Source organism: Maribacter sp. (genome assembly GCF_039974175.1).
In the GTDB taxonomy this organism is placed as follows: domain Bacteria; phylum Bacteroidota; class Bacteroidia; order Flavobacteriales; family Flavobacteriaceae; genus Maribacter_C.
This window is the reverse complement of record NZ_JBDWJN010000001.1, coordinates 1-57,671: the sequence shown is the minus strand read 5'-3', so window position 1 is coordinate 57,671 and position 57,671 is coordinate 1. Positions and strand designations below refer to the sequence as shown.

At 39.6% G+C, this 57,671-nt stretch carries 50 protein-coding genes, 2 tRNA genes and 1 rRNA gene (1 of these 53 running past the window's edge); 24 read left to right on the top strand and 29 right to left on the bottom strand.

Going from position 1 to position 57,671, the window contains the following annotated elements; translation table 11 throughout:
* Both ABJN95_RS00265 and ABJN95_RS00260 read left to right on the top strand, forming a co-directional pair.
* A protein-coding gene (locus ABJN95_RS00265; RefSeq protein ID WP_348367975.1) for an L-histidine N(alpha)-methyltransferase crosses the window boundary here: on the top strand, positions 1 to 796 show its 3' portion. 176 nt of this gene lie to the left of the window's left edge; the window shows 796 of its 972 coding nt (coding positions 177-972); the start codon falls outside the window, past its left edge; it ends in the stop codon at positions 794 to 796.
* Between the two features lie 44 nt (positions 797 to 840).
* Positions 841 to 1,122 carry a DUF427 domain-containing protein gene (locus tag ABJN95_RS00260; protein WP_348367974.1) on the top strand — a complete coding sequence of 94 codons (282 nt, stop codon included), beginning with the start codon at positions 841 to 843 and terminating at the stop codon, positions 1,120 to 1,122.
* Positions 1,123 to 1,254: 132 nt separating this feature from the next.
* Here ABJN95_RS00260 and ABJN95_RS00255 read toward each other — a convergent pair whose 3' ends face one another.
* Together ABJN95_RS00255 and ABJN95_RS00250 are read right to left on the bottom strand one after the other, a co-directional pair.
* Positions 1,255 to 1,554, bottom strand: coding sequence for an isoamylase early set domain-containing protein (locus tag ABJN95_RS00255; RefSeq protein ID WP_348367973.1), 300 nt, complete (start codon positions 1,552 to 1,554; stop codon positions 1,255 to 1,257).
* A 167-nt stretch (positions 1,555 to 1,721) separates the two neighbouring features.
* Positions 1,722 to 2,807, bottom strand: coding sequence for an aminotransferase class V-fold PLP-dependent enzyme (locus ABJN95_RS00250; RefSeq protein WP_348367972.1), 1,086 nt, complete (start codon positions 2,805 to 2,807; stop codon positions 1,722 to 1,724).
* Positions 2,808 to 2,861: 54 nt separating this feature from the next.
* Between ABJN95_RS00250 and ABJN95_RS00245 the strand changes: the two genes are divergently transcribed.
* Both ABJN95_RS00245 and ABJN95_RS00240 read left to right on the top strand, forming a co-directional pair.
* Positions 2,862 to 3,245 carry a 2TM domain-containing protein gene (locus ABJN95_RS00245; RefSeq protein ID WP_348367971.1) on the top strand — a complete coding sequence of 128 codons (384 nt, stop codon included), beginning with the start codon at positions 2,862 to 2,864 and terminating at the stop codon, positions 3,243 to 3,245.
* 88 nt (positions 3,246 to 3,333) lie between these two features.
* The gene (locus ABJN95_RS00240; RefSeq protein ID WP_348367970.1) at positions 3,334 to 3,834 is read left to right on the top strand and encodes a dihydrofolate reductase; all 501 of its coding nucleotides are present in this window, start codon (positions 3,334 to 3,336) and stop codon (positions 3,832 to 3,834) included.
* On the opposite strand, the gene murI is transcribed toward ABJN95_RS00240, so the two are convergent.
* Both murI and pafA read right to left on the bottom strand, forming a co-directional pair.
* A complete protein-coding gene (murI, locus tag ABJN95_RS00235) occupies positions 3,831 to 4,619 on the bottom strand; it encodes a glutamate racemase (RefSeq protein ID WP_348367969.1) in 789 nt (262 codons plus the stop codon). The genes ABJN95_RS00240 and murI overlap by 4 nt on opposite strands.
* Before the next feature lie 10 nt (positions 4,620 to 4,629).
* The gene (gene pafA / locus ABJN95_RS00230; protein ID WP_348367968.1) at positions 4,630 to 6,300 is read right to left on the bottom strand and encodes an alkaline phosphatase PafA; all 1,671 of its coding nucleotides are present in this window, start codon (positions 6,298 to 6,300) and stop codon (positions 4,630 to 4,632) included.
* A 112-nt stretch (positions 6,301 to 6,412) separates the two neighbouring features.
* Here pafA and ABJN95_RS00225 point away from each other — a divergent pair, with 112 nt between their 5' ends.
* Both ABJN95_RS00225 and ABJN95_RS00220 read left to right on the top strand, forming a co-directional pair.
* Entirely contained in the window at positions 6,413 to 7,150 is a 738-nt protein-coding gene (locus tag ABJN95_RS00225; RefSeq protein WP_348367967.1) for an ABC transporter permease, read from the top strand.
* Positions 7,150 to 7,917, top strand: a complete 768-nt coding sequence (locus tag ABJN95_RS00220; protein ID WP_348367966.1) for an ATP-binding cassette domain-containing protein — start codon at positions 7,150 to 7,152, stop codon at positions 7,915 to 7,917. Before ABJN95_RS00225 ends, ABJN95_RS00220 begins: the two co-directional genes overlap by 1 nt.
* Here the strand turns inward: ABJN95_RS00220 and ABJN95_RS00215 are convergent.
* From ABJN95_RS00215 to porV, 10 genes are all read right to left on the bottom strand, one after another.
* Positions 7,914 to 9,383, bottom strand: a complete 1,470-nt coding sequence (locus ABJN95_RS00215) for a DUF389 domain-containing protein (protein WP_348367965.1) — start codon at positions 9,381 to 9,383, stop codon at positions 7,914 to 7,916. The two genes, ABJN95_RS00220 and ABJN95_RS00215, sit on opposite strands and share 4 nt — an antisense overlap.
* Positions 9,384 to 9,385: 2 nt before the next feature.
* The gene (locus tag ABJN95_RS00210; RefSeq protein ID WP_348367964.1) at positions 9,386 to 10,465 is read right to left on the bottom strand and encodes a mannose-1-phosphate guanylyltransferase; all 1,080 of its coding nucleotides are present in this window, start codon (positions 10,463 to 10,465) and stop codon (positions 9,386 to 9,388) included.
* Between the two features lie 80 nt (positions 10,466 to 10,545).
* Complete coding sequence (locus ABJN95_RS00205) at positions 10,546 to 11,148, bottom strand: SprT-like domain-containing protein (protein ID WP_348367963.1); 603 nt, start codon at positions 11,146 to 11,148, stop codon at positions 10,546 to 10,548.
* Between the two features lie 22 nt (positions 11,149 to 11,170).
* On the bottom strand, positions 11,171 to 11,818 hold the full coding sequence (locus ABJN95_RS00200) for an HAD family hydrolase (RefSeq protein ID WP_348367962.1): 648 nt from the start codon (positions 11,816 to 11,818) through the stop codon (positions 11,171 to 11,173).
* A complete protein-coding gene (locus tag ABJN95_RS00195) occupies positions 11,819 to 12,496 on the bottom strand; it encodes an SDR family oxidoreductase (RefSeq protein WP_348367961.1) in 678 nt (225 codons plus the stop codon).
* Complete coding sequence (locus ABJN95_RS00190; protein WP_348367960.1) at positions 12,497 to 13,531, bottom strand: M20/M25/M40 family metallo-hydrolase; 1,035 nt, start codon at positions 13,529 to 13,531, stop codon at positions 12,497 to 12,499. It abuts the gene before it with no gap.
* A 133-nt stretch (positions 13,532 to 13,664) separates the two neighbouring features.
* On the bottom strand, positions 13,665 to 15,305 hold the full coding sequence (locus tag ABJN95_RS00185) for a pyruvate dehydrogenase complex dihydrolipoamide acetyltransferase (RefSeq protein WP_348367959.1): 1,641 nt from the start codon (positions 15,303 to 15,305) through the stop codon (positions 13,665 to 13,667).
* A 7-nt stretch (positions 15,306 to 15,312) separates the two neighbouring features.
* Positions 15,313 to 16,308, bottom strand: coding sequence for a pyruvate dehydrogenase (acetyl-transferring) E1 component subunit alpha (gene pdhA / locus ABJN95_RS00180; protein WP_348367958.1), 996 nt, complete (start codon positions 16,306 to 16,308; stop codon positions 15,313 to 15,315).
* Between the two features lie 150 nt (positions 16,309 to 16,458).
* Positions 16,459 to 16,944, bottom strand: coding sequence for a cytidine deaminase (gene cdd / locus ABJN95_RS00175; RefSeq protein ID WP_348367957.1), 486 nt, complete (start codon positions 16,942 to 16,944; stop codon positions 16,459 to 16,461).
* Positions 16,945 to 17,026: 82 nt separating this feature from the next.
* Positions 17,027 to 18,175 (bottom strand): type IX secretion system outer membrane channel protein PorV, encoded by a 1,149-nt coding sequence (porV, locus tag ABJN95_RS00170; RefSeq protein WP_348367956.1) that lies wholly within the window; start codon positions 18,173 to 18,175, stop codon positions 17,027 to 17,029.
* Between the two features lie 457 nt (positions 18,176 to 18,632).
* On the opposite strand from porV, the gene gldJ reads away from it, so the two are divergent.
* Entirely contained in the window at positions 18,633 to 20,303 is a 1,671-nt protein-coding gene (gldJ, locus tag ABJN95_RS00165) for a gliding motility lipoprotein GldJ (protein WP_348367955.1), read from the top strand.
* Positions 20,304 to 20,369: 66 nt separating this feature from the next.
* Positions 20,370 to 21,647, top strand: a complete 1,278-nt coding sequence (gene murF, locus ABJN95_RS00160) for a UDP-N-acetylmuramoyl-tripeptide--D-alanyl-D-alanine ligase (RefSeq protein WP_348367954.1) — start codon at positions 20,370 to 20,372, stop codon at positions 21,645 to 21,647.
* Between the two features lie 142 nt (positions 21,648 to 21,789).
* On the opposite strand, the gene ABJN95_RS00155 is transcribed toward murF, so the two are convergent.
* The 4 genes from ABJN95_RS00155 to ABJN95_RS00140 all read right to left on the bottom strand — a co-directional run bounded on the left by ABJN95_RS00155 (position 21,790) and on the right by ABJN95_RS00140 (position 24,229).
* Positions 21,790 to 22,617: a mechanosensitive ion channel domain-containing protein gene (locus tag ABJN95_RS00155; protein ID WP_348367953.1), complete on the bottom strand. Its 828-nt coding sequence runs from the start codon at positions 22,615 to 22,617 to the stop codon at positions 21,790 to 21,792.
* Between the two features lie 9 nt (positions 22,618 to 22,626).
* Entirely contained in the window at positions 22,627 to 22,830 is a 204-nt protein-coding gene (locus ABJN95_RS00150; RefSeq protein ID WP_348367952.1) for a hypothetical protein, read from the bottom strand.
* Positions 22,830 to 23,402, bottom strand: coding sequence for an RNA polymerase sigma factor (locus ABJN95_RS00145; RefSeq protein WP_348367951.1), 573 nt, complete (start codon positions 23,400 to 23,402; stop codon positions 22,830 to 22,832). The genes ABJN95_RS00150 and ABJN95_RS00145 overlap by 1 nt, the downstream gene beginning before the upstream one ends.
* A gap of 749 nt (positions 23,403 to 24,151) precedes the next feature.
* A tRNA-Val gene (locus ABJN95_RS00140) sits at positions 24,152 to 24,229 on the bottom strand.
* 185 nt (positions 24,230 to 24,414) lie between these two features.
* Between ABJN95_RS00140 and ABJN95_RS00135 the strand changes: the two genes are divergently transcribed.
* The 6 genes from ABJN95_RS00135 to ABJN95_RS00110 all read left to right on the top strand — a co-directional run bounded on the left by ABJN95_RS00135 (position 24,415) and on the right by ABJN95_RS00110 (position 33,068).
* Positions 24,415 to 24,576, top strand: a complete 162-nt coding sequence (locus tag ABJN95_RS00135; RefSeq protein WP_348367950.1) for a hypothetical protein — start codon at positions 24,415 to 24,417, stop codon at positions 24,574 to 24,576.
* Between the two features lie 21 nt (positions 24,577 to 24,597).
* The gene (locus ABJN95_RS00130) at positions 24,598 to 27,900 is read left to right on the top strand and encodes a DUF1553 domain-containing protein (RefSeq protein WP_348367949.1); all 3,303 of its coding nucleotides are present in this window, start codon (positions 24,598 to 24,600) and stop codon (positions 27,898 to 27,900) included.
* Between the two features lie 78 nt (positions 27,901 to 27,978).
* The gene (locus ABJN95_RS00125; RefSeq protein ID WP_348367948.1) at positions 27,979 to 29,439 is read left to right on the top strand and encodes a DUF1501 domain-containing protein; all 1,461 of its coding nucleotides are present in this window, start codon (positions 27,979 to 27,981) and stop codon (positions 29,437 to 29,439) included.
* A gap of 12 nt (positions 29,440 to 29,451) precedes the next feature.
* Positions 29,452 to 30,504 (top strand): 6-bladed beta-propeller, encoded by a 1,053-nt coding sequence (locus ABJN95_RS00120; RefSeq protein ID WP_348367947.1) that lies wholly within the window; start codon positions 29,452 to 29,454, stop codon positions 30,502 to 30,504.
* 14 nt (positions 30,505 to 30,518) lie between these two features.
* On the top strand, positions 30,519 to 31,892 hold the full coding sequence (locus ABJN95_RS00115; protein ID WP_348367946.1) for a c-type cytochrome domain-containing protein: 1,374 nt from the start codon (positions 30,519 to 30,521) through the stop codon (positions 31,890 to 31,892).
* A gap of 9 nt (positions 31,893 to 31,901) precedes the next feature.
* Positions 31,902 to 33,068, top strand: coding sequence for an alpha-hydroxy acid oxidase (locus ABJN95_RS00110; RefSeq protein WP_348367945.1), 1,167 nt, complete (start codon positions 31,902 to 31,904; stop codon positions 33,066 to 33,068).
* Between the two features lie 197 nt (positions 33,069 to 33,265).
* Here ABJN95_RS00110 and ABJN95_RS00105 read toward each other — a convergent pair whose 3' ends face one another.
* Complete coding sequence (locus ABJN95_RS00105; protein ID WP_348367944.1) at positions 33,266 to 33,667, bottom strand: hypothetical protein; 402 nt, start codon at positions 33,665 to 33,667, stop codon at positions 33,266 to 33,268.
* Between the two features lie 92 nt (positions 33,668 to 33,759).
* Here ABJN95_RS00105 and ABJN95_RS00100 point away from each other — a divergent pair, with 92 nt between their 5' ends.
* The 4 genes from ABJN95_RS00100 to ABJN95_RS00085 all read left to right on the top strand — a co-directional run bounded on the left by ABJN95_RS00100 (position 33,760) and on the right by ABJN95_RS00085 (position 38,795).
* On the top strand, positions 33,760 to 35,649 hold the full coding sequence (locus tag ABJN95_RS00100; protein WP_348367943.1) for a PAS domain S-box protein: 1,890 nt from the start codon (positions 33,760 to 33,762) through the stop codon (positions 35,647 to 35,649).
* A 3-nt stretch (positions 35,650 to 35,652) separates the two neighbouring features.
* The gene (locus ABJN95_RS00095; RefSeq protein WP_348367942.1) at positions 35,653 to 36,705 is read left to right on the top strand and encodes a response regulator; all 1,053 of its coding nucleotides are present in this window, start codon (positions 35,653 to 35,655) and stop codon (positions 36,703 to 36,705) included.
* A gap of 84 nt (positions 36,706 to 36,789) precedes the next feature.
* On the top strand, positions 36,790 to 37,626 hold the full coding sequence (locus ABJN95_RS00090; protein ID WP_348367941.1) for a universal stress protein: 837 nt from the start codon (positions 36,790 to 36,792) through the stop codon (positions 37,624 to 37,626).
* A gap of 323 nt (positions 37,627 to 37,949) precedes the next feature.
* Positions 37,950 to 38,795 (top strand): universal stress protein, encoded by an 846-nt coding sequence (locus ABJN95_RS00085; RefSeq protein ID WP_348367940.1) that lies wholly within the window; start codon positions 37,950 to 37,952, stop codon positions 38,793 to 38,795.
* A gap of 202 nt (positions 38,796 to 38,997) precedes the next feature.
* On the opposite strand, the gene trxA is transcribed toward ABJN95_RS00085, so the two are convergent.
* Positions 38,998 to 39,297, bottom strand: a complete 300-nt coding sequence (trxA, locus tag ABJN95_RS00080; protein WP_348367939.1) for a thioredoxin — start codon at positions 39,295 to 39,297, stop codon at positions 38,998 to 39,000.
* Positions 39,298 to 39,416: 119 nt separating this feature from the next.
* On the opposite strand from trxA, the gene ABJN95_RS00075 reads away from it, so the two are divergent.
* The 3 genes from ABJN95_RS00075 (at position 39,417) to ABJN95_RS00065 (ending at position 41,627) form a co-directional block, all read left to right on the top strand.
* Positions 39,417 to 40,268 carry a universal stress protein gene (locus ABJN95_RS00075; RefSeq protein ID WP_348367938.1) on the top strand — a complete coding sequence of 284 codons (852 nt, stop codon included), beginning with the start codon at positions 39,417 to 39,419 and terminating at the stop codon, positions 40,266 to 40,268.
* An 80-nt stretch (positions 40,269 to 40,348) separates the two neighbouring features.
* Positions 40,349 to 41,188, top strand: coding sequence for a universal stress protein (locus ABJN95_RS00070; protein WP_348367937.1), 840 nt, complete (start codon positions 40,349 to 40,351; stop codon positions 41,186 to 41,188).
* A 25-nt stretch (positions 41,189 to 41,213) separates the two neighbouring features.
* Positions 41,214 to 41,627, top strand: a complete 414-nt coding sequence (locus tag ABJN95_RS00065) for a hypothetical protein (RefSeq protein WP_348367936.1) — start codon at positions 41,214 to 41,216, stop codon at positions 41,625 to 41,627.
* Positions 41,628 to 41,789: 162 nt separating this feature from the next.
* Here ABJN95_RS00065 and ABJN95_RS00060 read toward each other — a convergent pair.
* The 7 genes from ABJN95_RS00060 to ABJN95_RS00030 form a co-directional block, all read right to left on the bottom strand.
* A tRNA-Val gene (locus ABJN95_RS00060) sits at positions 41,790 to 41,864 on the bottom strand.
* Positions 41,865 to 41,925: 61 nt separating this feature from the next.
* Complete coding sequence (locus tag ABJN95_RS00055; RefSeq protein WP_348368130.1) at positions 41,926 to 43,137, bottom strand: folylpolyglutamate synthase/dihydrofolate synthase family protein; 1,212 nt, start codon at positions 43,135 to 43,137, stop codon at positions 41,926 to 41,928.
* Positions 43,134 to 44,081 (bottom strand): energy transducer TonB, encoded by a 948-nt coding sequence (locus ABJN95_RS00050; protein WP_348367935.1) that lies wholly within the window; start codon positions 44,079 to 44,081, stop codon positions 43,134 to 43,136. Before ABJN95_RS00050 ends, ABJN95_RS00055 begins: the two co-directional genes overlap by 4 nt.
* Before the next feature lie 157 nt (positions 44,082 to 44,238).
* Positions 44,239 to 44,625: a biopolymer transporter ExbD gene (locus tag ABJN95_RS00045; RefSeq protein WP_348367934.1), complete on the bottom strand. Its 387-nt coding sequence runs from the start codon at positions 44,623 to 44,625 to the stop codon at positions 44,239 to 44,241.
* Between the two features lie 130 nt (positions 44,626 to 44,755).
* Positions 44,756 to 45,448: a MotA/TolQ/ExbB proton channel family protein gene (locus tag ABJN95_RS00040; protein WP_348367933.1), complete on the bottom strand. Its 693-nt coding sequence runs from the start codon at positions 45,446 to 45,448 to the stop codon at positions 44,756 to 44,758.
* Positions 45,449 to 45,508: 60 nt separating this feature from the next.
* Positions 45,509 to 46,903: a sodium:proton antiporter NhaD gene (gene nhaD / locus ABJN95_RS00035; protein WP_348367932.1), complete on the bottom strand. Its 1,395-nt coding sequence runs from the start codon at positions 46,901 to 46,903 to the stop codon at positions 45,509 to 45,511.
* A 12-nt stretch (positions 46,904 to 46,915) separates the two neighbouring features.
* Positions 46,916 to 48,148 carry a Glu/Leu/Phe/Val dehydrogenase dimerization domain-containing protein gene (locus ABJN95_RS00030; RefSeq protein ID WP_348367931.1) on the bottom strand — a complete coding sequence of 411 codons (1,233 nt, stop codon included), beginning with the start codon at positions 48,146 to 48,148 and terminating at the stop codon, positions 46,916 to 46,918.
* A 273-nt stretch (positions 48,149 to 48,421) separates the two neighbouring features.
* On the opposite strand from ABJN95_RS00030, the gene ABJN95_RS00025 reads away from it, so the two are divergent.
* From ABJN95_RS00025 to ABJN95_RS00015, 3 genes are all read left to right on the top strand, one after another.
* Positions 48,422 to 49,564: an acyl-CoA dehydrogenase gene (locus tag ABJN95_RS00025; protein ID WP_348367930.1), complete on the top strand. Its 1,143-nt coding sequence runs from the start codon at positions 48,422 to 48,424 to the stop codon at positions 49,562 to 49,564.
* Positions 49,565 to 49,890: 326 nt separating this feature from the next.
* A complete protein-coding gene (gene gltB, locus ABJN95_RS00020; protein WP_348367929.1) occupies positions 49,891 to 54,399 on the top strand; it encodes a glutamate synthase large subunit in 4,509 nt (1,502 codons plus the stop codon).
* Between the two features lie 8 nt (positions 54,400 to 54,407).
* Entirely contained in the window at positions 54,408 to 55,874 is a 1,467-nt protein-coding gene (locus tag ABJN95_RS00015) for a glutamate synthase subunit beta (RefSeq protein WP_348367928.1), read from the top strand.
* A 9-nt stretch (positions 55,875 to 55,883) separates the two neighbouring features.
* Here ABJN95_RS00015 and ABJN95_RS00010 read toward each other — a convergent pair whose 3' ends face one another.
* Together ABJN95_RS00010 and rrf are read right to left on the bottom strand one after the other, a co-directional pair.
* Positions 55,884 to 57,473 carry a sulfatase gene (locus ABJN95_RS00010; RefSeq protein WP_348367927.1) on the bottom strand — a complete coding sequence of 530 codons (1,590 nt, stop codon included), beginning with the start codon at positions 57,471 to 57,473 and terminating at the stop codon, positions 55,884 to 55,886.
* A 102-nt stretch (positions 57,474 to 57,575) separates the two neighbouring features.
* Positions 57,576 to 57,671 (bottom strand): 5S ribosomal RNA (rrf, locus tag ABJN95_RS00005); the annotation flags it as partial.

Genomic DNA, 57,671 nt, shown 5'->3' with positions numbered 1-57,671 from the left:
TATCCTTTCAACACATACTGACGAAATAACCCGACTTTTTTCAAAAGATGAAAAACACTTTAATCTTATTGAACTTGGCGCTGGCGATGGTAAGAAAACCAAAATTCTGTTGCAAAACCTGATTGATAACAAAATAGATTTCAACTACCTTCCTATCGATATCAGTCAGCATGTTTTAGACCAATTATCGCGTTCCCTGAAAATTGAAATACCTGAGGTTGTAGTCGAAACCCAACAGGGTACTTATTTTGAAGCCTTAAACGAAATCGCGTCACTAACAAATGACAAAAAGATTATCTTGTTTTTAGGGTCTAACATTGGAAATTTGTTGCATCTACAGGCTATTGAATTTTTATCTCAAGTACAAAAACTCATGGGCGATGACGATTTGTTTTTTGTAGGTTTTGACCAAAAGAAAGATCCACAGACTATATTGGATGCTTATAACGACCAAACAGGAATTACTGCTGCCTTCAACAAAAACATTCTCGCTAGAATCAATTCTGAATTGGGCGGAAACTTTGACTTAGATAAATTTTTACATTGGGAAGTTTATGACCCCGAAACGGGCACTGCCAAAAGTTACTTGGTATCCAAAGAACAACAGTCCGTTACCGTAGCAAAATTGGGTCTCAAAATCAACTTTGCTCCATGGGAAACTATTCATACTGAAATCTCCCAAAAGTATGATCATAGAACAATAGAATGGCTTGCCGAAAAATCAGACCTGCAAATAGTTACACAATTCACCGATTCGAAAAATCAATATAAAAACTACGTTTTTAGAACAGTATAATAAGTATTCACTTCCGAACAGGAATAAACTAAAATAATAGACTTATGAAAGCAATTTGGAATAACACAGTGATAGCGGAAAGTGATGATACCGTCATCGTAGAAAACAACCATTATTTTCCTGCAGATAGCATTAAAAAAGAATTTTTCAAGGGTTCAGAAACGCATTCAACTTGCCCATGGAAGGGTCAAGCACACTACTACACGCTGGTAGTCGACGGTCAAGAAAACGCCGATGCAGCTTGGTACTACCCTGAAGTAAGTGAATTGGCCAAAGGTATTAAAGGTAGGGTAGCCTTTTGGAAAGGGGTAAAAGTAGAGAAGTAAAAATAATCTTCTATGCGAGAAGCCCGCAGCGCGTTTAATTTAACTCCCCTTTCAAAAGCGACGAAGCAATGCCGAAAAACAAAAAAGCCGGAATGCAAACTGCATACCGGCTTTTTGTTTTTCAGTTACTGACTACAATTCTAAGACTGCATTCTCAGAACCTGCATAATCGTTCCATTGGTAACGATCTGCTTCAGTTTCATTTACGTAATTGCCATCAATAATATACTTAAACTCGTAAGCATTTTCTTTTGGCAAATCAAAAGTGCCTTTGAAAGTACCGTTTTTCAATTTTTTCAAAGAGCTAGCCTTGTTTGCTTTCCAGTTATTGAAATCACCAACTACTGCTACTTTTTTTGCTTCTTCTGCTGGTACCGTAAAAGTTACTTTACAAACCGGCTTTGTTTTTAAATACTGTTTTGCTATTGCCATAATATTAAATTTTAAACCTAAATTCCTTTAAATTAACTGCAAATCTAAAGCATTAAACTGCTCATTTACAATGACTAAAGTCACTTTTATCAATTTCGTAATATTTAGGTAACAATTAACACCTCCTCCATAAAAAAGGAAGGCTTAAATTCTTAAGTAAGTAAATGCTATCCTCTTGCTTTTAAGATTCCTACAATAGCATCAAGATCTCTTTCGGTGTTGTAAAAATGAAAACCCAACCGAATACCGTCGCCCCTTTGGGCACAAACCACGTCGTTTTCGGTTAAATGTTGGAATAAGGTGTCGTCACCTTTGATATTGAAAATAGTGCTGTGATGCTTTCTAAAGACTACAGCATCTTGTAAAAGTCCGAGTTCGGTAAATTCTCTTTTTGCTTTCTGGGATAATTTTTCGTTTTGAGTCTCAATTTTATCCTTTCCAATACCCTCAAGAAAATACAAAGAAAATCTTAGACTGCCAAAATTGAGACATGCTAGATGCCCCGGTTCAAATCGCTTGGCAAAGCGAATGTTTCCTTTGTTTTCTATAACGCCATTGGCAGCATTAAAGCCTATCGTTCGTATGTCGCATCGTTCCTTAACTGAATCCTTGAAAAGCATAAATCCACTACCATAGCCTGCTAACAACCATTTGTAGGCACTCGCCCCGATTAGATCAATGGCGGAGTTTTCAAAACTGAAATTCGTGCTGCCTAAAAACTGCGTGCCGTCTGCTACGATGAACAAGTTCGGGTGATCATGTTTTAAATTCTTTAAAAAATCGAGGTCTATTTTAATCCCATTTTGCCATTGTACAACACTTAGGGCAAGAATTGAAATATTTTCCCTTTCAACCGCTTCTCGAATGTTGGTTTCCAAATGCTGGTCGATTTTTGCATATGATATTGGAAAACCTCTACTAGCAAACGGCCAATTAACCGAAGGGTAGTCATTTTCCAATAAAAGTACTTTTTGACTTTTATCTAACCCATCTAAAAGCATATTCAAGGCAGTAGAAAAATTATTTACCAACGCTACGTTCGGTCGTTTAGCATCAAAAAACTTTCCTACAGCCGTTCTCGTGTCGGATAGGATCTCAAGGGTTCTATTTCTCATACCACTCCCCTTCAACAAAAAATCGAGATCATGTTCTTGGCGCCACTCTAATAAATCATCGTAAAAGGGCCCAAAAACAGGCGTATTTGCATAAATATATTGTCGAAGAATGGGGAATTGGTTTCGAATATTTTCCATAAAGAGGATAAAAGTGTTTTGTGGTATCTTTAGTACGTAAAGTTAGCCAATAGAATGCTCTCCAAAAATAAAAATCAGGCTGTTATAGATCTTGAGCAGCACGAACTACTCGAAACGGCGCAAAGGCGCGTCAAACAAAAGAAGAGGCTTTTTGCCCATTTAGTTATTTTTTTAATAGGAAGCGTATTTCTTGTGCTGATTAACAAAGTACTTAAGTTCGGTGCTACCTATGATTGGTTTATTTGGGCCATCACATTTTGGGCTTTTTTGTTCATACTTCATGCTTTCAACATATTGATAACCCAAAGATTTATGGGCAAGGCCTGGGAACGTTCACAACGTGAAAAATTAGTTGCAAAGCAAAGAGCAAGAATTGCGGAAATGCAAAAAGAAATCGATACCGATTTTCCATTATCCCGAATCAATAAAAAGGAGTAAGTTTACTTTAAATCCAGACCATGGCTTTACCAGCAAATCAAATTGGTCTGTTTTTTGTACTAATACAAACCAAAACACTTGAAATACTGTGAATACCATTATTCTGATCGCTGCGGCTTCAAAAAACAATGCGTTGGGCAAAGACAACGATTTGTTGTGGCACTTACCCGATGATTTTAAACGTTTTAAAAAACTGACCACGGGCCATAAAATCATTATGGGTCGTAAAACTTTTGAAAGCTTTCCAAAACCACTACCTGAGCGTACTCATATTGTCATTACAAGAGACAAGAACTATACTGTTGAATTTGACGAATGTATCGTGGTTCATTCTATTGAAGCTGCTTTGAAGCTGGTTGAAAATGACGCAGTCTCCTATATCATTGGCGGAGGCGAAATCTACAGGCAAGGTGAAAAATTTGCAAACAAAATTGAACTCACTCGAGTGCATAAGGCGTTTGAAGCAGATACTTTTTTTCCTGAAATTGATTTAAACGATTGGGAACTTATTGATGAAGAATATCACCCAAGGGATGAGAAACACAAATATGATTTTACCTATTTGACCTATGTTCGCAGACGCCCTTAAAAGTCGAGAAATGCCGTTTCGATATTTGACTGTTCTCTATTTAAAAAACTTCTTAAAATAGCAATATCAGCATTGGTATAAAACTGATGCCTACCTATTTCTTTAGCGGTGTTTCGCAGCCCGTTTTTTTCTAGTATGGCTTTGGTTTGGCGTGCAACCGCCTCGCCTGAATCAACGATTCTGATCTTTTCTGGAAGTATTTCCTTTAAGACCGGAATCAGGTATGGATAATGGGTACATCCTAAAACCAAATAGTCAATGCCCTCTGCTAACATGGGTTCAAGATACTTTATAAGCAGTTCTTTGGTTTTAGCTGACTTCACCATTCCTTGTTCGATTAAAGGAACCAAACCCGTTCCTTCTTGTTCCAAAATCTGAATTCCATTGGCATGGTTTTCTGAAGTACTGTGAAAAAGGCTACTTGATAAGGTACCTTTGGTAGCTAAAACACCTATTTTTTTTGATTGCGATTGCAATGCAGCCGGTTTAATGGCAGGTTCTATTCCGATGAAGGGCACTTTATAATACTTCCGAAGATGGGCAATTGCATTTGTGGTAGCCGTATTACAAGCTACCACAATCAACTTACATCCTTTTGATAGTAAGAGTTCTGTATTCTTGATACTTAATTGTAGAATTCGCTCTTCGGGTTTTTCTCCGTAAGGCGCATACCTACTATCGGCCAAGTAAACGGTGTTCTCATGGGGCATAAGGGTTTTAATTTCCTTCCAGATGGAAGTTCCTCCAACACCCGAGTCAAAAATACCAATAGGACTATCGTTCATGCAATCTTACTTATTCAAGTACCTTAACGATGGGTTCGCCAGTAGTACCATTTGGAAATGCAATGCCAAGAAGGGCAGCAATCGTAGGCGCAATATCGGGAATTTCTGTTCGCATCACGGTGCTTCCCTTTTGAATGCCTTTTCCATAAAACAATAAAGGTACATGCGTATCGTAAATTTGTGGTGAACCATGCGTAGAACCTGTTCTTGGATAACTGATAACTCCTGGTTTAAGCACGACTAAAACATCACCTGAACGTTTCTGATTGTATCCATTCTGCAGAATATAAGGTATGCCCTTGGTGTAATTGTTTTGCATCATCTGATGCCCTGTGTAAACTCGATCAATTCCCTCGTAATTCAACAACTCATCAGCAATTATTTCTTGTGCCTTGGCTATTTCAATATCTAAGTTTTTAACCACTTTATGATCTAAGAAAAACTGGTAGTTCGAGAAGCTTTTAACCACATTAGCCGTACCAAATTTGTACTGCAAAAAAGCATTAAACTTGGGCGCAATTGAATCATAAGCAAAGTAATCAGCCGGAATTTTCTGATCACTTAGATATGCTGGTACATCAATGGCACCATGATCAGCGGTAAGAAATACAGTATACTCGTCTTTTCCCACTTTTTTATCTAAGGTAGTAAGCAATTTTTCGAGATCAGCATCTAGTTGAATATATGTATCCTGCACTTCCTTAGAATTCACCCCATACTTATGCCCTATATAATCTGTACTTGAATAACTAATAGCTAAAAAATCGGTCACTGCATCACTTCCTAAATCCTCACCAACTATCGCAGCAAGTGCAAACTCTGTAGTCAAACTATTACCATATGGGGTATATTTTATGATCTCGAAATCTTTTTTCTTGTTTAAAAGATTGGGTGTACTATGCGGAAAGGTTGGTGAAGTTTCTGTCTCAAACAGCCCCTCATACCTATTGTTATCACTGCCGCTTTCCATATAGGTATTGATAGGCTTAGTTGTATTCCAGGGTTTTTTGTACTTTTCAACAGCATCAGAGGTATTGAAATCATTTACCCACTTCGGAAGCTCTTTCATATAATAGGTACTTGTGATCCAATTGCCTTCATCCGCTCCTTGAAACCAATAGGCGGCGTTTGCTGTATGCCCACCAGGCAGCACTGCTCCCCTGTCTTTTAACGCAATTGCAATCGTCTTTCCGCGCATTTGTGTATGTAACCGCAACTCATCGGTAATCGTCGTTACGTTCATTCTATGTGGAGACATTTTTCCGGCATCGGTAGCGGTTCCTACAGATTCGTAACTATCGTCTGAAGCACAGTAAACACTGAGCCCGGTTTCCTTGTCATACCAATCATTGCCGATCACACCATGAGTTGCAGGCGCAGCACCCGTATAAACAGAAGTATGCCCTGGGCCAGTGCTTGTAGGCGCATAGTTGAAGTGATTGTTCTTACAATTATACCCTTCATTCACCAAACGCTTAAAACCGCCTTCATCATAATGATTCCAGAATCGGGTCAGATAATCGTATCGCATCTGATCAACAACAATACCTACTACTAATTTAGGAGAAGTCTTCAGATTGGTGCCAGATTCATCTTTTGACTTTTTTTGTGCAGCGCTATCAAATACTCCAAAAACCATTAAAATCAGTACGACGACCAGTCGTAAATTTCTCTTACGCATAATGCTGTTTATTGAAAGCGTAAAAGTAAATAAAATACCCTTTTAAAATCTAAATCACAGTTAAGAGAATGTTTTATTCTTATTTTTACATCAAGATGTCTAAATTCATTTGATGAAGTATTTAGCTGATATTGGTGGCTATGCGATAATGGTAATCGATTTGTTCAAAAAGCCAACCAAATGGAGAATTATGAAGAATTTGATTCTGAAAGAGATCGATGAGCTCATCTTCGGTTCTCTGGGTATAATCGTCTTTATTTCCTTTTTTATTGGTGCAGTAGTTTCCATACAAACTGCAATGAATCTTACCAACGAATTAATACCAAAGAACTTGATTGGCTTCGCTACACGTCAATCCATTATTTTGGAGTTCGCACCTACCTTTTGTTCTGTAATTATGGCTGGAAAAGTTGGCTCTTTTATCACCTCCAGCATTGGCACGATGCGTGTTACCGAACAAATAGATGCACTTGATGTTATGGGTGTTAACGCTTTGAACTATCTGGTATTTCCAAAAATCGTGGCCATGATGCTATATCCGTTCATCATAGCGGTCTCTATGTATGTGGGTATTTTTGGAGGCTGGTTTGCAGGGGTGTTTGGCGGCTTTATTACCAGTGCAGATTTTGTTGAAGGCGTAACTATGGATTTTATTCCATTTCATGTTACCTATTCCTTTATTAAAACCTTTGTATTTGCCTTTCTTTTGGCCACCATTCCTTCCTTTCACGGCTTCTATATGAAAGGTGGGGCCTTAGAGGTGGGAAAAGCAAGCACAACCTCGTTTGTATGGACGAGCGTGGTTATCATTATTTCGAACTATGTTCTAACACAACTATTACTAGCTTAATGATTGAAGTAGATAACTTGCACAAATCTTTTGATGATGCCCATGTTTTAAAGGGTATCACCACCACTTTTGATACCGGAAAGACGAACCTTATCATAGGACAAAGTGGCTCGGGAAAGACGGTGTTTCTCAAATGTTTATTGGGCCTATTCAAACCTACGGAGGGAAGTATTTGTTACGACGGACAAAAGTACTCGGAACTTTCAGTACAAGAACAGATGGCCCTTAAGCAAGATATGGGCATGGTCTTTCAGGGAAGTGCACTCTTCGATGGTATGACTGTGGCCGGCAATGTAATGTTCCCTCTTGAAATGTTTACCAAATTAGCCAAATCTGAAATGGAAGATCGGGCAGACATTGTTTTAAAAAGGGTTAACCTTGTTGACGCGCATCACAAATATCCTTCTGAAATTTCGGGAGGTATGCAGAAAAGGGTTGCTATCGCAAGAGCTATTGTCATGAACCCTCAGTACTTGTTCTGTGACGAACCCAATTCAGGATTAGATCCTAGAACAGCCATTGTCATTGATAACCTTATCAAAGAAATCACCGAGGAATACAATATTACCACGGTCATCAATACCCATGACATGAACTCTGTGATGGAAATCGGCGAAAAAATTATTTTCCTTAAAGACGGACTCAAAGAATGGGAAGGCACTAAACATGAAATCTTTAAAACCGAGAATGAAGCGGTTACCAACTTTGTGTATTCTTCTGAACTCTTTAAGAAAGTGCGGCAAATGTATATTGAGGAACGGAATTAATCTTGAACTATCTCTTTCAACTGAATCGTACTATCTTTCAGTCGTAGTTTTAGCCAACTATGTAGTTTTTTGGTGTCGTTAACAATTTGCGCACGTCTCGCATTTCGCTTCCATTTTGCCTGAAAAATGGTCAACGTATCTACCTTACTGAAATCAGTGCGAATAGCATTGTCATACTCTAATTCAATTAAGTTCTCATAATTGGCTTTTGCTTCAGCACTAATTTCTTGAAACGGAATTTGCTTCGATACCGACTTTTTTATCTTGTTTAACTCAGATTCGAGCAAGCGAATTTTTTCGTCTTTCCCCAACAGTTCGCTTTTCTGTGATTGGTATAATTCATCAACATATTTTAGTTGATTCACCTGATCATTTTGAGAACCTTGTATAATCTTTAGGTCACACTTTTCTAAATTCGCAAATTCTTGCATTCCGGCTTCCCAAGTTGCCACAACACCATCAGGCACGCGCTCATTCCCCATGAATACCAATTCGATCGACGGAGCACTACCGTTGGCATATTCCACGTCGGTTAAATTGTCTAAGAAACGACCGTCTTTGGTGAACTTATACGATTCTACATGTTGTTGAATGAATGTTTTAGCATCGCTCTTAAATCGAAATTCTTTGTAAACGCCCCAAAAGATATATCCTGCCGGTATCATAACTGCTAATGCTGTGAGTGAAACTAGGCGTGCAATTAGTCTTCGTCTTTGAGAATTTGCATAGCGTACCATCGGAAAGCGGAGTATTTTCAACACCAGAAAAGTTGCAAGTCCGATAAAGATTGTATTTATTCCAAATAGCAACATTGCCCCACCAGCGTAGTTCCAGTTGCCAATGGCCAGCCCGAAACCTACGGTACACAAAGGAGGCATTAAGGCCGTTGCAATGGCAACCCCGAAGATGACAGTTGCAATGGTGCCTTTTTTTGCCCTAGCAATTACCAATGCCAGCCCTCCGAAAAATGCAATCAAAACATCACGAATATCTGGTTTGGTTCTCGCTAAAAGTTCAGAAGACTCCTCTTGCAAGGGAAAAATATAAAAAAATAGGAATGCTGTCAGAACACTTAAAACAACCATTACCGCCAAATTCTTGAGCGATCTTCGCAGGGTATCAATATCATTAATTGCCAATGACATGCCCATGCCTAAAATCGGTCCCATTAGCGGAGAAATAAGCATCGCACCGATCACAACCGCGGTAGAGTTTGCGTTTAGCCCAACAGAAGCTATAAAAATAGAACAGATTAAAATCCAAGAAGTGTGCCCTTTGAACGGAATATCAGCGATTATGGCCTCTTTGGTTGCTTCTTGATCGGTATTCTTACGAATATCCAATAGTTCTGAAAGGAACTTTTTAGTACTCCCCAATAGGCCTTGAAAGTCTTTTTTTATCTCTTCCTTACTTTCAATCGGCTCATCTAAGTGATTTTGGTCTTCTTGGTCTAGGTTTTCGCTCATACTTAAGCATATTGATCCCCGAACTTTTCTTTTACGCTATTCAGGACTTGTTTGATATCTTGTTCTTTCGTTTTCGGATAAATTAGAAGTACTTCTTCTTTATCTACAATAATATAGTCATTTAATCCATCAACGACCACAACCTTGCCTTTTGGAGCACGTATCATGTTTCCGGAAGCATCTTGAGCCAAAACTTGCGCCCCCACTACAGCATTGTCGTCAATGCCTCCATTCATTTTGTCATATAGCGACCCCCAAGTGCCTAAGTCGTTCCAATCAAACGTGGCGGGAAGCACGAAAATGGACTTCGAGTTTTCTAGAATGGCATAATCAATAGAAATATTCTCGGCCTTCGGATAATGTTCTTTTATAAAGGCAGCTTCATCATTTGTATTGTAACATGACATTCCCGAATCGAACAAATCGTACTGTTCTTTTTGAAAATTTTTAAAAGCATTGACAATGGTTTTTACACTCCACATAAAAATGCCTGCATTCCACAGAAAATTGCCTTGTGCGAGAAATTCTTTCGCCGTTTCATAGTCTGGTTTTTCGCGGAACTGATGTACCTTTTTGAGTCTTGGGCCACCGTCTTTTTCAAACTCTATGTATCCAAAACCAGTATTGGGGAAAGAGGGTTTTATTCCCAAAGTACAAAGCACTTCTTCATTTGAGCATTTCTCAAAACATGTGGTCACATCAGTAGCAAAGGCTTCTTCATCTTCAATCCAATGATCACTGGGAGCAACGATCATCACCCCGTCGGGATTCATCTTCTGAATCTTCATTGCAGCGTATAGTATACAAGGCGCTGTATTGCGCATTGCTGGTTCTAAAACCACCTGTTCTTGTTTGACCAAAGGCAGTTGTTCTAAAACCAATTCGTTGTAGCGCTCGTTGGTCAAAATTAATATATTCTCGGTCGGTACAAATTTGTTCAAACGTTTAAAGGTCTTTTGAATCAGGGTATCACCTGTACCTAACATGTCGTGAAACTGCTTGGGGTAACTCGATGTGCTTATCGGCCAAAAACGTGATCCTACTCCACCGGCCATTAAAACTGCGTAATAATTTTTATTCATACGTTCGTTGTTACGAGTACGAAGATATCTGTTGCTCCGTATCTCAAATTTTCACCTTGTCTTTATTTTCTAATCTGTTTTTAGCATTTTATCAATTCAACCTCCGCATTGGGTTGAAACAAATACATTTTACCCGTGGCCACTTCAAAACACTCATAGCGTTTCACGCGTCGCTTTCCTTTTTTATACAATTTGCCATTGTACAAGCGAAAAATACTTCCCAAAGGTAATTCAAAAACGTAGGATTTATCGCTATGTTGTGTATCGAAACTTTTCAGGGCAACCGACAACTGGGCATCGGTACTGCTACTCGCCTTGGGATTTCTAAAGTGTTTTGCCAAAAGTGGTAAAAGTTTGGAAGGAAATACTTCTGGCCGTATGAACGGTAACATTAAACGCTGAAAGGTATGCTTCCATTCCAATCCGTGTGGTTTGATACGTCTACCGTATTTTTCAAAGGCAACGAGATGCGCAATCTCATGGACCAGGGTAATGAGAAACCGATATTTGTTCAAATTGGCATTTACAGTTATCTGATGCTTCCCATCTGGCATTCTACGATAGTCTCCATGTCGCGTAACCCTTTCGTTTACAATTTTTAAATGTACACCACTGTTTTGAATCAATTCTAAACAAGCAGAAACGGCACGATCTGGCAAATATTTTTTTAGGATGTCATCCATTCATCACAAAAATAGGCCAAGTTTAGCGATTTGCAGAAATCATGGGTAAAAGATCATCCATTGTGTAGAAGATTTTAGTGGCTTGATTTTGAAAGTTTTCCTTTAAATCATCGGCAGAGAAACCGAAAACATCAAACCCTCCTGCTTTTCCTGCTTTTACCCCTATTGACGTATCTTCGATAACAAGGCATTCTTCAGAATCAAAACCCATGGTAGCGGCAGCATGTAAGAAAATAGCTGGGTCGGGTTTCCACTTATTGATGTCGTAACAGCTAAAGATATTTTCTTTAAAATAGGATAATAGCCCTGTAGTCTTCAAGTTTAATCTTATTTTTTCTTGAGGACCACTAGAGGCAACACAAAAAGGAATATCCAATGCTTTTAGAACCGATTCGACTCCGCTTACAGCCTTTAAATCACTCTTAAATACGGCAAAGGAGCGTTTACGATATTGGTTCTCAAAATCATCTGGCAGCGCATTTCCAACAATCGATTCTATTTGTTGAATACAGTCTTTTAAAAACCCACCTTTGAAATTTTGAATAGCAAAATTTAAATCAATGTTTGCTCCGTGCTCATTAGCCATATCTACCATGACTTGGTTGCTTAGCACTTCACTATCAACTAAGACACCATCACAATCAAAGATGATACATTTGTAAGGCTTCATTTAAGGGGTAGAACTTGATACCTGTAACAACTTTCCATTGTACATTTTATTACCAGTAAGGGCAAAACCCTTAATATACGCTGCCATTTCTAAAGCAGTGATCGGAGCCTGATAACCAGGGAAAGCTTCCTCTAGCATTTCGGTCTGTACCGCCCCTAAGGCCAGCACATTGAAAGAAGGTCCCGTTTCCTTATACTCTTCGGCCCAAAGTTCGGTCAAGGTAATTACGGCTGCTTTGCTAGAGCTGTATGCTGAAAGACCAGGAAATTTCACACTCCCTTGTACGCCTCCCATTGAGCTTATAGTTACTACATGCCCCCCTTTTTGCATTTTAGGCAAAACGGCTTGGGTGATACGGGCTACACCGAATACATTTACTTTGTACACCGCTTCAAATTCAGAAACGCTGGTTTCCAAAAAGGGCTTATTCAAGAGTTTCCCTGCATTATTGATAAGCACATCAACGGTTTCCCATCCCGCTAGAAACTCATTTAGTTTTTCCAAATCAGATTCCGTTGAAAGATCAAATGGAAAAGAGGAGATATTCGTGTGATGTAGATCTGAAATGGGTTTGCTGTTCCGAGACAAGGCCAAAACTTGATGACCGTCATCTGCAAAAAGCTTTGCAAGTTCAAAACCTATACCGCGGCTGGAGCCCGTAATGATGATATTTGCCATCTAATTGTATTTGATTTCTTGCTCTGGGGAATTTAAAATGCCCTCCATTACCGGTATCAATACATTCACCACATTAGCCATATGCCCAAAATCCATTGCGGCAGCTTCATCGCCAACTTGGTGGTAGTGGTCAAAGTTTGTAAAATCAAAGGTGCTGTAGGTATGCGAGGGTACATTATATATTTCGTGAAATGGGGCGTTATCAGAGCGATTGAATAAATTGAATTCTTTTGCTTTTGGTAGAAATCCTGCAATATTCTGTGCCGTATAGCTATTGCTAACATCGGCTAGATTCGACAAATTGTATCCCGTCAAATACATCAAATAGTCTTTATCCTGCAGTGGAACACCTACCATTTCAAAATTGAGCATGGCATAAAGATTGAGTCCAGAGGCTTTCAGTTTTTGTGCCAAGTGCTTAGACCCTAAAAGCCCCTGCTCTTCTGCGCTAAACAAAGCAAAAATAATACTGCGCTTATTTACTTTAGCATTTCCGAAGTAACGTGCTAGTTCTAACACGGTGGTAGTACCAGATGCGTTGTCGTTTGCACCATTGGCAATAGCATCACCATCTTTTGCTTCGATACGCCCAATATGGTCATAGTGTGCACCTAGAATAACGAATTCCTTTTTTAATTCAGGATCGTTTCCTTCTAACATTCCGACCATATTATATGCCGGTTTTTTAAAGTTTGAGAGGGTATCCCTGAAATTTTCAAAATACGGTTTGATAGCGTTTGCATTGAATATCTCTTCGATAAAATCCGCCGCTTTGGCAATCCCATCGCTGCCCGAATCTCTGCCTTCTAACTCATCTGAAGCTAAGAAATTCATAATCTTACCAATGCCCTCACTATTTGAGAATTGAGGTACAGGGGCAATTGCTTTTGTCTCCGCCGTTTTTGCTGATTCAACAACAGTTCCCTTAACGCCTTCTGGTGCTGGCTGTACGTCCGCAGCCGCGGTCTCTTTCATCTTTGTAGATCCACAACCTACCATGATAAGTACAATCAACAAATAACCAAGTCTTTTCATTTTGTGTTTTGTTTAGATTTTAAAGATAAAAAAAGCATCCGCTATTTGACGGATGCTTTTTAGATTTATCAACAATTAGGTTTATCTAGAACCTGCAAGAAATCACTTTAAGGAGACAACTGTTGTTGCACAATTAGGCCAACATGGTAACAGGATTCTCTAAGTATGCTCTTAGTGTCAACAAGAACTGCGCTCCTGTTGCCCCATCTACCGTTCTATGATCGCAGGCCAAAGTAACCTTCATGGTATTTCCAACCACGATCTCTCCGTTACGTACCACCGGTTTTTCTACAATTGCCCCTACCGATAAAATCGCTGAATTGGGCTGATTGATTATTGAGGTAAAGTCAACGATACCGAACATACCTAAGTTCGAAACGGTAAACGTACTTCCCTCCATTTCAGCAGGAGTCAATTTCTTATTTCTAGCTCTACCGGCCATGTCTTTCACCGAAGCCCCTATTTGTGTCAAGGTCATTTGATCTGCAAACTTTAATACCGGAACCAATAATCCGTCATCAACTGCTACAGCCACGCCCACATGCACATGATGGTTATATCGTGTTGTATCGCCATTCCAAGTCGTATTTACCTGTGGATGTTTTTTCAACGCCATCGCACAAGCCTTCACTACCATATCATTGAAAGAAACCTTTGTCTCTGGCAGATCATTGATTTGTTTTCTTGAAGCGATAGCATTGCTCATATCAACCTCGATATTCAAATAATAGTGTGGAGCAGTGAATTTCGATTCTGACAATCGCTTCGCGATAACTTTACGCATTTGCGAATTCTTAACTTCTTCACTTCCCTCTTCGCCAACCGGAAGGTTTACAATTGGTGCAACGGCAGCGTTGCTCGCGGCTACGTCTTTAGTGGCGGCAATCGGACTTGCTGCTTGAGCAGCCGGTTGATAATTTTCTATATCTTTTTTTACGATTCTACCGTGATCTCCCGAACCTTTTACATCGGCTAGATTCACTCCTTTTTCTTTGGCAATTTTCTTCGCTAAAGGAGATGCAAAAATACGTTGTCCGTCATTCGCAGCTGCAGTTTCTGCAACAGCTTCGGTTTTAGTTTCTGCGGGTTTATCCTCTTTCTTTTCTTCAGAGGTAGTACTTGCGGCCTTACCGGAAGCACCGCTTTTTAAAATGGCATCAACATCGGTTCCGGCCGGTCCGATTACGGCTAAAACCTCATCAACAGGTGAAGACTCTCCTTCCTGAATTCCGATGTACAATAAGGTACCCGAATAGAAAGATTCAAACTCCATCGTTGCTTTGTCGGTCTCAATTTCCGCAAGAATATCACCCTCTTCTACCGTATCACCAACTTGCTTCAACCATGCGGCAACGGTGCCTTCTTCCATGGTATCACTTAAACGTGGCATCGTAATTACCTCGACTCCCTCGGGAATTTCAGCAGCTGCTGAACTCGTAGTTGGGGTTGCCTCTGATGCAGTCGCTGTTGGAGCAGCATCTTCTTTCGCTTCCGAAGGTGCGGCACTTCCATTTAATAATCCAGAAATATCTTCTCCTTCTTCTCCAATGATTGCCAATAGCACATCTACTGGAGCCGTATCACCCTCAGCAACACCAATATGCAACAAGGTTCCTTCATTGAAAGACTCGAATTCCATCGTGGCTTTGTCGGTCTCGATTTCTGCCAAAATATCTCCTTCTTCAACTTTATCTCCCACTTGCTTCAACCACGCAGCAACGGTGCCTTCTTCCATGGTATCACTCAAACGGGGCATATTTACTACTACTGCCATCTATCTTTTATTTATGTTCTACAAATGGAAAATCTTCTTGCTCATATACCATATCGTACAATTGCTGCACGGGCGGGTAATCTGATTCTTCGGCGAATTTCTCGCATTCGGCAACGCGTGCTTTTACGCCTTTATCAATAGCCTTGATTTCATCGTCAGTGGCGTACTTATTTTCTTTGATGATATCTAAAACCTGAGTAATAGGATCGATTTTCTTGTATTCTTCAACCTCCGCTTTTGTTCTGTAGTGCTGCGCATCTGACATGGAGTGACCTCTATAGCGATAGGTTTTCATCTCTAGAAATGTGGGGCCTCCACCACTTCTAGCACGTTCAATCGCTTTGCTCATTTCTTCAGCAACAGTAACCGGATTCATACCGTCAACCGGTCCGCAAGGCATTTCATAACCTAAACCTAGTTTCCAAATATCAGTTGAATAGGAAGTTCTTTCCACAGATGTTCCCATGGCATATCCATTGTTCTCACAAATAAAAACCACAGGTAATTGCCAGAGCATTGCTAAGTTAAGCGCTTCATGAAAGGCACCCTGTCTTACGGCACCATCACCCATATAACATAGGGTAACATTGTCTCTACCCGCATATTTATCACCGAAAGCCATTCCAGCGCCAAGCGGAATTTGCCCCCCAACGATACCATGCCCCCCGTGAAAGCGATGTTCTTTTGAAAAGATATGCATTGAGCCGCCCATTCCTTTAGAGGTTCCTGTAACTTTGCCATAGAGCTCCGCCATTACCGCTTTAGGGTCTACACCCATTCCGATAGGTTGCACGTGATTTCGGTATGCAGTAATCATTCGGTCTTTCGTCAAATCCATCGCATGTAAAGCTCCTGCTAACACTGCTTCCTGACCGTTATACAAGTGTAAGAATCCTCGAACTTTTTGTTGAATATAAACAGCGGCAAGTTTGTCTTCAAACTTTCGCCAAAACAACATGTCTTCATACCACTTTAAATAGACCTCTTTGGTGATTTTTTCCATTAACTATCGTATTTGTATAATTTCCCTGAAAACGAAAAACAAAAATACATATTAAATCATTAGTGAAAAAAAATTGAAGAAAAAGGTTCATTGAATTGTATACCTGTAACAAAGACTTACAAAATTGTAATTTTCACTACGATTTGGAAGTTATTTTAAAAAGGAATTGGTAAAGGCAAGCGGAAGTATATCGCCAATAGAATTACATTTCATCACGGTACCTATTTCGCCCATCATGAGTAACTGAATAGGTTGCTTTTGTTTTACCTCATATTCAGATATCGACTGTCGGCAATTGCCGCAGGGTGCTGCTGGGGTATTGACTTGATAGTTTAAAGAAGTAGCAGAAATAGCAATTGCTTCAATTACAACGCCCGGGTACTTGGCCCCAGCTTGAAAGACAGCAACACGCTCAGCACAGAGTCCGGATGGATAGCAGGCATTTTCTTGATTGTTACCAATGACCACTTCGCCATTTTCCAGACGCAATGCTGCGCCGACCTGAAAATTTGAATAAGGAGCATACGCATTTTTACGGGCCGCTATAGCTTTTAACATCAACTTGTGATCTGCATCATGAAGTTCGTCTAACGCGTCATAGACCTCTAGCTCAAAAGCTACATTATGTATTTTCATGGGCTGAATTTAAACAACTACTTTCTAAAAATAACAAAACCCGCTTTAAAGCGGGTTTTGTTTTCTAATTATAATTTCTTTATTAATCATTGAAATACTCTTCACCTAAACTAAAGGTTAAGGAGAAGCGCAGGGTATTCTCAAGAGGATTACGCACTTGAGAAGTTGAAAACAAATATGACAAATCAATTTGTGCAGACTTGAATGCAAAACCAGCGCCGAGTGTAAAGTATTTTCTAGAACCTTTTTCCTCGCTTTCATTAAAATAACCCGTACGTATCATAAAAGAATCTTGGTAGGTATATTCAGCACCAAGTGCCCAAGTAAACTCTTTCAATTCTTCTCCAAATCCATCGGGTGCATCTCCAAAAGATTTAAAGATACCTTCGAAAAATCCGATGGCCTGGTACTCATCATTATCAGCTCTGTCTAAAACGCCATCACCATTAAAATCTTGAGGTGTTGGCACCAAAAGTTTGTTAAACTGTGTTGTTAGTCCAATAACATTATCTTGGTCTAAAATAAAGTCAAAACCGAGTCCTAACGCCATAGTGGTAGGTAAGAAGTTTTGTTGTCCACCTTCATCATACTGAATTTTCCCACCTAAGTTTGAAAAGTTAAAACCTCCTCTCCAACGGCCGTCAAAACTGTTATAGGCTTTCTCCCTTGAACGGTAGTAACCGGAAACATCAACAGCGAATGAACTTGCGGCTTGAGAATCAACATTCTCCACTTGCGGCAACCTCAAGTTAGAATTTATAAATCTACCACCTACAGACATGGAGAAAGTGGGACTTAATTTTAAGGCGTAAGAACCTTCTATAGTAAATTCATTGGGTCTAACAACAGTTCCTGGATCGGTTGCAAATTGCCGCAACTCAATATCTCCCAAACCAAAATATCTTATGCCAATACCAAAGGCACTTTGATCGTCGATCTTGCTATGAAACGTGGCGTTCAATAGCGAAATGTCGGTAATAATACTCTCTAAATACGGAGTGTAACTTACTCCGATTCCCATTTTTCGTTCGGCAAAAGCCAGCTTTGCTGGGTTCCATTGTTGTGAGAAAGCATCGGTTGATGTTGCAACGCCCATATCAGCCATACCTGCTGATCTCGCGTCGGCAGCTATAGTTAAGAAAGGAACGGCAACCGTGATAACCCTATCACCATCTTGGGCAGATAATTTACATACAAAGGCAAGTAAAACTAGTATTGATAATTTCTTCATTTCTCTCAAGAATAGGTTTAATTGGCAAAAATCATTTAATATCCCCGACAACTAAAATATATCGGATGTATGACACGTAAACGGGTATTTTGAGGATATCTTATATAAGTACGCCATTATTTTTTAAGAATTTAGCTCATCGACGTCCAAAAACAGAAACTTCTAACGAATACCCAAATAAACAGCCTGGCAGTAATCATTAACCAAACCTTTATGGTATAATAAAAGAGAAGGTTAACCATACTATACCTAAAATTATGCCGTTATGACTTTAAATAGCATTACTTAATAGGTTGTAAAGCCTTTCGAGCGATTTAAAAAATATTTTTGGAAGCAATGAAATATTATACCTAAATCATCGTTTTATATGCCGAAAGTGATACTTAATTTAATCAAAATCCAAATCACAAACTACTTGTAAAAAGCAGTTTACTTATTTGAATCTCAAGTCCTAATTATGAAAAAACAGTTTATCAAAGTTGTACTTTCTTGTGTCGTTATAGCAGGAGGTTTTACAGTCACCAGCTGTAAAAAATCATCTTCTTCTTCAAAGAACGTCTCGAGAGCTACAGGTTGGAAAATAAATGCCAAAGAAGGCGGCTTTCAGTACAATACTGATTTTAAAGAGCAGGAAACCTCTCCAGGTTTAGTATTTGTTGAGGGAGGTACTTTTACCAAAGGTAAGGTACAAGATGACGTCATGCACGATTGGAACAACACGCCAACTTCGCAACACGTTCAGTCTTTCTACATGGATGAAACCGAGGTAACCAATGTGATGTACCTTGAATATTTGGACTATTTAAAGAGTGTTTATCCTCCTGAGAATCCAAAATATGCAAACATCTACAAAGGGGCGTTACCTGATACTTTGGTTTGGAGAAACCGTTTAGGATTCAACGAAACAATGACCAATAACTACTTGCGTCACCCGGCATATGCAGAATATCCTGTGGTCGGAGTAAACTGGATTCAAGCTACCCAATTTGCTGAGTGGAGAACTGATCGTGTGAATGAAGCTTTATTGGAAAAAGAGGGGTATTTATCTTCAGATGCAAAATACAAGGCCGCAACTGGTGAGGTTGAAGGTACTTTTAGTACTGAGGCTTATTTGAATAGACCAGAATCTGTTTATAATGGTCAAATCGATTCTTTACAAGGAAAACAGAAAAAGGATAGTGTTAACACTTTTGCTAAGCGAAGCAGTGGTGTCATTACTCCAGAATATAGATTACCTACTGAAACTGAATGGGAATATGCCGCTCAGGCCAATCAAGGTTCTCGTGAATACAACAACTATAGAGGTAGAAAAAAATATCCTTGGGAAGGCGACTACACCAGAAACGGACAGCGCGTTGGTAGAGGTGATCAGTTAGCGAACTTCAAACAAGGAAAAGGTGATTACGGCGGAATTGCAGGATGGTCTGACGATGGTGCTGATATTACTGCCGAAGTAATGTCATATAAGCCAAATGACCTTGGATTGTACGATATGGCAGGTAATGTTGCTGAATGGGTATCCGATGTATATCGCCCTATTGTAGATGATGAAGTAAGTGATTTCAACTACTACCGAGGTAACATTTATATGAAAACAGCAATTGGAGAAGACGGCAAGGTAAACATCTTAAGAGATTCAGTGGTTTATGATACGCTACCCAATGGTAAGGTAGTTGCAGTTAATCTCCCTGGTGAAATTAAAATGGTACCCGTTGATGAAGAAGAAACCTATTTAAGAACCAACTTCGACTCTAGTGATAATAGAGCGTATAGAGACGGTGACCCTAGCTCTTCGCGATTCTTCGATAGATTTAGTGATGAAGAAGATGAAGAGAATCAAAGAAAAATGTATGATTCTCCAAATCATAAAGTAGAACGTGATTCTACCGGAAAGTTGACGCGTCAATATGACCAATCCAATAACAGAACAACTTTGATCAACGATGAAGTTCGTGTATTCAAAGGAGGTTCTTGGAGAGACAGAGCGTACTGGTTAGATCCTGCACAACGTAGATATTTGCCACAATATATGGCAACCGACTACATCGGTTTCAGATGTGCAATGTCTAGAGTAGGTTCTAAGTCAAAAACAAAGAACAAAACCCCTAGAGGAAAGAGAGCAAAATAAGTAATTGCTAGAGAAAGATAGGAAGCCTTGACATTTATGTCGGGGCTTTTTTTATACTTTTGTTTTATGAAGATAACCGAGCTGCATTCCATTTTTCTGAAGTTTCCCAAGGTTTGTACCGACACACGAAAAATCACCAATGACTGCATCTTCTTCGCCCTCAAAGGCGATAATTTTAATGGAAACAAATTTGCTTCCGACGCATTGCAAAAAGGAGCCAAATATGCCGTAATCGATGAAAAAAGGTATGCGGAATCAGATGCCTATCTTCTAGTAGAAGATGTTCTAAAAAGCCTACAGGAGCTTGCAAGCTACCACCGCAATTATGTCACTGCTAAAGTTATTGCCCTTACTGGAAGTAATGGCAAAACTACCACCAAAGAACTTATCAATAAAGTGCTTTCAAAAAAGTATAAAACAATTGCTACAGTTGGTAACCTGAACAACCATATCGGCGTACCCTTAACCTTACTATCTATAAGACCAGATACCGAAATTGCGATAGTCGAAATGGGTGCCAACCATCAAAAGGAAATTGAATTTTTATGTACTATCGCCCAACCTGATTTTGGTTATATCACCAACTTTGGAAAAGCCCACTTAGAAGGTTTTGGAAGTGAGGCCGGAATTATAAAAGGGAAAAGCGAATTATATGACTATTTATTATCAAATGAACGCAGTGTTTTTCTAAATGCAGATGACCTGATTCAATTTGAAAAATTGAGTAGCTATATTAAGAAGTTTGGTTTCAGTACAGCGAAACATCAATTCTATAACATTGAATTTTTAGGAGCGGATCCATTTGTAAGAATCAAAGTTGAAGATCTTGATATCAACTCTCAATTAATAGGAAGTTACAATTTTACCAATTGTGCTGTTGCCATCTTAATAGGCAAATATTTCAATGTTTCGCTGCAAGATGTAAAAAGCGCAATCGAATCGTATGCTCCCAAGAACAATCGTTCACAACTTTTAGAAAAAAATGGTCATCGTATTATCTTAGATGCTTATAATGCCAATCCCACAAGTATGCAGGCCGCTTTAGAAAACTTTAGATCAATGCAGGGGCAAAACAAAATAGCCTTCCTTGGCGATATGTTCGAATTAGGTGATACCGCTTTCAAGGAACATCAAGACATATCAGATTTGGCAATTCAACTCGACTTTTCTGATGTATATTTAATTGGTGAGAATTTTAAAAAAGCACATACTAGTGCGAAAACGTTCAAATCATTCGAAGAAGTTGCTGAATACCTCAAAAAACATCCCTTAGCGAATAAGAGCAATGTACTTATTAAAGGCTCACGTGGAATGGCACTCGAGCGATTATTAGACATTCTTTAAAGACGAAGTAAGGCCTACTAACTTAGGTAATTGATTGTAAATTCGCGGTAACTCCCTGGCCATATCTTAGGTACAAACTAGAAAAGGTGTGATCTAAAATGACCACACCTTGTCAACAACCTAATTAACCAAAACCACGTTGCTAATTGAGTTTGATTCTGTTTTCGACCAATTCTTTAATTGGCAAAACAACGCATTTCTTCTCGTCGGTTTCGAGCGTTACAAAAATGCTATCTATCGTCAGAATTGTTCCCTCTAAATCTTTCAACTTAATTTTATCGCCTACTGAATAGTTCTTTCGGGCATAGAATGTTCTTAATAAATCGGCAACTACCGCTCTTGAACCAAGTCCAAATGCCAAGGCAAACGCCAATAGAAAGGCACCGAGAATAAGTGTGAAATTATTTGTAATAATTTGTGTGTCAATTCCTGCATGGTTGAGTGCCGTAATTGTAACAAAAATCACCAGTATGTAAAATATGGCTCCACTAACGATTTTTGAACCTCCAAGTCTCATAGATTCAAAAACCTTCACCAACATTTTTTTAATAAAATTGGAAATATAAAGTCCGACCATAAATATCACAATCGCACTAAAAAGCACTGGCAAATAACGAAGAAGATTGGCGATTTCCGATGAAATCACCGTCAATTCGACAATGTCGGCGGCAATTATTACAAAAACCAATAAAAGTGCCCATTTAACAAAACCGAGAATCATTTTTTCAAGATTGATCTTGGTCACACCTTCACCAAATAGTTTGGCCTCGTTAACCTGGTCAGAAATTTTATCAATTTTCGCCAAGCGTAGTATTTTTTTTAAAACAAATCGAATTATTTTGCTTAGCACCCAACCCAGTAGCAAAACAAAAAACGCACCCATTATAGTTGGAATGGCAGATGCGATATCAGCTAAAATTGACGATATCGAGTTTAAACCTATTTCTTTCCATTTATTCATCGTTTCCATGAGTACCAATTAGTTTGAGTTAGTATTGAATTTAGTATTTGTTTTGAGTATTCCTTCCAAAGTGGATTTATAGTTACAGGTGAATAATGAAGCCATATCCATAACAAGCTTTGCTGTTGCGATATCATTCATTACTTTCTTCTTCATATCTGCAGGTACATCATGAAGTGATTTTTCCAATTCCTTAAACGGATTTTGCTTTTCTCTTGCCATTAAGGTAATTTATTATAGATTTCCAAAATTCTGGTTTTCGCTCTTTTTAAACGCATCTTAACCGCACTCTCACTTACTTTCATTAGTATGGTCAACTCTTTGATTGAAACATTGTCTTGATATTTTAAAAGCAGTATGGTTTTATCTTCTGGCGAAATGAGCTGTAGTGCTTTCTTAAACTTAACGAAACGCATTTCAAACAAGCTATCGTCATCAACATCATTAGATACTTTTTCTGAAGTATTTGAAATCGGATCTGATTTATCACTAATCTTCCTTGCCTTATTTCTATTTACATAGTTCACACAAAAATTATACGTAAAAGAATAAACCCAGCTTGAAAATTTGGACCTCCCCTTAAAGCTGCCAAGTTTAACAAACAATAGTAAAAATACATCTTGGGTCAGGTCTTCGGCTTCAACATTAGATTTCGAAAAACTCCTGCACTTATTATATATAGCCTTGGAATACCGATCGTAAATTTCCTCAAACAACAGAATATTATTGCCCTTTACAATATTTTGTACGAGCTCTTCATCGGTCATTTGCGCTACCGTTGGATTGGTTTCCAATTTAAAGTTAGGTTACGTACCTATTAAGACACATTAATTTTCAAAAGTCACTTTTTGGAGTCAGATGGTTGCAAAAATCTAGTATAAGATAATAACTTTGCAAACCGAATAACTGCAAAATATAGATCTTTAGCAATAAGGCACACTAACATTATGGGCGGCAAGTTGTGCCTAAGAAAATTTAAAAGCCCCGAAGAACGGGGCTTTTGGCCAATTCAAAAAACAAACCCTTTAGTCCCCACCAAACTTTTTGGTTCTACGAAATCTTAACTTTAGGGCACATAGAACAAAAATGTATAATTAGGGTAATCTCAAATTGGCTAACCAAAGATCACTTCATTTCAAGTTACTTGCCAAAATCGCTGTCATTGTATTGCATTCAACAATGGGTCATCTACATTTAAAAATCTTTTCTACTTATCAATTGAACCAGTTTGATCAATCTTAATTGCCACTTTTTTGCAAAATCTGAAGAGGATAAAATTACGATCAACACTGAAAGGAAAAAAAACGTACTTATTCCGAAGAGCAATTCTGGTAAAACCTTCACAATCATTCTTTAAACATTTGTATATCTAATTAGACACACTTCCATTTAAAGCGTCACTTTTTTTAGCAGAGTTTTTATAAATATTACGTCAATTTCTCAGTAATCGTCAAGTTATTTTTACAAATGACGATAAAAATGCACAGGAGTGGACGCACTTGTTCGCTTGGGAAATATGCGTATTAGGAAAGAAATATACTCTTGGTGGGTTATACTGGATTCGAACCGGTGACCTCTGCCCTGTCAAGGCAGCGCTCTAAACCAACTGAGCTAATAACCCATTATTTCAATATTTTTGAGGGCATACTACCCCAAAGTCTCTTCAAGGGTGGCCACCTTTACTGGTAGACAGTTTCTGCAAGCTCACTACTAACTTGCGGCAGAGCCAACACGCCTTAAAAGTTCGCTAAGGTAAAACATATTTGCTATTCTGAAAACTAAACTCAATTTTTCCAATTTGATTTTTTGAACGTATTGAACAATGTAATGATGTTTCAAAATGTCAACGATAGCTGTGGAGATGTCGATGGTCGAAAAATGCATTCAGAACCTGTCGAAATGGACTATGTTTCAAATAGACCTGCTCCTTTAGAAGTTGCCGTGAGCCTTAAATTAGAACTAACATAAACACAGTCATTCACGACACAAATGTTGAAAATGACAATGGATATGGTGAATCGCTGTGGAATAGGTAACGAATTCATCAAAAAACATGTATTTTTAAAGGGAGTTATGCAATCAAAGACCTACATAATCAATATCGCATTATGGTGCCTTCTGACTTTCTTTATGTCTTGCGGACCCAGCATGCCAGAGGACGTAGCGATTGCCTACGAATCTTTACCAGAAGTAGTTGACTTTAATTTCCACGTCAAACCCATCCTTTCCGATCGTTGTTATAGTTGTCATGGTCCCGATGCCAATACGCGTCAAGCGGGCCTGCGTTTAGATATAGAAGAAGAAGCCTTTAAAAAATTAGCAAGTGGCGAACGTGCTTTTGTTACAGGCAAACCTGGTAACAGTGAGAGTGTGCAACGTATTTTGAACGACGACCCAGAAATTCAAATGCCTCCTCCAGAATCCAACCTTGTGCTTTCGTCTAGGGAAAAAGCTTTGATAATCAAATGGATTGAACAAGGCGCGGAATGGAAGGCACATTGGGCTTTCGCAAAACCAGAAAAGCCTGAATCAAAACCAGTAGCAAAGGTCAAATGGAAGGCCCATAATGAAATTGACTTCTTTGTTCAGCAGCAACTTCTTCAGAACGGATACGAACCTTCTCATGAGGCGGAGAAAGAAAGATTGATCAGAAGAGTAAGTATGGATTTAACAGGCTTACCTCCTAGCATTGCTGAAATTGATGCTTTTCTTATTGACGATTCACCCAATGCTTATGAAAAAATAGTTGACCGATTGTTGCAAACCGATGCAAATGCTGAACGTCTTGCGGTTGATTGGTTAGATATCTCGAGGTATGCTGATTCTCACGGACTACATGCCGATGGATGGCGACTTATGTGGCCCTGGCGCGATTGGGTCATCAATTCATTTAAAGAAAATATGCCCTATGATCAATTTGTTACTTGGCAATTAGCCGGTGATCTTCTACCCAATGCCACCAAAGAACAAAAATTGGCCACGGCTTTTAACCGAAATCATCCCATGACAGCCGAAGGTGGGGCAATTGAGGAAGAATTTCGCTTGAATTATGTTTGGGACAGAGCCGAAACGGTTGGTACTGCTTTAATGGGACTGACAGTTGCCTGTGCACGTTGCCATGACCATAAGTTCGACCCGATTTCCCAAAAAGATTATTTTCAGTTAACAGCCTTTTTCAATAACGTAAAAGAATTGGGTATGACCGGTGATGACGGCAATTACGGCCCTATGCTTGCTCTGCCTGATGCACAAACCGAAAAGCAGTTACAAACTCTTGAAAAATCTATTCAAGAAAAAGAACAACAGTTACAGTTGACTGCTAAAGAAATAGCAGATTTGGACACTTTCATCAAACAACTACCTAAAAACAGCATTGAAAACGGACTTGTTGATCGGTATCCTCTTAATAAAATTGCAAAAAATGGAAACACCTTTTGGGTCGATAACAATAAAAATGCGACGGCAAGTAAAGCGCCTAAAATCGTCAGAGGAAAGCAAGGAAATGCGATGCAATTTAGCGGAGAATATGATGAAGTATATCTCCGAAATATTCCCAATTTTGAATGGACCGATGCCTTTTCAGGCACCCTATGGATGAATACTACCAAACGCGAAGTGCTCAAAACACAACAGCTCATAGGAACTTCGGGAGAAAAAAACAATTTTTGGCGTGGTTGGGATTTTTATTTAGATAGTCTTAATCACTTGAACGCACGCTTGATACATTCGCTTCCGCACAACTACATACATGTAAAATCGAAAGATTCTATAAAAATCAATGAATGGAAACATGTTGGTTTCAGTTACGATGGTTCGGGCAAAGCCAATGGACTATCCCTTTTTATCGACGGAAACAAAGCCGATCTTGAAATTAGTTACGACAAACTTTACAAATCAATTAAAACCGTAAGATCAGCGGTTCATACGGTTTATAATCAACCTGTAAAAGTGGCGAAGAGTTACCGTGGTTTTACCGGTGAAAACGGTATTTTCAAAGGGGCACTTGATGAAATTCGGATATATAAGCGCGAACTTAGCGAAGCGGAAATGACGGTTTTGGCCGACCCAGAATATACTTCCAAACCCCTATCTAAAGAATTGGCCACCGCATTTTCTATCAAACAATCTCCAAAGGTAAACGCCCTTCAACAAGAACTTAAAGCACTCCGAAATCAGTGGCTTCAATTGATGATGCCGGTTATGGAGGTAATGGTCATGGAAGAGATGCCAGAAAGCAGACAAGCATTTGCCTATGATCGTGGCGACTATTCACAACCTATATATGAAGTTGAAGCACGCACTCCTGAAGTGCTACCTGCATTCCTTGAAAAGTATCCAAAAAACAGGCTGGGACTTGCAAAATGGATATTTTCTAAAGACAATCCGCTTACCGCACGAGTTACGGTAAACCGTTATTGGCAGCTCCTTTTTGGTGAAGGTTTGGTAAATACACCACAAGACTTTGGCGTTCAGGGCTCGTTGCCTACCCACCCTCAGTTAATCGACTGGTTAGCCGTTTCGTTTATGGAGAGTGGCTGGGATGTCAAAGCTTTGCTTAAAACAATGGTCATGTCACATACCTATCGACAATCATCAGAGGCTTCTTTGGAAACAAGGGAAAAAGATCCGAAAAATAGGTATTTGGCAAGAAGTAACAGTTACAGATTGCCGGCTGAAATGATTCGCGATAATGCGCTAGCCGCTAGCGGCTTACTTGTAAAAAAAGTCGGCGGCAAAAGCGTTAAACCGTACCAACCAGGAAAGTTATGGATTGAAAAAAATAGTTTCTCACATATCTTGCTAAACTATAAAGAATCTCAAGGCGATAGCCTATACCGAAGAGGGCTATACACTTTTATTCGACGCACTTCACCCCATCCTGCAATGACCGCTTTTGACGCCCCTAGCAGAGAGGTTTGTACCATTAAACGCGAGAACACGAATACACCATTGCAAGCCTTGGTACTAATGAATGACACTCAATTTGTTGAAGCCTCCAAATTACTTGCGGAACGAATGCAAAAAGAAGGTGGTGGATCGTTGGACGAGCAGCTTTCCTACGGCTTCCGACTTGCGGTGAGCCGTTCACCAAAAGAAGAGGAAAAAGAAATTTTGAAAGAACTGTTTCAACAACAGGCCGAAAGATTTCGTCAAAAACCGAAGGAAGCTTCGGAACTACTATCAGTAGGCCAAAAGAAAATTGACGACGCCTTGGACAAAGCCACAACAGCAGCGTTGACCATGGTCGCGAATACTATGCTAAATCACGATGAAGCGTATATGAAAAGATAACAGCATCAATTTCAAATACATGCTGTAACAAAAATAGCATTTGAACTTGAACTTGATTTTTGAACTTGAACTTAAAAAATGTGTACCCACGACGAAAATAAAAATTATACAAGGCGCGATTTCTTGACCAAAACTTCTTTGGGTATGGGAGCGCTTTCGTTGGCTTCAATGCTCGATCCGATGGGTTTGTTCGCAAAAGAAAAACCGTTGTTGTTCAAACCAGATGGCGGAGGCGTTATGGGCAAACCTCATTTTCCGGCCAAGGTCAAACGGGTGATTTATTTGTTTCAAAGTGGTGCCCCGTCTCAATTAGATCTATTTGACCATAAGCCCCTCTTAAATAAAATGAACGGCCAAGATTTGCCTGAAAGTGTACAACAAGGGCAACGGCTAACAGGTATGTCTTCGGGCCAAGCATCATTGCCCATAGCAGGATCGCCATTTGCTTTCAAACAACATGGTGATAGTGGTGCCTTGGTGAGCGACTTAATGCCCTACACCGCTAAAATTGTTGACGAATTGTGTTTTATAAAATCAATGTACACCGAGGCCATAAATCATGATCCCGCGGTGACATTCTTTCAAACCGGGTCGCAGCTTCCGGGAAGACCTTCCATCGGTTCATGGGTAAGTTATGGTTTAGGCACAGATAATAAGAATCTTCCTGAATTCGTTGTTTTGGTTACCAAAGATAAGTATGGTCAGCCTTTATATTCCCGTTCTTGGGGAAATGGTTTTTTACCTTCTCAACACCAAGGTGTACAGTTTCGATCTGGTAAAGACCCCGTATTGTATTTAACAAACCCGCCCGGGATAGATGCAACAAGCAGAAGAGAGCAACTCGATCAGCTTCAAAAACTAGAAAAACTGAACCATCATGATGTTGGCGATCCAGAAATTTTAGCGCGAATGGCGCAGTACGAAATGGCCTTTCGCATGCAAACATCAGTACCTGAAATTATGGATACTTCCGATGAGTCTGATGCAACTTATGAAATGTATGGCGAAGACAGTAGAAAACCAGGCACCTTTGCTGCCAACTGCTTGCTTGCCAGAAGACTTGCCGAACGTGATGTAAAATTCATTCAATTGTACCACCAAGGCTGGGATCAACATGGCAATTTACCCAATGCTATAAAAGTACAATGCAAAGAAACCGATCAAGCCACTGCCGCATTGATTACCGATTTGAAACAAAGAGGCTTGCTAGAAGATACCTTGGTTATTTGGGGAGGTGAATTTGGAAGGACCAACTATTCGCAAGGACAACTTACTGACACAAATTTCGGTCGCGATCATCACCCAAAATGCTTTACTATTTTTATGGCTGGAGCGGGTGTTAAGAAAGGGTTTTCATTAGGAGCAACTGACGATTTCGGATATAATGTAGTACAAAGACCCGTTCATGTTCATGATTTTCAGGCTACTTTAATGCATTTGCTGGGTATAGATCATGAACGCCTCACATTTAAATCACAGGGTCGCAGATACCGACTTACTGATGTGCATGGCGAAGTTGTAAAAGAAATATTGGCTTAAAACCAAAAAGATATGAAAACTAAAAACAGAAGGGATTTTATTAAGAAAACAGTCGTAGCCGCAACGGCGGGAATAGTTTTACCCAAGTATACCTTCGGAATTGTACATGCAAAAAGTGTAAAAGAAGTTGTAGGTCACGGAGAATTTAAATATACCGTGGATAAGGAATGGGGGGTGCAAGACCCCACTAAGATTCCAGTGAACGACTGCCATGAAATGGTGCTTGATACTCAAGGTCGCATATTTATGACAACAACCGGAGCGGATAATAATAACATCATTATCTATGACAAATCAGGAAAGGTGCTTTCTTCTTGGGGGACTGAATTTCCGGGCGCTCATGGCTTATCAATTGCCGGGGAAGGAGACGATCAGTTTTTGTTTATCACTGATCCCGACACCCATCAAGTGCATAAAACAACATTAGACGGGAAGATTATTATGACGCTAAATCGACCCAAAGAAATAGCCGGTTATACCAGCGACGACGAATTCAAGCCAACCGAAACGGCCATTATGCCTAATGGTGATTTCTTTGTAGCAGATGGTTATGGTAAGAACTTCATTATTCACTATAATTCGAAAGGGGAGTATCAAGGTCATTTTGGAGGAAGTGGTAAAGAAAATGATCAGTTTAGCTGTTGTCATGGTATCACCTTAGATACTCGTGATGCTTCCAATCCTACTTTATTAATTACATCACGTGCCACCCAAGAATTTAAGCGATTTTCTTTACATGGAAAACATTTGGAAACCATTTCCCTTCCGGGATGTTCTATTTGCAGACCGGTAATTCACGGAGAAAACATATATTTTGCCGTTATCGTAACCAAAACTTGGGATTCTTGGGACGGTATGCTGGCCGTTTTAGATAAAGACAACAAGGTAATTTCCTTACCTGGCGGAAGTGCTCCGCAATATGCAGATCAAAAATTAATCCCACCTATTTTCGACGGAAAGACCTTTAGAAATCCACACGATGTTCTCGTCGACAATGATGAAAATCTGTATGTGCCGCAATGGGCATCTGGAAAAACTTATCCAATTAAATTAAATCGCATTTAAGCCAAATCCTAAAAATGAATCTATTTCTGGCATTTGATTTTACCAATTTTATAGGCCGTTTTCATCCTCTTTTTGTACATCTCCCCATAGGGTTCTTGATTTTAGGGGTTTTAATGGAGTGGTACCAACGAATCAGTAAAACTGAAAAATTAAGCAACCTAATCAGCTACGCTTGGCTTTTAGGGGGCATAGGGGGTGCTTTCGCTGCTTTTTGCGGGTGGTGGTTGGGTGAAACAGGCTTGTATTTCGAAGACGACCTTTTTCTACATCGATGGATTGGTATTGCCATCGTACTGCTTTCCTTTGGAGGATGGTGGCTGAAGAAAAATGCGGAGAACTATTCTAATATGGTGCATCAAGGCGTAAATATTTTTCTAATTGCGCTGATTTCTTTTGAAGGTCATTTGGGTGGAAACCTGACCCATGGGGAAGCGTATTTATTTGAATACGCTCCTGAAGGAATTCGCAATATGATGTTAGACGAAAAATCAGAAATAGCAGATCTCTCTAAGACAGATTCAATACGAGTTTACGATGATTTGGTACTGCCTATTTTTCAACAAAAGTGTTTTGCCTGCCATAACAATGAAGTGCAACGCGGAGGACTTAATATGGCGTCTATTGATTCAATGTTAGCCGGTGGTGATGGTGGACCTGCATTTTTAGGAGGAAATTTAGAAGAAAGTGAGTTGTTTCGTCGTATGACCCTACCACAGAAAAATATAAAATTTATGCCCCCAGTGGGTGATCCGCTGACCTATGATGAAATCAAAATTGTAGAATGGTGGATAGCACAAGGTGCACCTGCAGATGCTATGATTACTGATGTTGAAGTCGTGGAAAGTGTAAAACCAACATTGATGCGTCGCTATAATTTGGACACCAATCCCCGCCCGTATTACGAGATGGTAAACATTGCGCCCTTAGATAGCCTGCAAATTGTCGCTTTGGAAGAAAGTGGCTTTACCGTAAACGTCTTGGGTGGTCAAAACCCCCTTTTAGACCTTAAATTTTCTGGAAAAGAAGTGACAGAACAACAGCTTAAAAGTCTCGAGCCAGCTGCAAAGCACATCACCTGGCTTTCACTGGCTAGAACGAATATTTCCGATGAAGGACTTGCGATTATCGCACAATTTGAAAACCTAACTAGACTGCAATTAGAAAAGACCCGGATAACGGATACCGGCGTTGCAGCTATTTCAAATTTAAAACACTTAGAAGCACTCAACTTATACGGAACAGATGTGACTAATGCCTGTCTAACTGATTTGAAAAAAATGGAGGGTCTTAAAAGGGTATACCTTTGGGAAACTAAGGTTACTGCCGCCGATGCCAAATCATTGGAAGAAAGTAAAGAGGAGCTTCAAGTAATTATAGGTGAAGGTTAGTAGTATTGTATGACCAAAAACAAAAAAATAATCAAGTTTGACAGCCGATATCCTTCGATAGAAGATTTAAGGGAAAAGGCGAAAAGCAAAATTCCCAAATTTGCATTTGAATATTTAGACGGTGGTTGCAATGAAGACGTGAATCTGCATAAGAATACCGCTGAAATTCGGGAGGTAGAACTCCTTCCCTACTACCTCAACCAATATAAGGAGTCAAAGCTTGATACGAAGCTTTTTGGTCATACCTATGATGCCCCTTTTGGCATTGCTCCCGTAGGATTACAAGGGATGATGTGGCCTAATTCTCCTGAGATTTTAGCAAAGGCCGCTTTTGAACATAATATTCCCTTTACACTAAGCACCGTCAGCACGAGCAACATCGAACGAATTTCCGAAATCACCGAAGGAAGGGCTTGGTTTCAATTGTACCATCCGAAAGAAGCCGACCTACGTGATAACATCATAAAAAGGGCAGCGGCCGCCGAATGTCCGGTATTAGTCATTTTATCAGATGTGCCTACTTTTGGTTTTCGACCGAGAGATATCAGAAACGGACTGGCGCTACCCCCCAATATGTCTTTAAGAAATATACTTCAGATACTAGGCAAACCCGCCTGGGCATTTGAAACCCTAAAACATGGCCAACCGAATTTTGAAACCCTAAAACCCTATATGCCCAAAAATTTAGATCTGAGGCAATTGGGCAATTTTATGGACCAAACTTTTTCGGGAAGGTTGAATGAAGAACGTATTAAACCCATCCGCGATTTATGGAAAGGTAAGTTGGTTTTAAAAGGAGTTGCCACAGAGCAAGATGTTGAAAAGGCAATCAGTTGGGGGCTAGATGGAGTGATTGTATCAAACCACGGAGGCAGACAGCTAGATGCTGGAGAATCAACTATAAAGCCGCTGACTAGAATTGCCAAAGCTTATGGCAATCAAATAACCGTAATGATGGATAGCGGTATGCGTTCAGGGCCCGATATCGGCAGAACCCTTGCCAGCGGTGCAAAATTCGCCTTCATGGGTCGTTCTTTTATGTATGGCGTATCTGCCCTGGGAAGTAAAGGCGGCAACCACACCATCTCACTTTTGAAAGCACAGTTAAAACAAGTGATGGAACAAATATGCTGTGAAGATGTTCGTGATTTTCCAAAACATTTGGTTCAGAAATAATACGTATTTGAATGTAACCACTTGACGTGCTATAAACTTATTCACTTCCTTTAAAACTCACAATCAATTTGCCATTTCTGTGGTCGACCTCATTGATGCTATTTATCATTTCTATTTTCAAAGTACAACCCTAGTTTTGATTCGGCAATACGATGAACATTTATGCTCAATAAAACGAAGTTCTAGAGAGTTTAGAATTACTTCAACAACAAGTTGATCTTAGCGAGAAGCACCAATTCTGATTTGTTTCTTCCAGAAAAAGCATTGGCAATTGCATTGGCTGTTCGCCCTGTTAACAGCTTAATTTCTTTTGTAAAGGCATGTGGGTGTGCGTCATAGAATTCCTTGAACTCGTCAAAACACAATTCGCTACTTTGATTATATTCCATAAGTCCGTCGAAAACAATTTCGATCAAGTTCGCCGCATCTGTACCATATCGATCGGTAAAATCGTCTACATACAGCCATTCCTCCTTTACGATTTCCTTCACTCTATCCCATTCTTTGGCATGCACACTTCCATCAACTATGGCGATGGCATAGAAAAGTTTACCTAGGCTTTCATAGAGCTCGTTCATTGTTCTTTGCGTATTGCGCATTTTCGAATATTTTTATTTTAATAATCAAATGTATGCATCAACAGGTATAATAGGTATGATAAAAGTCAGTTCATAATCTTTATATTTGATACATGCAGGTTTTCCAAAAAAATAGTAATATTTTCAATCTCCTTTCTGAAGGAGTTTCTGAGGGAATCATTGTCGTAAATGCCGAACAGCTTATTGTTGCAACAAATTCTGCCGCAAGGGAAATGTTTGGTTATGATACAGACGAGCTCGAGGGAAAACCGCTTGACACCCTAATTCCATCAAAATACCATCATGCACATAAAAGTCATGCAAATCGCTTTATAAAAAAGAGTGAAAAACGTCAGATGGCACTTGGTCGTGATCTGAGTGGTGTTCGGAAGAATGGGGAGGAATTTCCTGTAGAGGCTGGTCTGAACCCTTTCGAACTATATGGAAACAGTTATGTAATGGCTTTGGTCATCGATATTACTGATCGAAAAGCAATCCAAGAAGAACTTACCATGAAGAGCGAGGCGCTTGAACATGCCGTTAATGGCATTACGATAACCGATGCGCTACAGCAAGATAACCCAGTTGTTTATTCAAATGCTTCTTTTGCAGAATTAACAGGATTTTCCAATGCAGAAATCATTGGAAAAAACCTTCGATTTCTGCAAAGGGATGATCGTGAACAAGCAGGTATTGTGGAAATGCGGAATGCTATTCAAGAAGGAAGAAGTTGTGAGGTGGAGCTACGGAATTATCGTAAAGATGGTTCGATGTTCTGGAATGAGATTTCTATTACACCAATCAAAAACGAGGCAGGAGAAATTAGTCACTTTATCGGTATACAAGACGATATTACTAATCGAAAAAATAGCGAAAGAGAGCGAAATCACTGGTCAAAGATCTTTGACGAATCGTTTAACGAGATCTTTGTTTTTGACACGCTATCTTTACAGTTCATCAATGTGAATCAAGGGGCATTAACGAATATTGGCTATTCGTTAGAAGAATTACTGCAATTGACACCTGTTGATATCAAACCCAATTATACGGAAGTTGAGTTTCGTAAAACTATTGCTCCCCTACTCGAAAAAACCGATAGAAAGATTCAATTTGAAACCGTGCACCAGCGAAAAGATGGAAGCATGTACCCTGTCGAAGTGCATTTGCAAATGTCTACTTTAGGAGAAAAGGAGGTGTTTTTGGCAATAATTCTTGACATCACCGAGCGTTATAATTATACTGAAAAACTTGAAAAACAGGTTAAGGCACGTACCAAACAATTGACCGAGGCTCTTGCCAAGGAAAAAGAATTGAACGAATTAAAAACACGATTTTTATCTTTGGTTTCTCATGAATTCAAAACTCCTTTAAGTAGTATTTTAACTTCTATTACGCTTTTAGGCAAATACACCCAGACAGAACAACAGGAGAAGCGAGATAAGCATGTAACCACCATTAAGAATAAAGTGAAATATCTGGATACTATTTTAAACGATTTTCTTTCTGTAGAACGTTTGGAATCTGGCAAGGTCAATTATAAGATTGAAAGATTTCCTTTGAGCAAAATCGTGAACGAAGTAGTGTATAACTCCAATATGCTCCTCAAAGCAGGACAAAAAATCCAATATCCTGAGAATATTAATGACCTTATCGTCAAATTCGATGAAAAGACCTTAGAACTTGTATTGTCTAACCTCATTCACAATGCCATTAAATATTCACCAGAAGATTCAGTCATTAATTTGCTCGTGGAAAAGGGAGATATCACCTTGGTTTTGAAAGTAATTGATGAGGGAATAGGAATCCCTGAAAAAGAACAAAAGCATATTTTCAATCGCTACTTTAGAGCTGAGAACGCTCTTTTGACTCAGGGAACGGGTATTGGTCTCAATATTGCAAAACAGCACTTAGAAAATTTGGGAGCAAGTCTTGAATTCTCAAGTACTGAAAACAAAGGTTCGACCTTTGCTGTTCATATCCCCCTAGAACTTAATATCGCCTAGAAAATGAAAAGAATACTATTGATTGAAGACGACAGGGCCTTGCGCGAAAACACAGAAGAACTTTTGGAGCTATCTGGTTATTCAGTGATCACCGCGCCAAACGGAAAACTGGGCATACAAGTAGCCAAGGAAAATCTTCCTGATATCATAGTTTGTGATATTATGATGCCCGAAATTGATGGCTACGGCGTATTGGAAAACTTATCGGCAGATGAAAACACCAAACCTATTCCCTTCATATTTCTTTCCGCCAAAACGGAGCACAAAGAGATTCGAAAAGGAATGGACCTTGGCGCCGACGATTATCTGACCAAACCTTTTGAAGAGGAAGATCTTATCAGCGCCATTGAGAGTAGACTAGCCAAGGCTGCACTCCTGAGTCGCGCAGTGGGTGAAACGACTAGCATCTCCCAGGTATCCGAAGAAGAAATGCGCACGCTGCATGAACTCAAGAACTTTTTTGATGACAATGGTGAAATTGTCACTTTCAAACAGGGAGAAAACGTATATAATAAAGGTTCGCATTCGCACAAAATCTACTTGGTTTCAAAAGGGGTGATCAAATGTCATGCTATGGACGAAGATGGTAAAGAATTGATTACTTCGTTATCGCGCGCGGATGATTTTTTGGGGTTTACTTCATTTATGAACAATATACCTCACCAAGAAACTGCAACGGCTATGGAAAACGTAGAACTTGCTGGAATATCTAAAGAGGCACTAAAAACTATTCTAGAAAAGAACCACACTATTTCTTTGGAATTGATGGAACTTCTAACAAATGATATCACAGAAATTAAAGCGCAGCTCTTGCAAATGGCTTACAGTTCAGTGCGTAAAAAAACTGCCCAGACCTTGTTGCAGTTCGCCGAAATCATGAATCAAAAAACAGAAGATGCCATTAAAATATCACGTAGCGATTTGGCTAGTGTCGCAGGTATTGCAACCGAAAGTCTCATACGAACCCTTTCGGGTTTTAAAAAAGAAGGACTTATAGCTATCGAAGGTCGAAATATTCGAATATTGGAATTAAAAGCACTACAGTATGTTAGCTAAAATTTAAAAATCCTTGACCTAAACTGATAAATATCATATTTCACGATTCATCGCAGGTTTATTTTTGCTTACCAAGCCCTGTAAATGAAAAATGTCTTAGTACCTACAGATTTTTCAGCGAACTCATGGAACGCTCTAGAATACGCTGTCGGGCTCTTCGAAAAAGTGCCCTGCAACTTTTATATACTTCATATTGGGCGATTAAACCAATCATCTACAAAAGGTAATTCTTTTACTCTTCCCCTCACCAGAGACAACACCATTCGAAAAAAACTAAGTGTTTTGTTCGAGCGAATAGAGCAACTACCCCGAAATAGAAGACATCATTTCGTTGCCTTGGAAGAATATGGCAGAATTGTGAATGCTATTCGCAATACGGTTGCCAGCAAAAGTATTAACCTTATCGTTATGGGTACCAAGGGAGCATCTGGTGTAAAGGCGGCTATCGTAGGCAGTAATACAGGCAATGTAATAACTCAAGTAGCCTGTAATGTTTTAGTCGTTCCAGAGCAAGCGACCATTGTCATACCACCAAAGGAAATTGTATTTCCCACCGATTATAATATCTTTTATTCCTTTTCAATTTTAGAGGCCATTGCAGAAATTATTCACCTCGCAAAAGCCAAACTGCAGATCTTGAACGTCTTAAAAAATAAGGGTAGACTTTCTCAGGAACAAGAAAAAAACAAAGCCTATTTACAAGACTATGTAGAAGAAGCTTTTCAAGAAAAACATCGTTTCTATGATATTAGAAACAACAATGTCAAGACCGCTATACAGCATCATATTGCTATCGAGCATGGGGAAATGGTGATCATGGTAGCCAAAAATCTAGACTTTCTTCAAAATTTGTTTTTCGATTCTACAATAGAAAAGGTAAGCTTTCATACCAGGGTACCTTTATTGGTGTTGCATGAATAATTCAATTATCTACTTAGAGCAACGCCGTAACTGAGCCTTGTCATTTTTTTTAAAAATCCTTATTTACTTTTAGGAAAGTGTACATTCACAAAACAGCTAAAAAAAAACAATTTCAATTGATTTTTCAATGTACTACCAGAACGTCATAGGCTAATTTTAAACCCTTGCGTTAAGAGAAGTGAATTTCGAGCCGCAAGCTCCAATAGTGTCTCTTCTGAGCTAAGGGTATTTGGCCAAGGCCTACTAGAACTTCCTGATGATATTTATCATATTTTTTGATTAAAGTCTCTGCTAATTTTGAAAAGCAAACAAAACAAAAGACGATGCGCACCGTACTGATTCCCACAGATTTTTCGGCAAATGCCATTCATGCAATCAACTATGCGTTGCATTTGTATAAATGTGAGCGCACCAACTTCTATTTTTTACACGCCTACGCCGACGAAGTATATGGCCCTTTCAAACACAACGGCGATACCTCTTTTGAACAGCAAAACAAATTAATCAAAAGAAATGTTGATGAAAAGCTCCACCGTATTATCAAAAAAATAAAAGAAAAAGAACACAACCCAAAACACGCCTTTAAGGCTATTTCTGCTTTTGATTCGTTAGTTGACGCTGTAAATGATGTAGTGAATCAATTCAATATAGATTTAATCATTATGGGTACCCAAGGCCAGACGGCCAAGAAGCAAACAACCTTCGGAAGTAATACCGTTCAAATTTTTAAATATGTGACATGCCCCGTTCTGGCCATACCCGAAAACTACGAGTATCAAAAACCTAAAAAAATAGTATTCCCAACTGATTACATGTTACCGTACAAGCGGAGAGAACTAAAGCTACTGAATACTTTGGCCGCCGAGTTCAAGTCGGAAGTTCACTGCCTCTACATTTCCGATTTTGAAGATTTGAGTAATCGTCAGATAGACAATAAACGTTTTCTACATGAAGAGCTTTCCAAAGCATACGTATTTTTTGAAACAACTCCGGTCAAAAACAAGGCAGAGGCCATTTTAGATTATATCGTTCAAAACGAGATGCACCTACTAGTAATGGTAAATTCAAGACATTCGTTTTTAGAAGATATACTGTATCGTTCTACGGTTGATGAAATCGGGCTTCAACCTAAGATTCCATTTTTAGTAATGCAGAATTTACCCCGTTAGAATGTACATCTGAAGAATGGGAATTGCATATACTTCATAGCTACCTGCCTATTTTTTTATTGCGTCGACTATGCGATGGGTGGGCCTAGTTTTAACGCTATTCCAAATACTAGCTTAGATATTGCATTGGCCGGGTTTGAGAAGACTTAGGTTAAAAATAAGACTTGAACACCCAAACCAAAAAAATCGTTATAAGACGTGATCAGGAATGAGATCTTATGATTTGCACAATGGCATTCTTTTGCAAGACTCCGGATTGGCGCCACAACTGCTTTCCACTTTTAAACAATAGCAAAGTGGGTACACCACGAACATCAAATTTTGAAGCGATACTAGGATTCTTATCTACATCGATTTTCACAATGGTTACTTCTTCACCCAATTCATCCTTAACCTGTCTTAAGACCGGAGTCAACACTTTACAAGGACCGCACCAATCGGCAAAAAAATCTACCAAAACCGGCGTATCGGACGTAATTATGTTATTAAAACTACCCTTCATGAACTTTGAATTTTTGCTTACCAAAATTACCAAAAAAACGAATGTCTCAAACTGACCGATATCATGGTTTAAAAGGTACTTCCATCATAGTTTTACCCCGTAATCTTAAATATAAGGCCATGACACGAATATTACTACCCACAGATTTCTCTGACAATTCATTCGAAGCAATCCGATATGCAATGCTTGTTTATAGAGAGGTGGAATGTACCTTCTACCTATTGCATACCTACACTCCCGCCATATATCACACTGATTACCTAATTGGAAGCCCTGGACAAATTGGATTGGGCGATATACTTAGGGAAAGTAGTATGAGTCAATTGGAAAAATTAAAAAATCGACTTGAAGGTCAATACCAAAACGAAAAGCATACCCTAATGACTCATAGTGCTTTCAACTCCTTATTAGGTGAGATTAAAGATTTGGTAGCAGCCGAGGATATTGATCTTATCATAATGGGTACCAAAGGAGCGACTGGTGCAAAAGAAATCTTGTTCGGCACCAATACTGTTCATGTCATCAAACAGGCCAAATGCCCAGTTATTGCTATACCCCCAAAATTTACTTACGAGGCACCCAAAGAAATCTTGTTTCCTACAGATTATGAAATCGAATTCAAAAAAGAAAATTTCGAGGCACTTTTAACCCTTCTTTGGTTACACCAATCGCGCATGAATGTGATGCATGTAAGATCTGGTTATGACTTGACCAGTGAACAGGAAAAACACAAAGCGGAACTTGATGAAATGTTTCTTAAAAAAGCACTCTTCCATGAGCTACCTGATAACGGAATCATTACAGCTGTTAACGAATTCCAGATCAAGACAAACATTAATCTTTTAGTCATGGTACAAAACAAACATACATTTATGGAGCGTCTTTTTATTGAACCTATAATCAAAAAAATAGGCTTTCACCTAACAGTTCCATTTATGGTGATACCGCAAATAAAAGAAACTAAGGCATAAAACGATAAACCAAGCCCCGTATTGACAATGGTCATGGTTAAACCTATGATCAGGTTGCAATATTATCTAAAAGAAACAGGATGGACAAAAGAATATTGATACCCACTGATTTTTCAAAAAATGCGTTAAACGCCGCAAGATATGCGGTCGATTTATATGCAAAATTGAATTGCGAGTTTTATTTTCTCAATGTCTTTCGACTAGACGGTTATACTACCGACACTCTTATTGTTCCCGAACCAGGTAGTGCTCCATATGAGACGGCCAAGGTAGCATCTGAAAAGGGATTAGTAAAACTTTTAGACATGCTTGAACTACACCACGATAATCCGAAGCATACCTATCATACCATTTCGACATTTAGTTTTTTATCGGAAGCCGTGAAGCAGACGATAGCCAATAAAGATATCGACCTAGTGATTATGGGTACAAAAGGGGCCTCGGGTAGCAAAGGTGTTATTTTCGGTAGCAATACCGTGAACACCATGGAGAAAGTAACCGAATGCCCCGTTTTAGCCGTGCCAGCGGACGTTCAATTTTCACCGCTGAAAGAAGTCGTTTTCCCAACGAATTATAAGTCAGTATATAAACGCAAAAAAATGAAATGCCTCATCGAGATTGCTAAAATGCATCAGAGCGCTATTCGCTTTCTTAACGTCAATAAAAACCCTGAGTTAACTACAGCCCAGGAAAGTAACAGACAACTGCTAGAGGATATAATGGAGACGGTGACTCACAGTGATCATTCCCTTTCAAAGAAGAACGTTGCGGAAAGCCTAACCGCATTTGTAGCAAGCAGAGAGAGCGATATGATTGCCTTTATCAATAAAAAGCACTTTTTCTTTAGCAGTGTTTTTTCAAGCCCTTTAATAAAAGAAATCGGGTACGATGCTACCGTGCCTATTCTAGCATTACCCTAGTTATAAATATATAAAACACAAAATAATGAAGTATATAGGAATTTGGATGGATAAGGAAAAAGCCCATATGGTAACGCTTAAGGGTGAGCAAGAAGCATTTGAAACTGTTTTTTCAGAATTGGAGTTTTTCAAGCCTTCAGGTGGATCAGGAACCAAAACAGCAAAATGGGGTCCACAAGATGTTGTACAAGACAGTAAATATCTAGAAAGGGAAAAACACCAACTAAGAGCATACTTCAACAACTTGGCCGAAGCCATCAAGGATGCCGATGCCATAGCCCTTTTTGGCCCGGCTGATACCAGCGAAAAATTTCGCAAAGAGCTATTAAAAAGCCATAAAACATTGGCTGCCAAAATAAAAACCGTGACCAAAGCCGATAGCATGACTGATAATCAAGTGAAGGCTATGGTACGAGACTACTTTAGTACCGAAGGTTAGCTGATTGATGTCTAAATCTGAGGCCGCTAAGACCTGTTGTTTTAGCGGTCTTGTAAAAAGGTAAGCCCATGAAAACCAACCAGAAATAATGGTTGCAGATGTAGACAAACCCAAAAGGGAAATAGCATATATAAAAAAAGCAGTCTATATAGACTGCTTTTGTGGGCCCTACTGGATTCGAACCAGTGACCCCCTGCTTGTAAGGCAGGTGCTCTGAACCAACTGAGCTAAGAGCCCTAAAAAGGGATTGCAAATATAGAATAGTTTTAATTACTCCAAAAGAAAAACAAGGAAAAAATCACACAACTTCTGCGACTACAAAATTGCTTCCTCCGATAAATATAAAATCGGTGGCAATTGCGTTCTTTAGGGCCGCTTTTTGAGCCTTTTCAATAGAGTGATATACATCACCATGCAATCCGAATTTTGCAGCTTCTTGCTTCAGAATCATAGCATCCAACCCTCTTTGAACATTTGGTTTGCAAAAGTAGTAGGTAGCATTTTCAGGAAACAACGGCAGCACCAATGACAAATTTTTATCTTTTACAAAACCGAGAACAAGATGTAGGTTATCGAATTCTTGACGTGCTACTTGTTCTAGAACTAATGATAGCCCTTCTCGGTTGTGAGCCGTATCACATACTACCTTTGGATGATTTCGTAGTATTTGCCATCTCCCCAAAAGCCCTGTGTTTTGAACTACATTTTTGAGCCCTGCTTCTATATGACTTGCCTGTATCACAAATTCTTTTAAGGCCGCTAAACAGGCAACAACCCCTTTTACATTTTTCGATTGATAATTACCTAGTAAAGCAGTATTATATAGTGTTTTTATCGTTTTGCTCGCAAATACCAGTTGGGCATGCTTTGATTTAGCGACCTTCTGAAATACCTCAGCCGGTTCTTTTTGATATTCGCTGACTACGACAGGAACATTTTTCTTTATTACACCTGCCTTTTCAAATGCAATTTTCTGTAAACTATCACCAAGCAAATCAGTATGATCCAAACCAATATTTGTGATTAACGAAACTTCTGGAACAATAATATTTGTAGAATCAAATCGACCGCCTAGCCCCACTTCTATAATCGCAATATCAACGCTCTTCTTGGCGAAATAGTCAAAGGCCATTCCGACCGTCATTTCAAAAAAGGACAATTTATTGTGGTCAAAAAAAGATTTGTTTTCAACTACAAAGTCAATAACATGTCGCTGACTTACGGTTTTGCCATTAATTCGAATCCGTTCTCTAAAATCCTTTAAATGAGGAGAAGTGTATAAACCTACTTTGTAACCCGCTTCTTGTAATATAGATGCAAGCATGTGGCTACTCGAACCTTTGCCGTTGGTTCCTGCTACATGAATACTCTTGAATTTTTTCTCAGGATTGCCGAGATGCTTTGAAAACTGAAGTATTTTATCAAGCTTGTGGTTGAGTGCATCCTTACCCTGATTTTGATACATGGGAAGTTGGGCAAACATCCACGCTATAGTCTCCTTATAGGTCACTCTCCTAACTTGAAATTCACTACTACAAAACCGACTTGTGAACTTGGCGCGTTTGCATCCAGGTTCCATTTGTGCTTAAATGCGGTTTTCTTAGCCGGATCTAGTAAGCAAGGACTATTATTTGTAGTACCTTTTACACCAGGTGTTGCACTTATAACATTGCCATTTCTATCTACAACGATTTTAACGACTACGCGTCCTGCTTGATTGCATTCTTGGGGTACCTTACCCTTGCGAACCAACGACCTTCCGTTGAGCCCGTATCCACCCGTGCCGCTTCCTGAACCGGGACTGCCGTAGTAACTTGTTGCATAAGGATCTCCATCGGGTTGCCCTTTATCACCAGCGCGGTCATCGTCACCTTCTGAACCAGATGCAGTGCCGTCTGATTTGTTCAGTCCGCCCATCATCTCATCTAACTTTTTCTTTTTTGCCTCTTGCTCTTGCCTTGCACGCTCTTCGGCTTCCCGTTTTTGTTGTGCAATTTTCGCGGCTTTTGCTTTTTCCCTTTCGATGGCCTCTTCTTTTCTACGTTGCTCGGCTTTTGCAGCATCTTCGGCCCTCTTTTTGGCCTCTTTGGCCTGTCGTATTTTTATGGCTTCCTCACTTTCCTTGGTCAATACCTTTTCAGATGGGGCTTCTTTGGGTTGTGATTTTTCAGGCACTTCTTCAACAACTTCCTCCTCAACCACTTCTTCTTTGACCTCTTCTTGTTTGGTAGGCTCTACAGGGGGTTTATTTACAGGTTCCGATCTAATTTTTTCTTTTGGTTGTACCTGACCTTTGCCAAAATCCATGGTTCCGAAATTTACAGAAATTCCATTTTCGATGGGTGGATCCATGTAGGTAAGACCGATGTAGAAAAGCACCAGGAGAAGCACGCTCAACAGAAGTGTTGTGAGTGTAAAGGATTTCTTTTTGTGTCTCGTGTCTAAGAATGACATAAAGTCAATTCAATTTTAAATCTCGTATTACTAATTCAATTTATTTCTTGTTCATATGATACAAAAAATATCAGCATAGCCTTAGCTAAAGGATTTTTTTTGGAGAAATATGAGTAAAAAAAACAGTTTTATGAGTAACCCAAATGCTGAAATGGCATCAATTCGGTCTGACTGCCAAAATAACTTTGTAATTGTTTCTGTTGGCAATATCCATAACATTTACGGCTTCTCGAATAGCTACACTCTCTTCTGCCCTTAGAATAATAGTGGGTTTCTCTTGCCCTTCTAGTGCCTTTTTTAATTCAATTTCTATATAATCTCCGTTAATTCTCTGGCTGTTTACAAAATACTGCAGGTTTTTATCAATACTTACAGATACATTTTGGGTGTTGGTAGACTTCCCTTTTGCCTTTGGCAAAAGTAAATCCAAAGCGTTTGGTGAGTTGGCCGTTAACATGAAGAATATCAATAACAGGAATACAATATCCGTCATTGAAGACATGCTAAAGTCTGGACTCACTTTATTTCTTCCCTTTAATTTCACTTGGCGTACTTTATTTGTTGTTATGATTCATCCTATGGCAGCAGGCATGTAAATATGTTTTCTAAATGCAAAGAAAAGCGACAATACGATTTAAAAAACACCTTGTCCTTATGCTCTTTTCTCTATAACCCTATAATGGTTCATTCAAAAGATCTAAGAATTCCACCGCATTCGCTTCCATTTTATGTACCACCTTATCCGTTCTGTTTACCAAATGGTTATAGCCTATATATGCAATAATACCTACTATTAAACCTGCAACAGTTGTTGTCATGGCCGTATAAATACCAGATGCCAATGACCCCATTTCGGCTTGACCCCCACTGGTAGCCATTTCATGGAATGCCAAAATCATACCAATTACGGTTCCTAAGAAACCAATCATGGGTGCCGCACCTGCAACGGTAGCTAAGATGCTAACGTTTTTCTCAAGCTTATAAACTTCGAGAGTACCCGCATTTTCAATAGCGGTGTTGATGTCATCCAAGGGTTTTCCAATACGTGAAATGCCTTTTTCGGTTAATCTAGCAACCGGTGAATCAGTTTGTGCACATAACATTTTCGCAGCGTCCAATTTACCGCCACTTACGTGGTCGCGTATTTGGTTCATAAAGTTACTATCTATTTTTGAGGCTGCTTTGATAGCAAAAATACGCTCAAAATAGATATACAGGGCTACGAACAGCATTATAAATAGCACAGATATGATAACCACACTACCCGTACCACCATTAAATATCAAATCAATTACTGAAAGTGTTTTTTCCTCTGATAGCACATCACCCATTTCAGGGTCTTGCGCAAGGTCTTGAAATAATAACATAGAATTCTTTAATGTGTATAGTTGCCCTTATAACGGTAGTTTATCGATAAAAGTATACGATCATATAAATTGTCGCAATAAAATAAAGGTGATTGCGCCGGCCAAAAATCCGATTGCCGCGAGCCATGTAATCTTCTTTAAATACCAGAAAAAATCGATTTTTTCCATGCCCATGGCAACAACCCCTGCAGCAGAACCAATAATCAACATACTTCCACCGGTTCCAGCCGAATATGCAATGAAATGCCATAGTTGATCATCAAGTGCTTCAGAGAACATCCCTAAACTTGCCGCTACCAATGGAACATTATCTATTACAGCTGAACCAACTCCTAATAGCAGCACTACCAAATCGGATACGCGGGTTCCTGCCATTTCGGTACCTACCATACCTATAGAATCTTGTAACCAAGTAGCAAAACCAAAGAGTTGGCCTAACGATTCTAATGCAGCAACAGCCATCAAGATTCCAAGGAAGAAAAGTATACTCGGTAATTCAATTTTAGACAAGGAACTATGTACAGGGCTATGATGTGCTGATATATGTTCTCCATCTGCATCATCTACACTGCTTATATTGAATTTACTTTTGCTATAAATTTCAGCAAATGTTGCCACTACACCTAAAGATAACATCATACCAACGTATGGTGGCAGATGGGTGACCGTCTTAAAAATTGGCACGAAAACGATGGCCCCCAAACCTAAATACAACATTCTCGCACTTAAACTACTTGCCGGCTTATCATCTTCACCTGACGACTCTAGTTTACCTTTGAATGCGGGCAAAAAAGAAGCGATAAACGCAGGTACCAACATACATATTAGTGAAGGTATTAAGAGGAAACTAATCAACTTTACAGTGGTCACTTTGTTCCCTATCCACAACATTGTAGTAGTCACATCACCTATTGGAGACCAAGCACCACCGGCATTTGCTGCGATTATTATTAAACCCGCATACCAAATGCGCACGTCGCGCTCTCTTACAATTTTCTGCAAGATGGAAATAAGCACGATCGTCGCTGTAAGGTTGTCAATGATAGCAGATAGCACGAAAGCAAGCACACAGAAAATCCATAAGATTTTACTTTTACTCTTTGTCTTTACAAAGCCTTTAATAGTCGCAAAACCATCGAAATAATCAATAATTTCTACAATGGTCATAGCTCCAAGAAGGAACACCAAAATCTCCGCCGTCTTTCCGAGGTGATGCAACAGAGTTTCCTCCATCAAGTGAAGTTTATCCTCATGCAACATGCCAGCAAAATTGTCAACTAAAGCATGTTTTCCCGAATCAAACCAGGTTGTGAAACCATCTATACCCAAAGCTATCAAAGCCCAACAAATTGCCATCATGACTAAAGCCGGTATTAACTTGTCAATCTTTAAATTGTGTTCAAGTGTTATTGCTAGATAACCTAAAACGAATACGAGTATAATTGCTGATTCCATATAGTGGTTGGTTTATATTAGTTGTTTTAATGCTATTTCAAATCCGGTGCTACACAAATTAATTTTAGACGGATTTTGCTTAAAGATATTTAAAATTGCCTTTCGAATGGTATCCGAAGTGTCATTAAATATTAATTCATCGTCAATACCTACTCTTTTTTCCATGAAGTAGGCAAAAACTCGGGCCATTCCACAGTTGCTTACAAAGTCTGGAATCAGACTTACTCTACCATCTGTATATTCCATTATAGGGCCGAAAAAAATTTCCTTATCTGCAAAAGGCACATTGGCGCCACAGGAAATTACTTCCAAACCGGTATCAATCATTTGAGAAATTTGTTCCTTAGTAATCAATCTAGAGGCCGCACAGGGCACAAAAATCTCTGTCGGCAAATTCCAAATGCGCTCATTGATCTCTTCAAAAGGGATTAACTGACTTCCATCTGCCATCAAACTATTCCCCTTTTTGTTGAGAAAAAATTGTTGAATCTCCTCAAAAGAAAAACCTTCCTCATTGATAACTCCGCCGGCTCTGTCAATAATTCCTACCACCTTTGCGCCCATTTGCGCCAGATAATACGCTGCTGCGCTACCCACATTTCCAAAACCCTGTACCACTGCCTTTTTACCAACTACATTTCCGCCATAAATATCATAATAGTGTCGCACTGCTTCGGCTACCCCATAGCCAGTAATCATATCGGCTATCGTATATTTTCGACCCACCCCTGGGGAAAATTTATCAGTCTCGATGACCTTAATTACGCCCATTCTGAGCTGCCCTATGCGATTGATTTTATCTGCTTCGGTCGGTTTAAAATGGCCATTAAACACCCCCTCTTGTGGATGCCAAACACCGGCATCTTCTGTAATCGGAATGACCTCGTGAATTTCATCGACATTCAAATCTCCTCCCGTACCATAATAGCTTTTTAAAAGAGGCGCCACTGCGTGATACCAGCGTTCTAAAACGCCTTTTTTTCTCGGATCGTTGGGGTTAAAATTGATGCCAGATTTCGCCCCACCAATCGGAGGGCCAGATACTGTAAACTTGACTTCCATAGTTTTCGCTAAAGAGAGTACTTCATTCATATCGAGCCCCTCCCGCATACGGGTTCCTCCTCCAGCAGCTCCTCCACGCAAAGAGTTGATGACCGTCCAGCCTTCCGCCTCGGTTTCGGGATCCTTCCAGTTAAAAACGATTTCAGGTTGTTTGTTTTCGTATGCCTTTAGTAATTCTTTCATTACAATTGATTTATAAAATTATGTAATCCCATTTTCATTCGTGTTCCGTTTGAAATTTTCATTATCCCCTTGCGGGGTTACTGCTGGTCCATAATTCTATATTTGATCGATACGAAAAAATCGAAGTCAACAAATATAAAAATTTGCGATGGGTTTAAAAGTTTTCTCCTCGTTAAAAAGGGTATTTTTTTAGGCTATAACTCTTCGTATTATGACTCTTAATTTGCATCTTAACCTTATCTTTGCCACAAGAAAATGTAAAAGATATTGCATATGGATTTTTCACTATCGGAAGAACACCTAATGATACAAGAAGCGGCGCGAGACTTCGCCCAAAACGAACTGCTTCCGGGAGTCATTGAACGAGATGACAATCAACAGTTTCCAGCTGAACAGGTAAAAAAGATGGGGGAATTAGGTTTTCTAGGGATGATGGTCGACCCAAAATACCTCGGTAGCGGAATGGACACCATGTCTTATGTGATCGCTATGGAAGAGCTCTCCAAAGTAGATGCCTCATCTTCCGTAATCGTTTCAGTAAACAATTCATTGGTTTGTTATGGATTAGAAACCTACGGCACCGAAGAGCAAAAAGAAAAATACCTTAAACGATTGGCTTCAGGAGAAATTATTGGGGCATTCTGTTTGTCAGAACCCGAGGCTGGTAGCGATGCAACTTCACAAAAAACAACAGCAATAGACAAGGGAAACCACTATGTCATAAACGGTACCAAGAACTGGATTACAAATGGCAATACCGCATCGGTTTATTTGGTTATAGCCCAAACAGATAGGGAAAAAGGACATAAAGGAATCAACGCCCTCATTGTAGAAAAAGGAATGCCTGGCTTTGAGATCGGACCAAAGGAAAATAAGTTGGGTATCAGAGGTAGCGATACGCATTCGCTAATTTTCAATGATGTAAAAGTGCCAAAAGAAAATCGTATTGGTGAAGATGGTTTTGGTTTTAAATTTGCCATGAAAACACTTTCTGGTGGTAGAATCGGAATCGCTGCGCAAGCTTTAGGTATTGCGGCTGGGGCTTATGAATTGGCCCTGAAATATTCAAAAGAACGAAAAGCATTTGGCACTGAAATAAGTAACCATCAGGCGATAGCTTTTAAATTGGCTGACATGCATACTCAGATTCAAGCAGCACGTCATTTGGTCTACAAAGCAGCATGGGATAAAGATCAAGGCAATAACTACGATCTTTCAGGGGCAATGGCCAAATTGTATGCCTCACAGGTAGCCATGGAAACTACAGTGGAAGCCGTTCAAATACACGGTGGCAATGGTTTTGTGAAAGACTATCATGTAGAACGACTGATGCGTGATGCAAAGATCACCCAAATATACGAGGGCACTTCAGAAATACAGAAAATTGTAATTTCAAGAAGCATATTAAGAGATTAAAAAGAAACTATTTATTGTTTTATTACACAGCCCCTCCTTTTTGAGGGGTTGATTGTTCATAGTTGCTTCTTATTTTGTTAACCCGATACTATTGAAAGGGTTTTTTGTTACAAATTAATATTCTGCACCTTTTACCCCCTAAAATTCACTTCGTAAAGACCACAAATGCCTTAAATTTATCAAATTGATAATTTGAGGGTAACAATAATCCCTATTTGAGTATTTTTTAACGATTATCTAATATCATTGAATATTTTAATTCATTTCATTTAAATCGATAAAAATAGCTTAACAAATATGTTATTTTTGAGGAAATACGACAATTTATGAAGTTAGAGAAACAGGGGTTGTACCTACCGGAATTTGAGCACGATAACTGTGGCGCAGGATTCATTTGCAGTTTGAAAGGAAAGAAGTCGAATGACATTATTCATAAGGCACTTGAAATTCTAGATAAGCTAGAGCATCGTGGTGCTGTAAGTGCCGATGGCAAAACGGGCGATGGCGCAGGTATCCTTATCGATATTCCGCATGATTTTTTTAAGGCCGTTTGCGATTTTGAGATCACTGAACCCGGAACCTATGCGGTTAGTAACGTATTTCTACCACAAAAGGAAAATCAACGTGATTTCTGTATCACCGTTTTTGAAGACAACATAAAAAAACAAGGACTTCAACTGTTAGGATGGCGTGATGTTCCTGTAAATAGATCTGTTCCTGGAAGAATTGCCATGGAAACTGAACCTTTCGTCAAACAACTCTTTATTGCTAAGGAGCATGCTGAGCAAGACGAATTCAACTTCAATCTTAAACTGTTTACCGCTCGCAAGTTGACTGAGCATTCCATTATCAATTCTAAACTATCAGAAAGTGGCTTTTTCTATGTTCCTAGTCTTTCCACTAAGATTATCATTTTCAAAGGCTTGTTAATGCCCAAAGACATCAGCCTGTATTATAAGGATTTGATGGATCCAAGAGTGGTTACAAGACTTTCGCTCGTACACCAGCGATTCTCAACAAACACCTTCCCCACCTGGGATTTGGCACAACCATTCAGGTATATGTGTCACAACGGTGAAATAAATACACTGCGAGGTAATGTTACTCGAATGCGATCTCGTGAAGAATTAATGAAAAGTGATTGGTTTGGTGAGGAGATTAAAAAAATAATTCCAATTATTCTACCGGGAAAATCTGATTCCGCCACCATGGATATGGTAGTAGAATTGTTATTAATGACGGGGCGTTCGCTTCCAGAAGTAATGATGATTTTAGTACCAGAAGCTTGGGAAAAGAATCCAGATATGTCGGAAGCTAAAAGAGCTTTTTACGAATATCACTCCTGCATGATGGAACCTTGGGACGGTCCGGCATCTGTTCCGTTTACAGATGGAAACTATATCGGTGCTGTTTTAGATAGAAACGGACTACGCCCTTCAAGATATACTGTTACCAAAGATGATTATGTAGTTATGTCTTCAGAAGTTGGGGTGGTAGACATCGCTCCAGAAAATGTAGATTTCCACGGAAGGCTTGAGCCCGGTAAAATGTTCTTGGTAAATATGGAAGCGGGCCGAATTATCAATGACGAAGAAATTAAGGAGGAAATTGCCCAAAGACACCCATACCAAAAGTGGTTAGATAACAATCTGGTGCACCTGAAAGACATTCCTTATAACGATTGCCCTTTGTTTTTGGGAGAAGCATCCTTAGAAAAAAGGAAGGCCGTATTCGGCTACACCCTGGAAGATATCAATACGATTATCCTTCCTATGGGCAAAAACGCAAAGGAACCCATAGGCTCTATGGGTTCTGACACTCCTATTGCCGTATTATCTGAACAGCCACAATTGATTTACAACTATTTCAAACAGTTATTCGCGCAGGTTACCAATCCGCCATTAGATGGTATACGTGAAGAATTGATTACCGATATCAGTCTTACTTTAGGTAGCGACCATAATATTTTCGATTTCTCTGAATTGCATTGCCGCAAATTAAAAATACAGAACCCGGTCATATCAAAAGAAGATTTGGACAAAATCAAAAACTACGATGCTAGTCCGGATTACAAGGTAGTGTCGATTCCCACATTGTACCATATTGAAAGAGGACATAATGGTTTGGAGGATGCGCTAGAATCTATCTTGAAGCAAGCTTCACAAGCGGTTGACCAAGGAACCAACATTATTATTTTATCCGATAGAAATGTTAGTGATACCGAAGCACCCATTCCCGCCTTATTGGCCTGTTCCTTCGTAAATAGTGGTTTACAGAAGTTAGGAAAGCGATCAAAGCTAAGTGTTATAATAGAATCTGCTGAACCCCGTGAGGTACACCATTTTGCCTTACTCTTCGGTTTTGGCGCGAGTGCCGTAAATCCGTACTTGGTAAATGAAATTATTGGAGAACAGATTGAAGAACTAGACATTACTGAATATACTTTTGATGAAGCCATAAAAAACTACAACAAAGCTGTAGGTAAAGGCATTTTAAAAGTGATGAACAAAATAGGCATCTCAACGCTTAATTCATACCGTGGTTCACAGTTGTTTGAATGTATTGGTATTAATACTAAGGTTGTCGGCAAATACTTTCCGAATACACCAACCAGAATACAGGGTATCGGACTTTACGAAATCGAGAAGGAAATTGCCAAACGGCACGCCAAGGCTTTTGCAAAAAAAGAAGTTGCCGCCAACTTAGATGTACCCATGGGCGGTGAATATCGCTGGAGAAGAGATGGTGAAAAACACATGTTCAATCCGTTATCGGTAGCAAAATTGCAAAAAGCCGTTCGCAATAATGAACCCGATAGTTATAAGGAGTTCTCTGAAATGGTGAATGAGCAGTCTAAAAATCTTATGACTATTCGTGGTTTGTTTGAGTTCTCAAACTATGATCCTATTCCAAAAGAGGAAGTTGAACCTTGGACCGAAATCGTAAAGCGTTTCAAGACCGGAGCGATGTCTTACGGCTCTATTAGTAAAGAAGCACATGAAAATCTTGCTATTGCCATGAACCGTATTGGCGGTAAAAGCAACTCAGGTGAAGGCGGTGAGGATTCAGAACGTTTTTACAAGAATGCAACCGGTGACTGGAGAAATAGCGCGATTAAACAAGTAGCATCAGGTCGCTTTGGCGTCACTTCCGACTACTTAACGAATGCACAAGAAATACAGATTAAAATGGCACAAGGTGCCAAACCGGGTGAAGGCGGGCAATTGCCAGGTCCGAAAGTAAATCCGGCAATTGCTAAAACAAGAAATTCTACACCTTACGTCGGGTTGATTTCACCTCCACCACATCACGATATTTATTCTATTGAAGATTTATCACAGTTGATTTTCGATCTAAAATCAGCAAATCGCGAGGCAAGAATCAATGTGAAATTGGTTTCCGAAATTGGGGTTGGTACGGTTGCTGCGGGTGTTGCCAAGGCAAAAGCAGATGTTATACTAGTTTCAGGATTTGATGGCGGAACGGGCGCATCGCCATTAACATCTTTGAAGCATGCCGGACTGCCTTGGGAATTAGGTATCGCCGAAGCACAACAAACTTTGGTAATGAACGATTTAAGAAATCGAATTGTACTAGAATGTGATGGACAGCTAAAAACGGGTCGTGATGTAGCTGTAGCTTGTCTGCTTGGAGCAGAGGAATTCGGTTTTGCCACTGCACCATTGGTCGCTTCAGGCTGTATTATGATGCGTGTTTGCCATTTGAACACCTGTCCGGTGGGTATTGCCACTCAAAACCCTGAACTTCGCAAGAAATTTGAGGGTAAGCCAGAGCATGTGGTAAATTATATGTATTTCGTAGCACAAGAGTTGCGAGAAATAATGGCGCAATTGGGCTTTAGAACCTTGAATGAAATGGTGGGACAGGTTCAAAAATTAGATCGTAAAAAAGCCATTGACCATTATAAAGCACAGGGCATTGATTTGACTCCTATTCTGCATCAAGTAAACGTTCCTGCAGGAACAAAGCTTTACAATACACAGCAGCAAGAGCATGATGTAGACAAGTCTATCGAATTTGAAATCATTGAAAAAGCGAATCCATCGTTATTTCGAAAAGAAAAAGCAGCGCTAGATTTTCCCATTTGTAATACCGATCGCGCAGTTGGTGCCATAATCAGCAATGAGATTTCTAAAATTTATGGCGCGCAAGGATTACCGATCAATACACTGAAATTGAACTTTACAGGTTCTGCAGGTCAGAGCTTTGGAGCCTTTGCCACCCGAGGCTTGACAATGACGGTCAATGGCAACACGAATGATTATTTGGGTAAAGGATTATCTGGGGCCAAATTGGTTATAAAAGTACCCGATGGTTCTACTATTGTGCCAGAAGAAAACGTCATTACAGGAAATGTAACTTTATATGGAGCAACTGCGGGTAGAGCCTATATTAATGGGAAAGCCGGAGAGCGCTTTTGTGTTCGGAATTCGGGTGCTAAAACCGTGGTCGAAGGTATTGGTGACCATGGGTGTGAATATATGACCGGAGGTGTTGCCGTTATTCTCGGCGAAGTAGGAAGAAATTTCGGCGCTGGTATGAGTGGTGGAATCGCCTATGTTTATGACAAAAATAAAACCTTTGAAAAGAATTGTAGTAAAGAAGGATTGAACTTGTTGGCCGTTGAGGAAGACCAAGATATTAAACAACTTCGAGAGCTTGTTGAAAGTCATTACAATTATACCATGAGTCCTCTGGCTCAGCGTATTCTAGAAAACTGGGAAGATTGTCTACCAGATTTTGTAAAGGTATTCCCTGAGGAATATCGTCAGGCTTTGATTCGACTGGAAGAAGAGAAATTGCAAACTATATAAATCGAGACATGGGAAAGATAACAGGGTTTTTGGAATTCGATAGAAAAGTAGAGGGTTACACGCCCGTTGAAAAACGTATAAGAAATTATAAAGAATTTACGGTTCCTATGAAAGAAAAGGAGCTGAAAGACCAAGGTGCGCGTTGTATGGATTGTGGTATTCCTTTCTGTCATAGCGGTTGCCCACTGGGGAATCTGATTCCAGATTTCAATGATGCTGTTTATAGAGGAAAGTGGGAAAAAGCTGCTGGCATTTTACATTCGACCAATAACTTTCCAGAATTTACCGGTAGGTTATGCCCAGCACCCTGTGAAGAAGCTTGCGTTCTGGGAATTAATGAAGATCCGGTAACCATAGAAAATATTGAAAAGAATATTGTAGAAACCGCCTTTGAAAAAGGATGGATTGTTGCAGAACCCCCAGCAAAAAGAACAGAAAAAAGGGTAGCTGTAATAGGCTCAGGGCCAGCCGGATTGGCAGCTGCACAACAGTTAAATCGTGCAGGGCATTTCGTCACTGTATTCGAAAGAGATGAAAAACCTGGAGGACTATTACGTTATGGAATTCCAGATTTCAAAATGGAAAAACATGTGATCGACCGTAGATTGAAGGTCATGGAAGAAGAAGGAATTGAATTCAAATGTGGCGTTCATGTGGGTATTGATATAAAAGCAGAGGCGTTAAAAGATGATTTTGATGCCATTGTTTTATGTGGAGGAGCAACAGTTAGACGAAATTTACCGATAAAAGGTTCAGATTTAAACGGTGTAGTACAAGCCATGGATTTCTTGCCTCAGAACAATCGCCGGGTCGATGGTGTAAAGAAATTTGAGAAAGAGGTTCTAGCTGCGGATAAAGATGTTGTAGTAATTGGAGGTGGTGATACTGGTTCTGATTGTATTGGTACATCAATTCGACAGGGTGCTAAATCAGTTTCAAATTTTGAGATCATGCCCATGGCCTCTGAAGAACGTCCTGAAGGGCAACCTTGGCCTTTTTGGCCTATGCGGCTAAGGACCAGTTCCTCGCATAAGGAGGGAGCTGAGCGTTTTTTTAGTATTTCAACCAAAGAATTTATTGGTGATAAAAATGGAAATCTAAAAGGTTTGATCACTTCAGAAGTAGAATGGATAAAGCAAGCAGGTCAACGTCCGATCTTAAAAGAAATCGAAGGCACCGAAAAAGAATGGAAATGTGAGTTAGCCCTTCTCGCTATGGGTTTTACTGGCTCTGAGATGACTATTGCCGAGCAGTTAGGTCTAGAGGCCGATGCCAGAACGAATATTAAAGCTTCTGAAAGTGATTACCAAACGAATGTACCTGGGGTGTTTGTTGCAGGCGACCAACGCAGAGGTCAGTCGTTAATCGTTTGGGCCATTTCAGAGGGTAGGCAAGCAGCGCATCATATCGATACGTATTTAATGGGGGAATCTTATCTTCCTTTAAAAGGGGAAGGAGATCTGCCTCGAATTTAAATAAGATGCTTAGTCTTTAGTTAATTGACTTCCCCACCAGTCATCATTGGGTTTGAAATCTTGGGAAAGCACTTTCATTCGCTCTTTTTCAAGAAGGGGTAATTTCTCATTCATCAACATCTGACGTCGCTCTGTGGCTAGCTTTAAATTATATTCCGGGTCTGGGGAGGCCATATTGGCGTTAACCGATTTTAACCAGTTCCGCAATTTTGTGCTCATTTCCTTGGCAAGAAGTTTCTGTTCATTTACCAGGTTCTTTTTTTCCCCAATATCAGCGCTAAGCTGGTACAATTCTTCTCGATCATCTTCCCAGTAGTGAATAAGTTTCCATCCATTTTCTTGAATAATCGATGAGGGTTCGCCGCCTTGGTTTCCATAATGCGGATAATGCCAATATAATTCACGTTCTTTATTTATCTCCTTACCCTCCAACAAAGGCTTCAAGCTGATACCGTCAACGTGTTGCTTGGGCAGGGCCTCTATACCAACCAAATCTAAAATGGTTGGATAGAAATCAGTACCGCTTACTGGATAGTCATTTTTAGAACCGGCATTCTTGAGCCAGGGTACTTTTATAAAATAGGGTTCACGAATTCCGCCCTCCCATTGATATCCTTTTCCTCCTCTTAAAGGCACGTTGGATGTTGAAAAAGAATCACCCGAAGCAACACCACCATTATCAGAAGTAAAAACTATAATCGTTTCATTATCAATACCTTGATTCTTGATTTCGTTTAAAACAACGCCCACAGCATCGTCCATACTTTCAACTAATCCGGCATAGATAGGATTATCTTGTTCTTGTCGAATAGGAAGAACTCTTTCCATACTATAACCGCTTTCGGCTATACCCGCATTGGTTGCTTTATCTTGATATTTTTTCCATTTGGCGTTTGTAGTTTGAATCGGACCGTGTACGGCATAAAAGGAAAGAAAGGCAAAAAATGCAGCATCTTTATGTTGCGCTATAAACGAAGCGGTTTCATTCGCCAAACGCAATGAAAGATTTTCTCCTTGCACTCGATTCTTCAGTTTAGGATTCTGCCAGGGAGAAAAATAGCCTCCAATAGGGCTTCCTTTATCCCAACCACCTACATTGCTATCGAAACCGTGATCTTCAGGATAGGAACCTTCTTCTCCTAGATGCCATTTTCCGGCGAAAAAAGTGGAATACCCTGCTTCTTTTAGGGTTTCAGCAAGGGTTATCTCTTCTTTAGGTAGTTCATGCACATAATCAGCCGGAAGTAATTTATCGTGCCTACCGTGATCACGCCATTGGGTTCCGGTTTTTGCTCCTATCCAATCGGTTATGCCATGTCTTGCAGTAAACTTCCCAGTCATAATACTAGCCCTAGATGGGCTACATACTCTACTGGCTGCATACCCTTGGGTAAATATCATGCCTTCTCTGGCCAGTTGATCTATATGGGGAGTCTCGTAATAGGTGCTTCCCGTAACACCTAGATCTAATAAACCTAAATCGTCTACCAGTATAAAAACCACATTTGGTTTATGTACAGCGGTAGGTAATTCTTGTTTGCAGCTAATAAAAAGAAAGATGGAGGAGATGAACAAAGGTTTGCAATATCTAAAAAACATCCTTTTGGTTTTACTCAAATATAGTAAAAAGGTAAGATGAATAGGTTCTCTAGACTCTATGCCATAAAAAAAGTCCCTTACATTGCTGTAAGGGACTTTCGAAGAAGGCGGCTACCTACTCTCCCACTTGGTGTAGCAGTACCATCGGCGCAGACGGGCTTAACTTCCCTGTTCGGAATGGTAAGGGGTGTGCCCCGT

Bases quoted from the DNA above. Each gene is read 5' to 3' on its own strand.
- pafA (WP_348367968.1), bottom strand. From the start codon at position 6,300: ATGCGTAAGAGAAATTTACGACTGGTCGTCGTACTGATTTTAATGGTT.
- trxA (WP_348367939.1), bottom strand. From the start codon at position 39,297: ATGAAGGGTAGTTTTAATAACATAATTACGTCCGATACGCCGGTTTTG.
- murI (WP_348367969.1), bottom strand. From the start codon at position 4,619: ATGAACGATAGTCCTATTGGTATTTTTGACTCGGGTGTTGGAGGAACT.
- gltB (WP_348367929.1), top strand. From the start codon at position 49,891: ATGAAGTTAGAGAAACAGGGGTTGTACCTACCGGAATTTGAGCACGAT.
- ABJN95_RS00050 (WP_348367935.1), bottom strand. From the start codon at position 44,081: ATGTCATTCTTAGACACGAGACACAAAAAGAAATCCTTTACACTCACA.
- ABJN95_RS00250 (WP_348367972.1), bottom strand. From the start codon at position 2,807: ATGGAAAATATTCGAAACCAATTCCCCATTCTTCGACAATATATTTAT.
- ABJN95_RS00100 (WP_348367943.1), top strand. From the start codon at position 33,760: ATGCAGGTTTTCCAAAAAAATAGTAATATTTTCAATCTCCTTTCTGAA.
- murF (WP_348367954.1), top strand. From the start codon at position 20,370: ATGAAGATAACCGAGCTGCATTCCATTTTTCTGAAGTTTCCCAAGGTT.
- ABJN95_RS00095 (WP_348367942.1), top strand. From the start codon at position 35,653: ATGAAAAGAATACTATTGATTGAAGACGACAGGGCCTTGCGCGAAAAC.
- ABJN95_RS00245 (WP_348367971.1), top strand. From the start codon at position 2,862: ATGCTCTCCAAAAATAAAAATCAGGCTGTTATAGATCTTGAGCAGCAC.
- pdhA (WP_348367958.1), bottom strand. From the start codon at position 16,308: ATGGAAAAAATCACCAAAGAGGTCTATTTAAAGTGGTATGAAGACATG.
- ABJN95_RS00210 (WP_348367964.1), bottom strand. From the start codon at position 10,465: ATGAATAAAAATTATTACGCAGTTTTAATGGCCGGTGGAGTAGGATCA.
- ABJN95_RS00085 (WP_348367940.1), top strand. From the start codon at position 37,950: ATGCGCACCGTACTGATTCCCACAGATTTTTCGGCAAATGCCATTCAT.
- ABJN95_RS00215 (WP_348367965.1), bottom strand. From the start codon at position 9,383: ATGAGCGAAAACCTAGACCAAGAAGACCAAAATCACTTAGATGAGCCG.
- ABJN95_RS00255 (WP_348367973.1), bottom strand. From the start codon at position 1,554: ATGGCAATAGCAAAACAGTATTTAAAAACAAAGCCGGTTTGTAAAGTA.
- ABJN95_RS00205 (WP_348367963.1), bottom strand. From the start codon at position 11,148: ATGGATGACATCCTAAAAAAATATTTGCCAGATCGTGCCGTTTCTGCT.
- ABJN95_RS00105 (WP_348367944.1), bottom strand. From the start codon at position 33,667: ATGCGCAATACGCAAAGAACAATGAACGAGCTCTATGAAAGCCTAGGT.
- ABJN95_RS00040 (WP_348367933.1), bottom strand. From the start codon at position 45,448: ATGTTATTATTTCAAGACCTTGCGCAAGACCCTGAAATGGGTGATGTG.
- ABJN95_RS00030 (WP_348367931.1), bottom strand. From the start codon at position 48,148: ATGAAAGAATTACTAAAGGCATACGAAAACAAACAACCTGAAATCGTT.
- ABJN95_RS00120 (WP_348367947.1), top strand. From the start codon at position 29,452: ATGAAAACTAAAAACAGAAGGGATTTTATTAAGAAAACAGTCGTAGCC.
- ABJN95_RS00150 (WP_348367952.1), bottom strand. From the start codon at position 22,830: ATGGCAAGAGAAAAGCAAAATCCGTTTAAGGAATTGGAAAAATCACTT.
- ABJN95_RS00185 (WP_348367959.1), bottom strand. From the start codon at position 15,305: ATGGCAGTAGTAGTAAATATGCCCCGTTTGAGTGATACCATGGAAGAA.
- ABJN95_RS00110 (WP_348367945.1), top strand. From the start codon at position 31,902: ATGACCAAAAACAAAAAAATAATCAAGTTTGACAGCCGATATCCTTCG.
- ABJN95_RS00220 (WP_348367966.1), top strand. From the start codon at position 7,150: ATGATTGAAGTAGATAACTTGCACAAATCTTTTGATGATGCCCATGTT.
- ABJN95_RS00195 (WP_348367961.1), bottom strand. From the start codon at position 12,496: ATGGCAAATATCATCATTACGGGCTCCAGCCGCGGTATAGGTTTTGAA.
- ABJN95_RS00125 (WP_348367948.1), top strand. From the start codon at position 27,979: ATGTGTACCCACGACGAAAATAAAAATTATACAAGGCGCGATTTCTTG.
- ABJN95_RS00065 (WP_348367936.1), top strand. From the start codon at position 41,214: ATGAAGTATATAGGAATTTGGATGGATAAGGAAAAAGCCCATATGGTA.
- ABJN95_RS00010 (WP_348367927.1), bottom strand. From the start codon at position 57,473: ATGTTTTTTAGATATTGCAAACCTTTGTTCATCTCCTCCATCTTTCTT.
- ABJN95_RS00015 (WP_348367928.1), top strand. From the start codon at position 54,408: ATGGGAAAGATAACAGGGTTTTTGGAATTCGATAGAAAAGTAGAGGGT.
- ABJN95_RS00130 (WP_348367949.1), top strand. From the start codon at position 24,598: ATGTTGAAAATGACAATGGATATGGTGAATCGCTGTGGAATAGGTAAC.
- ABJN95_RS00025 (WP_348367930.1), top strand. From the start codon at position 48,422: ATGGATTTTTCACTATCGGAAGAACACCTAATGATACAAGAAGCGGCG.
- ABJN95_RS00090 (WP_348367941.1), top strand. From the start codon at position 36,790: ATGAAAAATGTCTTAGTACCTACAGATTTTTCAGCGAACTCATGGAAC.
- gldJ (WP_348367955.1), top strand. From the start codon at position 18,633: ATGAAAAAACAGTTTATCAAAGTTGTACTTTCTTGTGTCGTTATAGCA.
- nhaD (WP_348367932.1), bottom strand. From the start codon at position 46,903: ATGGAATCAGCAATTATACTCGTATTCGTTTTAGGTTATCTAGCAATA.
- ABJN95_RS00155 (WP_348367953.1), bottom strand. From the start codon at position 22,617: ATGGAAACGATGAATAAATGGAAAGAAATAGGTTTAAACTCGATATCG.
- ABJN95_RS00225 (WP_348367967.1), top strand. From the start codon at position 6,413: ATGAAGTATTTAGCTGATATTGGTGGCTATGCGATAATGGTAATCGAT.
- ABJN95_RS00190 (WP_348367960.1), bottom strand. From the start codon at position 13,531: ATGAAAAGACTTGGTTATTTGTTGATTGTACTTATCATGGTAGGTTGT.
- porV (WP_348367956.1), bottom strand. From the start codon at position 18,175: ATGAAGAAATTATCAATACTAGTTTTACTTGCCTTTGTATGTAAATTA.
- ABJN95_RS00260 (WP_348367974.1), top strand. From the start codon at position 841: ATGAAAGCAATTTGGAATAACACAGTGATAGCGGAAAGTGATGATACC.
- ABJN95_RS00075 (WP_348367938.1), top strand. From the start codon at position 39,417: ATGACACGAATATTACTACCCACAGATTTCTCTGACAATTCATTCGAA.
- ABJN95_RS00200 (WP_348367962.1), bottom strand. From the start codon at position 11,818: ATGAAGCCTTACAAATGTATCATCTTTGATTGTGATGGTGTCTTAGTT.
- cdd (WP_348367957.1), bottom strand. From the start codon at position 16,944: ATGAAAATACATAATGTAGCTTTTGAGCTAGAGGTCTATGACGCGTTA.
- ABJN95_RS00070 (WP_348367937.1), top strand. From the start codon at position 40,349: ATGGACAAAAGAATATTGATACCCACTGATTTTTCAAAAAATGCGTTA.
- ABJN95_RS00115 (WP_348367946.1), top strand. From the start codon at position 30,519: ATGAATCTATTTCTGGCATTTGATTTTACCAATTTTATAGGCCGTTTT.